The organism is Mycobacterium kyorinense (assembly GCF_002101735.1).
GTDB lineage: Bacteria > Actinomycetota > Actinomycetes > Mycobacteriales > Mycobacteriaceae > Mycobacterium > Mycobacterium kyorinense.
This window is the reverse complement of record NZ_LQPE01000008.1, coordinates 1-56,653: the sequence shown is the minus strand read 5'-3', so window position 1 is coordinate 56,653 and position 56,653 is coordinate 1. Positions and strand designations below refer to the sequence as shown.

At 68.4% G+C, this 56,653-nt stretch carries 54 protein-coding genes and 3 pseudogenes (1 of these 57 cut by a window edge); 16 read left to right on the top strand and 41 right to left on the bottom strand.

Features of this window, described 5'->3' with window-relative positions; translation table 11 throughout:
* The 4 genes from AWC14_RS01740 to AWC14_RS01725 form a co-directional block, all read right to left on the bottom strand.
* Nucleotides 1–17, bottom strand: partial view of a M56 family metallopeptidase gene (locus AWC14_RS01740; protein WP_045383027.1) — the start only. It extends 910 nt beyond the left edge of the window; the window shows 17 of its 927 coding nt (coding positions 1–17); it begins with the start codon at nucleotides 15–17; its stop codon lies off the left edge, out of view.
* Entirely contained in the window at nucleotides 14–391 is a 378-nt protein-coding gene (locus AWC14_RS01735; RefSeq protein WP_045383035.1) for a BlaI/MecI/CopY family transcriptional regulator, read from the bottom strand. Before AWC14_RS01735 ends, AWC14_RS01740 begins: the two co-directional genes overlap by 4 nt.
* A 211-nt stretch (nucleotides 392–602) precedes the next feature.
* Nucleotides 603–3,476, bottom strand: coding sequence for an MMPL/RND family transporter (locus tag AWC14_RS01730; protein WP_272947989.1), 2,874 nt, complete (start codon nucleotides 3,474–3,476; stop codon nucleotides 603–605).
* A gap of 29 nt (nucleotides 3,477–3,505) precedes the next feature.
* Nucleotides 3,506–3,937, bottom strand: a complete 432-nt coding sequence (locus AWC14_RS01725; protein WP_045383023.1) for an MmpS family transport accessory protein — start codon at nucleotides 3,935–3,937, stop codon at nucleotides 3,506–3,508.
* A gap of 433 nt (nucleotides 3,938–4,370) precedes the next feature.
* Here AWC14_RS01725 and AWC14_RS01720 point away from each other — a divergent pair, with 433 nt between their 5' ends.
* The 3 genes and pseudogenes from AWC14_RS01720 to AWC14_RS01710 all read left to right on the top strand — a co-directional run bounded on the left by AWC14_RS01720 (nucleotide 4,371) and on the right by AWC14_RS01710 (nucleotide 6,434).
* Nucleotides 4,371–4,982 (top strand): mycothiol-dependent nitroreductase Rv2466c family protein, encoded by a 612-nt coding sequence (locus AWC14_RS01720; RefSeq protein WP_045383021.1) that lies wholly within the window; start codon nucleotides 4,371–4,373, stop codon nucleotides 4,980–4,982.
* A gap of 644 nt (nucleotides 4,983–5,626) precedes the next feature.
* Nucleotides 5,627–5,996: pseudogene (locus AWC14_RS01715) on the top strand (type II toxin-antitoxin system Phd/YefM family antitoxin); the annotation flags it as partial.
* 3 nt (nucleotides 5,997–5,999) lie between these two features.
* Nucleotides 6,000–6,434, top strand: a complete 435-nt coding sequence (locus AWC14_RS01710) for a type II toxin-antitoxin system VapC family toxin (protein ID WP_045383018.1) — start codon at nucleotides 6,000–6,002, stop codon at nucleotides 6,432–6,434.
* Between the two features lie 257 nt (nucleotides 6,435–6,691).
* Here the strand turns inward: AWC14_RS01710 and AWC14_RS27880 are convergent, their stop codons facing one another.
* The gene (locus tag AWC14_RS27880; RefSeq protein ID WP_142281509.1) at nucleotides 6,692–6,883 is read right to left on the bottom strand and encodes a hypothetical protein; all 192 of its coding nucleotides are present in this window, start codon (nucleotides 6,881–6,883) and stop codon (nucleotides 6,692–6,694) included.
* Complete coding sequence (locus AWC14_RS01705; RefSeq protein WP_142281508.1) at nucleotides 6,871–7,182, bottom strand: hypothetical protein; 312 nt, start codon at nucleotides 7,180–7,182, stop codon at nucleotides 6,871–6,873. The genes AWC14_RS27880 and AWC14_RS01705 overlap by 13 nt, the downstream gene beginning before the upstream one ends.
* A gap of 123 nt (nucleotides 7,183–7,305) precedes the next feature.
* On the opposite strand from AWC14_RS01705, the pseudogene AWC14_RS01700 reads away from it, so the two are divergent.
* Nucleotides 7,306–7,998, top strand: a pseudogene (locus AWC14_RS01700) (phosphoribosyltransferase); the annotation flags it as partial.
* Here AWC14_RS01700 and AWC14_RS01695 read toward each other — a convergent pair.
* The 20 genes from AWC14_RS01695 to AWC14_RS01600 all read right to left on the bottom strand — a co-directional run bounded on the left by AWC14_RS01695 (nucleotide 7,995) and on the right by AWC14_RS01600 (nucleotide 29,546).
* A complete protein-coding gene (locus tag AWC14_RS01695; RefSeq protein ID WP_045385573.1) occupies nucleotides 7,995–8,339 on the bottom strand; it encodes a hypothetical protein in 345 nt (114 codons plus the stop codon). The pseudogene AWC14_RS01700 and the gene AWC14_RS01695 sit on opposite strands and share 4 nt — an antisense overlap.
* Before the next feature lie 83 nt (nucleotides 8,340–8,422).
* A complete protein-coding gene (wag31, locus tag AWC14_RS01690; protein ID WP_045385575.1) occupies nucleotides 8,423–9,241 on the bottom strand; it encodes a DivIVA-like cell division protein Wag31 in 819 nt (272 codons plus the stop codon).
* 228 nt (nucleotides 9,242–9,469) lie between these two features.
* A complete protein-coding gene (locus AWC14_RS01685; protein ID WP_045385578.1) occupies nucleotides 9,470–9,760 on the bottom strand; it encodes a YggT family protein in 291 nt (96 codons plus the stop codon).
* A 102-nt stretch (nucleotides 9,761–9,862) separates the two neighbouring features.
* Nucleotides 9,863–10,501, bottom strand: a complete 639-nt coding sequence (locus AWC14_RS01680) for a cell division protein SepF (protein WP_045385581.1) — start codon at nucleotides 10,499–10,501, stop codon at nucleotides 9,863–9,865.
* Nucleotides 10,502–10,566: 65 nt separating this feature from the next.
* Nucleotides 10,567–11,322 (bottom strand): YggS family pyridoxal phosphate-dependent enzyme, encoded by a 756-nt coding sequence (locus AWC14_RS01675; RefSeq protein WP_045385584.1) that lies wholly within the window; start codon nucleotides 11,320–11,322, stop codon nucleotides 10,567–10,569.
* Entirely contained in the window at nucleotides 11,319–12,017 is a 699-nt protein-coding gene (pgeF, locus tag AWC14_RS01670; RefSeq protein ID WP_045385587.1) for a peptidoglycan editing factor PgeF, read from the bottom strand. The genes AWC14_RS01675 and pgeF overlap by 4 nt, the downstream gene beginning before the upstream one ends.
* A gap of 29 nt (nucleotides 12,018–12,046) precedes the next feature.
* On the bottom strand, nucleotides 12,047–13,186 hold the full coding sequence (gene ftsZ / locus AWC14_RS01665) for a cell division protein FtsZ (protein WP_045385605.1): 1,140 nt from the start codon (nucleotides 13,184–13,186) through the stop codon (nucleotides 12,047–12,049).
* 182 nt (nucleotides 13,187–13,368) lie between these two features.
* On the bottom strand, nucleotides 13,369–14,271 hold the full coding sequence (locus AWC14_RS01660; protein WP_045385589.1) for a cell division protein FtsQ/DivIB: 903 nt from the start codon (nucleotides 14,269–14,271) through the stop codon (nucleotides 13,369–13,371).
* A complete protein-coding gene (gene murC / locus AWC14_RS01655) occupies nucleotides 14,268–15,725 on the bottom strand; it encodes a UDP-N-acetylmuramate--L-alanine ligase (protein ID WP_045385608.1) in 1,458 nt (485 codons plus the stop codon). The genes AWC14_RS01660 and murC overlap by 4 nt, the downstream gene beginning before the upstream one ends.
* On the bottom strand, nucleotides 15,722–16,888 hold the full coding sequence (gene murG / locus AWC14_RS01650; RefSeq protein ID WP_045385592.1) for an undecaprenyldiphospho-muramoylpentapeptide beta-N-acetylglucosaminyltransferase: 1,167 nt from the start codon (nucleotides 16,886–16,888) through the stop codon (nucleotides 15,722–15,724). The genes murC and murG overlap by 4 nt, the downstream gene beginning before the upstream one ends.
* Nucleotides 16,885–18,459 (bottom strand): putative lipid II flippase FtsW, encoded by a 1,575-nt coding sequence (gene ftsW / locus AWC14_RS01645; protein ID WP_235216072.1) that lies wholly within the window; start codon nucleotides 18,457–18,459, stop codon nucleotides 16,885–16,887. The genes murG and ftsW overlap by 4 nt, the downstream gene beginning before the upstream one ends.
* Nucleotides 18,460–18,486: 27 nt before the next feature.
* Complete coding sequence (murD, locus tag AWC14_RS01640) at nucleotides 18,487–19,914, bottom strand: UDP-N-acetylmuramoyl-L-alanine--D-glutamate ligase (RefSeq protein WP_045385595.1); 1,428 nt, start codon at nucleotides 19,912–19,914, stop codon at nucleotides 18,487–18,489.
* Nucleotide 19,915: 1 nt separating this feature from the next.
* Complete coding sequence (mraY, locus tag AWC14_RS01635) at nucleotides 19,916–20,995, bottom strand: phospho-N-acetylmuramoyl-pentapeptide-transferase (protein ID WP_045385598.1); 1,080 nt, start codon at nucleotides 20,993–20,995, stop codon at nucleotides 19,916–19,918.
* Entirely contained in the window at nucleotides 20,992–22,488 is a 1,497-nt protein-coding gene (locus AWC14_RS01630) for a UDP-N-acetylmuramoyl-tripeptide--D-alanyl-D-alanine ligase (protein WP_045385601.1), read from the bottom strand. The genes mraY and AWC14_RS01630 overlap by 4 nt, the downstream gene beginning before the upstream one ends.
* A complete protein-coding gene (locus tag AWC14_RS01625; RefSeq protein ID WP_057003353.1) occupies nucleotides 22,485–24,011 on the bottom strand; it encodes a UDP-N-acetylmuramoyl-L-alanyl-D-glutamate--2,6-diaminopimelate ligase in 1,527 nt (508 codons plus the stop codon). The genes AWC14_RS01630 and AWC14_RS01625 overlap by 4 nt, the downstream gene beginning before the upstream one ends.
* A gap of 108 nt (nucleotides 24,012–24,119) precedes the next feature.
* Entirely contained in the window at nucleotides 24,120–25,994 is a 1,875-nt protein-coding gene (locus tag AWC14_RS01620) for a peptidoglycan D,D-transpeptidase FtsI family protein (RefSeq protein WP_428838930.1), read from the bottom strand.
* 68 nt (nucleotides 25,995–26,062) lie between these two features.
* Nucleotides 26,063–27,187: a cell division protein FtsL gene (ftsL, locus tag AWC14_RS01615; RefSeq protein ID WP_057003354.1), complete on the bottom strand. Its 1,125-nt coding sequence runs from the start codon at nucleotides 27,185–27,187 to the stop codon at nucleotides 26,063–26,065.
* Nucleotides 27,184–28,395: a 16S rRNA (cytosine(1402)-N(4))-methyltransferase RsmH gene (gene rsmH, locus AWC14_RS01610; RefSeq protein WP_142281507.1), complete on the bottom strand. Its 1,212-nt coding sequence runs from the start codon at nucleotides 28,393–28,395 to the stop codon at nucleotides 27,184–27,186. Before rsmH ends, ftsL begins: the two co-directional genes overlap by 4 nt.
* Nucleotides 28,370–28,801 carry a division/cell wall cluster transcriptional repressor MraZ gene (gene mraZ, locus AWC14_RS01605; RefSeq protein ID WP_045382941.1) on the bottom strand — a complete coding sequence of 144 codons (432 nt, stop codon included), beginning with the start codon at nucleotides 28,799–28,801 and terminating at the stop codon, nucleotides 28,370–28,372. Before mraZ ends, rsmH begins: the two co-directional genes overlap by 26 nt.
* A 355-nt stretch (nucleotides 28,802–29,156) precedes the next feature.
* Nucleotides 29,157–29,546 carry a DUF3040 domain-containing protein gene (locus tag AWC14_RS01600; RefSeq protein WP_045382939.1) on the bottom strand — a complete coding sequence of 130 codons (390 nt, stop codon included), beginning with the start codon at nucleotides 29,544–29,546 and terminating at the stop codon, nucleotides 29,157–29,159.
* 208 nt (nucleotides 29,547–29,754) lie between these two features.
* Here AWC14_RS01600 and AWC14_RS01595 point away from each other — a divergent pair, with 208 nt between their 5' ends.
* A complete protein-coding gene (locus AWC14_RS01595; protein WP_045382950.1) occupies nucleotides 29,755–30,354 on the top strand; it encodes a GNAT family N-acetyltransferase in 600 nt (199 codons plus the stop codon).
* Nucleotides 30,355–30,444: 90 nt separating this feature from the next.
* A complete protein-coding gene (locus AWC14_RS01590) occupies nucleotides 30,445–31,089 on the top strand; it encodes an LppM family (lipo)protein (RefSeq protein WP_045382937.1) in 645 nt (214 codons plus the stop codon).
* Here AWC14_RS01590 and AWC14_RS01585 read toward each other — a convergent pair.
* A complete protein-coding gene (locus AWC14_RS01585; RefSeq protein WP_045382936.1) occupies nucleotides 31,086–31,982 on the bottom strand; it encodes a mycobacterial-type methylenetetrahydrofolate reductase in 897 nt (298 codons plus the stop codon). The genes AWC14_RS01590 and AWC14_RS01585 overlap by 4 nt on opposite strands.
* A 176-nt stretch (nucleotides 31,983–32,158) precedes the next feature.
* Between AWC14_RS01585 and idsA2 the strand changes: the two genes are divergently transcribed.
* Nucleotides 32,159–33,238, top strand: a complete 1,080-nt coding sequence (idsA2, locus tag AWC14_RS01580) for a bifunctional (2E,6E)-farnesyl/geranyl diphosphate synthase (RefSeq protein WP_045382935.1) — start codon at nucleotides 32,159–32,161, stop codon at nucleotides 33,236–33,238.
* A gap of 5 nt (nucleotides 33,239–33,243) precedes the next feature.
* A complete protein-coding gene (locus AWC14_RS01575; protein WP_045382934.1) occupies nucleotides 33,244–34,761 on the top strand; it encodes an alpha-(1->6)-mannopyranosyltransferase A in 1,518 nt (505 codons plus the stop codon).
* Here AWC14_RS01575 and AWC14_RS01570 read toward each other — a convergent pair.
* The gene (locus AWC14_RS01570) at nucleotides 34,748–35,152 is read right to left on the bottom strand and encodes an Rv2175c family DNA-binding protein (RefSeq protein ID WP_045382933.1); all 405 of its coding nucleotides are present in this window, start codon (nucleotides 35,150–35,152) and stop codon (nucleotides 34,748–34,750) included. The two genes, AWC14_RS01575 and AWC14_RS01570, sit on opposite strands and share 14 nt — an antisense overlap.
* 79 nt (nucleotides 35,153–35,231) lie before the next feature.
* Here AWC14_RS01570 and AWC14_RS01565 point away from each other — a divergent pair, with 79 nt between their 5' ends.
* Nucleotides 35,232–36,380 carry a protein kinase domain-containing protein gene (locus AWC14_RS01565; protein WP_193393843.1) on the top strand — a complete coding sequence of 383 codons (1,149 nt, stop codon included), beginning with the start codon at nucleotides 35,232–35,234 and terminating at the stop codon, nucleotides 36,378–36,380.
* A 6-nt stretch (nucleotides 36,381–36,386) separates the two neighbouring features.
* Here AWC14_RS01565 and AWC14_RS01560 read toward each other — a convergent pair whose 3' ends face one another.
* The 3 genes from AWC14_RS01560 to AWC14_RS01550 are packed head-to-tail and all read right to left on the bottom strand — an operon-like array spanning nucleotide 36,387 to nucleotide 39,212.
* Nucleotides 36,387–37,775 (bottom strand): class II 3-deoxy-7-phosphoheptulonate synthase, encoded by a 1,389-nt coding sequence (locus tag AWC14_RS01560; RefSeq protein WP_045382930.1) that lies wholly within the window; start codon nucleotides 37,773–37,775, stop codon nucleotides 36,387–36,389.
* A 46-nt stretch (nucleotides 37,776–37,821) separates the two neighbouring features.
* Entirely contained in the window at nucleotides 37,822–38,304 is a 483-nt protein-coding gene (locus AWC14_RS01555) for a polyadenylate-specific 3'-exoribonuclease AS (protein WP_045382928.1), read from the bottom strand.
* An 11-nt stretch (nucleotides 38,305–38,315) separates the two neighbouring features.
* Nucleotides 38,316–39,212, bottom strand: coding sequence for a hypothetical protein (locus AWC14_RS01550; RefSeq protein ID WP_045382926.1), 897 nt, complete (start codon nucleotides 39,210–39,212; stop codon nucleotides 38,316–38,318).
* Nucleotides 39,213–39,273: 61 nt separating this feature from the next.
* Between AWC14_RS01550 and AWC14_RS01545 the strand changes: the two genes are divergently transcribed.
* Nucleotides 39,274–40,563 carry a glycosyltransferase 87 family protein gene (locus AWC14_RS01545; protein WP_045382925.1) on the top strand — a complete coding sequence of 430 codons (1,290 nt, stop codon included), beginning with the start codon at nucleotides 39,274–39,276 and terminating at the stop codon, nucleotides 40,561–40,563.
* A 10-nt stretch (nucleotides 40,564–40,573) separates the two neighbouring features.
* On the opposite strand, the gene AWC14_RS01540 is transcribed toward AWC14_RS01545, so the two are convergent.
* The 5 genes from AWC14_RS01540 to AWC14_RS01520 form a co-directional block, all read right to left on the bottom strand.
* On the bottom strand, nucleotides 40,574–41,305 hold the full coding sequence (locus tag AWC14_RS01540; protein ID WP_045382924.1) for a lysophospholipid acyltransferase family protein: 732 nt from the start codon (nucleotides 41,303–41,305) through the stop codon (nucleotides 40,574–40,576).
* A gap of 85 nt (nucleotides 41,306–41,390) precedes the next feature.
* Entirely contained in the window at nucleotides 41,391–41,774 is a 384-nt protein-coding gene (locus tag AWC14_RS01535; protein WP_045382949.1) for a hypothetical protein, read from the bottom strand.
* On the bottom strand, nucleotides 41,771–43,030 hold the full coding sequence (locus AWC14_RS01530) for an ArsA family ATPase (RefSeq protein WP_082632534.1): 1,260 nt from the start codon (nucleotides 43,028–43,030) through the stop codon (nucleotides 41,771–41,773). Before AWC14_RS01530 ends, AWC14_RS01535 begins: the two co-directional genes overlap by 4 nt.
* A complete protein-coding gene (locus AWC14_RS01525) occupies nucleotides 43,023–43,460 on the bottom strand; it encodes an SRPBCC family protein (protein ID WP_045382923.1) in 438 nt (145 codons plus the stop codon). The genes AWC14_RS01530 and AWC14_RS01525 overlap by 8 nt, the downstream gene beginning before the upstream one ends.
* 86 nt (nucleotides 43,461–43,546) lie before the next feature.
* A complete protein-coding gene (locus tag AWC14_RS01520; RefSeq protein ID WP_045382922.1) occupies nucleotides 43,547–43,936 on the bottom strand; it encodes a hypothetical protein in 390 nt (129 codons plus the stop codon).
* 117 nt (nucleotides 43,937–44,053) lie between these two features.
* Between AWC14_RS01520 and AWC14_RS01515 the strand changes: the two genes are divergently transcribed.
* The gene (locus AWC14_RS01515) at nucleotides 44,054–45,850 is read left to right on the top strand and encodes an AMP-dependent synthetase/ligase (RefSeq protein ID WP_045382921.1); all 1,797 of its coding nucleotides are present in this window, start codon (nucleotides 44,054–44,056) and stop codon (nucleotides 45,848–45,850) included.
* Here the strand turns inward: AWC14_RS01515 and pimB are convergent.
* From pimB to AWC14_RS01495, 4 genes are all read right to left on the bottom strand, one after another.
* On the bottom strand, nucleotides 45,841–46,980 hold the full coding sequence (gene pimB, locus AWC14_RS01510) for a GDP-mannose-dependent alpha-(1-6)-phosphatidylinositol monomannoside mannosyltransferase (protein ID WP_045382920.1): 1,140 nt from the start codon (nucleotides 46,978–46,980) through the stop codon (nucleotides 45,841–45,843). The genes AWC14_RS01515 and pimB overlap by 10 nt on opposite strands.
* A 9-nt stretch (nucleotides 46,981–46,989) precedes the next feature.
* Nucleotides 46,990–47,772, bottom strand: coding sequence for a hypothetical protein (locus AWC14_RS01505; protein WP_045382919.1), 783 nt, complete (start codon nucleotides 47,770–47,772; stop codon nucleotides 46,990–46,992).
* Nucleotides 47,773–47,785: 13 nt separating this feature from the next.
* On the bottom strand, nucleotides 47,786–48,928 hold the full coding sequence (ripC, locus tag AWC14_RS01500) for a peptidoglycan hydrolase RipC (RefSeq protein ID WP_081968262.1): 1,143 nt from the start codon (nucleotides 48,926–48,928) through the stop codon (nucleotides 47,786–47,788).
* Nucleotides 48,929–49,050: 122 nt separating this feature from the next.
* The gene (locus tag AWC14_RS01495) at nucleotides 49,051–49,290 is read right to left on the bottom strand and encodes a hypothetical protein (protein ID WP_045382918.1); all 240 of its coding nucleotides are present in this window, start codon (nucleotides 49,288–49,290) and stop codon (nucleotides 49,051–49,053) included.
* Nucleotides 49,291–49,363: 73 nt separating this feature from the next.
* On the opposite strand from AWC14_RS01495, the pseudogene AWC14_RS01490 reads away from it, so the two are divergent.
* Nucleotides 49,364–51,175 (top strand): annotated as a pseudogene (locus tag AWC14_RS01490) (DEDD exonuclease domain-containing protein); the annotation flags it as partial.
* Here AWC14_RS01490 and trpD read toward each other — a convergent pair.
* Nucleotides 51,113–52,174 (bottom strand): anthranilate phosphoribosyltransferase, encoded by a 1,062-nt coding sequence (gene trpD, locus AWC14_RS01485; protein WP_158089859.1) that lies wholly within the window; start codon nucleotides 52,172–52,174, stop codon nucleotides 51,113–51,115. The pseudogene AWC14_RS01490 and the gene trpD overlap by 63 nt on opposite strands.
* A gap of 76 nt (nucleotides 52,175–52,250) precedes the next feature.
* On the opposite strand from trpD, the gene ctaE reads away from it, so the two are divergent.
* From ctaE to qcrB, 4 genes are read left to right on the top strand one after another with little or no spacing between them, the layout of a single operon-like run.
* Entirely contained in the window at nucleotides 52,251–52,862 is a 612-nt protein-coding gene (gene ctaE, locus AWC14_RS01480; protein WP_045382917.1) for an aa3-type cytochrome oxidase subunit III, read from the top strand.
* 23 nt (nucleotides 52,863–52,885) lie between these two features.
* Nucleotides 52,886–53,704 (top strand): cytochrome bc1 complex diheme cytochrome c subunit, encoded by an 819-nt coding sequence (gene qcrC / locus AWC14_RS01475; RefSeq protein ID WP_142281505.1) that lies wholly within the window; start codon nucleotides 52,886–52,888, stop codon nucleotides 53,702–53,704.
* Entirely contained in the window at nucleotides 53,698–54,897 is a 1,200-nt protein-coding gene (gene qcrA, locus AWC14_RS01470) for a cytochrome bc1 complex Rieske iron-sulfur subunit (RefSeq protein ID WP_346223288.1), read from the top strand. Before qcrC ends, qcrA begins: the two co-directional genes overlap by 7 nt.
* Nucleotides 54,894–56,534, top strand: coding sequence for a cytochrome bc1 complex cytochrome b subunit (gene qcrB, locus AWC14_RS01465; RefSeq protein ID WP_045382914.1), 1,641 nt, complete (start codon nucleotides 54,894–54,896; stop codon nucleotides 56,532–56,534). Before qcrA ends, qcrB begins: the two co-directional genes overlap by 4 nt.
* Nucleotides 56,535–56,653: the final 119 nt, after the last annotated feature.

Here is a 56,653-nt window from a genome sequence, read left to right as displayed (position 1 = left end):
AAGGCCGCGGCGTTCATGGTTTGTCCGGAGCGTCGATGATGCGGCGCAGCGCAGCTCGAACCCGCATCGCGTCCTTCTCGTCCATCTGGTTGATGAAGAATGTCAGCACCACTTCGGAATCGCCGCCGGCGTCGAAGGCGTCGCGCATCAGTACCGCCGAGTGTTCCTCGCGCGACATGGCCGGCCAGTAGCGGAAAGCCTTGCCGACGCGTTCCCGCTGCAGCCAACCCTTGCGGTGCAGGTTGTCCATGGTGGACATCACCGTGGTGTAGGCGATCTCGCGATCGTGAGTCAAATCGTCAAAGATGTCACGTACTGTGGCGGCCGCCCCGCGATTCCACACGCGGTCCATGACGATCGCCTCAAGCTCACCGAAGCGTCGGATGCGCAATAGCCCCACCCTCCCGGCTACTCGCCTGTACCACAATGAGACATCCTATCGAGACGGCCATCCGCCCCGCCCACAACGCCGAACCGGCGCGACGCACCACAGCCAACGAGGGTCGTGGGCTCCCTTACGTCACGGAAGAGATCCGTCGCAGCGCACTGACCCCGAGAACAACGGATCTCATCCGCACGCCGACAGTGATCGGCCTTGAGGTTTAGCCAGACGGTTTGCGGATCCGGTCGGTTGTCGCATCCGCTTGTTCGCCCAGCAGAAGAGAACGCACCAGCCGACGCGCGCCGAAGGGCCGAAGCATCTGACTGGCCGGACGGGCCCGTACTCGTTGCGGCCACCAGAACCAGCGGCCGAGCAGCGCCGCGATCGACGGCGTCATCAGCGAGCGCACGATGAGGGTGTCGAACAGCAGGCCCAAACCGATCGTGCTGCCGGCCTGGCCGATGGAGCGCACGTCACTGGCGACCATCGACATCATGGTGAAGGCGAATACCAGGCCCGCGGCGGTGACAACTCCACCGGTGCTGCCCATGGAGCGGATAATGCCGGTCTTTAATCCCGCCCCTATTTCCTCCTGGAACCGCGAGACCAGCAGCAGGTTGTAGTCGGATCCGACGGCCAACAGGATAATCAACCCGAACACCGGCGCGATCCAGTTCAAGTCCAAGCCGAAAAGGTGTTGCCAGACCAGCACGGACAACCCGAAGGCAGCGCCCAGCGACACCAGCACCGTGCCGACAATCGCCAGCGAGGCGACCAACGCTCGGGTGATGATCACCATGACCACGAAGATCAGGGTCAGCGCGGCCAGTCCCACGATCAGCAGGTCATATTGTGAGCCGGTTTGGATATCGTTGTACACAGCGGCGGTGCCGGCGAGGGAGAACTTGGCGTCGGTCAGCGCGGTTCCTTTCACCGCTTGATGGGCGGCTTTGAGTTCGGGTTTGACCGCGGAGATACCTTGCGGGGTGGCGGGGTCCGTGTCGTGGGTGATGATGAAGCGCGCGGCCTTGCCGTCGGGTGACAAAAACAGTTTCAGGCCGCGCTGGAAGTCGGGATTGTCGAACGCTTCTGGCGGCAAGTAAAAGTAGTCGCCGTCCTTGGACGCGTCGAAGGCCCGGCCCATCGCGCTGGCGGTGTCGGTCATGCGCGACATCTGGGTGATCAGCCCGGAGAAGCTGCTATGCATGGTCAGCAGGGTTGCGCGCATCGACTTCGACACCGCGATGATGGTGGGAAACTGGGCCAGCATTTGCGGCAGCACCGCATCAATGTTGGTGACGTCTGCAAGCAGCGCGTTCATGTTGTCGCTGAACTTGTCGGACTGGTCGAGGGCGTCGAACATCGATCGCACCGCCCAGCAGACGGGGATGGTGAAACAATGCGGTTCCCAGTAAACGTAACTATGGACGGGCCGTGCGAAGTCGTCGAAATCGGCCAGATGGTCTCTTAGCGCGTCGACGGTGGCCTTCAGCTCGTTCATGTCGCCGAGCATGTGATGGGTGCTGGCGGCCATCCGGCCCATCAGGTCATACATTCGCTCCATCGATCCGATCATGGCGGCAAGGTCGTCGCTCATGGTGAGCATGTCGGCGGCCCGGTCTTTCATGAATTGCAGGTTTTCTCGGATCGGAATCGATTGTGCACTGACTTGGAAAGGTATCGACGTGTGTTCGATCGGACCGCCCAACGGCCGAGTAATGCTTTGCACCATCGCGATACCAGGGGTACGGAAGACGTCCTTCGCGATCTTGTCCAAGATGATCATGTCGCCGGGATTCCGCATGTCGTGATCACCTTCAACCATGAGGATGTCGGGATTCATTGTGGCAGGGCTGAAATGGCGTTCCGCGGCCGCGTAGCCGATGCTCGACGGCATATTGTGAGGTATGTAGAAGCGATCGTCATAGCTGATTTTCATACTCGGCATGACGAGAATACCGACCACCGCGATGGCCAACGAAGCCGCAAGCACCGGAGCAGGCCAGCGCACGGCGGCGGTGCCGATGCGCCGCCAGCCGTGAACTTTGACGGCCCGTTTCGGATCGAGCAGGCCGAATCGGCCGGCCACGGCGACAATGGCCGGCGCCACCGTCAGCGCCCCCGCGACCACGACCAGCAGCCCCAGCGCCGACGGAATGCCCAACGCCTTGAAATAGGCCAGTCGCGCGAAATGCAAACAAAACGACGCACCGGCGATCGTTAGCCCCGAGCCCAAGATGATGTGAAAGGTGCCGCGAAACATCGTGTACCAGGCCGCTTCTCGGTCTTGGCCGGCCTGACGTGCCTCTTGGTAGCGTCCGATGAGGAATATCGCGTAGTCGGTTCCCGCCGCAATGGCCAGCGACGACAACATGGCGACGACGAACGTCGAAAACCCTAATAGGTCGTGGTTGCCGAGAACCGCGACAAGCCCTCGGGCCGTACCCATCTCGAAACCCACCATGGCCAGAACGAGAAGCACGGTGCTAATCGAGCGATAGGTGATGAAAAGCATGATCGTGATGACTAGGCCCGTCACCCCCATCATCTTGAGCATGCTTTTGTCGGCGGCATCGTTCATGTCTGTTGTCAGTGCTGCCGGGCCGGTGACGTAGGCCTTGAGTCCGTGAGGCGGGGCCGAATCATCAACGATCTCCTCGACTGCTTTGACCGATTCGTTTCCCAAGGTGCTGCCCTGGTTGCCAGCCAGATTGAGTTGGACATAGGCGGCTTTGCCATCGCGGCTCTGCACACCGGCGGCGGTGAGCGGATCGCCCCACACGTTTTGGACATGCTGGACATGCTTGGGGTCGGCCTGCAGCTTTGTCACCAAGCCGTCGTAATAGCGGTGCGCCGCCTCGCCAAGTTCTTTGTCGCTTTCCAGCACGACCATCGCGATGCTGTCGGAATCGGACTCTCGAAACTTCTTACCGATGCGTTTGGCGGCGATCATGGCCGGCGCATCCTGCGGCGACATCGTGACCGCGTGATTCCGCGCCACCGATTCAATCGGTGGCACCAGAACATTGACAGCGATGGTCAGCAGAAGCCAGGCCAGGAGTATCAGCACCGCGAATCTGCGAACCATGCGCATGAACCACGGGCGAGCGTCTTTATCGCCAGTCATGCTGCCTTCACCAAGCAGAAGGCCTGGGCGTGATGCCCGGCCGAGGAATGCTCATCTTCGACCTCACCGTTTACCGTGATACGACATCCAATGTCATCGCCATTACCCTGTGCCACCATGTTGGCAATCACCGCCGGGACCGTCGTCGTAATCGCGTAAGTCCAAGGCAAACTGGTGAAGTTGGCTTGCTGCGGCTGGGTATTCTCATCCAAATAGCTCACGCTGCCCGCAGTGTCGGGGGGTCCGAAAACCTCGTACGTCACCCGCTTGAGATGGGAAGGCACCAGCGGTTCAGCACTGCTGCCAGTCGCGGAGAAAATCTTGTCGGAGCCAAAGACGCCGCGAAGCCGTTCGACGCCAAGACCACCCAGAACAACGGCGGCCACGACGATCAGTGGCACCCACCCGCGTTTAAGGATGCTAAGAATTGGAGTTTCCCTTCGCTCGTACCCTCGTCCTGCTCAGCAAGTCGTTGTGCATGCCCTACCGCGCCGCATCGAGTGGCTCGTTGAGCCTGTGGTAAATGGCTTTCTCTGGACAAGCCGCTATTGCCGGCGTAGCTCAGCGGTTCCACGTTGGTAGCCCCGGTAAACGTTTGCCAAAACCCGGGGAAAGCGTGCAACCGCACCCGTTTAGGGCTGAAGTCCGCATCCCACATCAAGACCCCTTAATACCCGGCGGGGTATAGCTTCCCTGAAGGATACAACACCCGTGAGGCATAGTTCCCAGACGCAGCCCTGCTACGGGCTCCTGTGGGGACGGCCAAGCCTGGCCGTCCGCCAGGCGTGGTACCCGGCCTCCGAATACCCCCCCTGGTATCATTGCCAATGTTTACAGGCAGGGTTGTTGAAGGAGGAGTCAGTGGCTGACGTCGACCTTTACCTCGATCCGGTATGCCCCTTTTCCTGGGTAACCTCGCGGTGGCTTCTCGATGCCGCGCACCCAACCGACACGCCGGTCACCTTGCGACAAATGAGCCTGGCGGTTCTGAATGATGGCAACGATGTCGGTGCTCAGCAGCAACGGATGATCGACCGATCACGGCGGCTAGGACGTCTGTTCGCCGCCGTCGCTGATCGCCACGGGCACGACGCATTCTCGCGGCTTTACGACGCGATAGGCACCCGTGTCCATGTGCGGCGAGAAGAAATCACCCCCAGCATGATCAGCGAAACCCTCGCCGACAACGGTTTTGACAGATTGCTGTCCAAAGCCCTGGACGACAACACATTCGACGAGGCGGTCCGGCACTTACACCAAGCCAGCCAGGATGCCCTGGGCGGCCGCGCCGGCAGCCCGATCGTCGTGGTCGACGGCCACGGGTTCTTCGGGCCCGTACTGACCCGGATCCCGAGCGAGCAAGACGGCCTGCGCCTGCTCGACGCGGTTCTCACGGCCGCAACTGTTCCCGGGTTCGCCGTCCTGCAACGTCCCTACCAGGGACCGCCGATCATCACAGAGACCGGCAGCTGACGTGCCACCCCACGCGACGTGTCCGAACCGTTCCGTCGCCGGTCTTTCACATTGCGCTCGATAATGGCGCAATGGCCACCAAGGCCACGCCATCGCGGTCGGCTTCATGCCGAGCAATGACAACCGGGGAACCACCGCGAAGACCACCAACTGCCAGCAAAGCGCCCGTAGTGATGCACAGTAGCCGCTTCGGTGGCGTTAAGACGGGCACGTCGAGCTGCCCCTTTCCGGGTCGCTTACTAAATGTGACTCGACACATCTGGCCGTCGACCATGCCGACGCTTTCTCTGAAGCGAGCGCTTTGACCCGCGATACCGCAGCCGATACCGCAGCACTTGTAGACCCGTCCCGCTCCAGCCAACGCGACAAGCCCTGTCTACGCAGCTAGAAGGAGGTTTGAACGCATCAACGCCAGCCAACGCCCACGTACACCGATTATGAATCCGTCAACACGCTGGGCCGCGGCCTCGAAGCCACTTGGTCGGTAATGGTTTTCCGACCCACGCGATCAAGCTGGGGTGGCGGCGGAAGAGTGTCAGGTTAGTCAATCTTGTTCTGCCACAAGCTGTTCCCTGGCGCACCAAGGGCGAAATTGTGGTGTCGGGCTTGGTGAGCTATCAAGGCTCTAACCTACAGTTCGACAGCGTGCGCCACCTCGCCTCCGGCCTGCGCAGGTCAATCTCTCAGGTCGTCGTTGCCGCACTCAGGAGTGACACGTACAAATCAGTGTTCTGTGAGTGTACGGTTCACGGTGTGGAGGTATCCGTGACCGAGTTGCGCGCGCACCTCAGCGATTGGCTCGATCGAGTTCGGGCTGGTGACGAGGTCGTCATCACCGACCGCGGGATACCCGTCGCGCGACTCGCTGCGGTGGACAGCGCAGGCACCTTGGCGCGTCTCACGGCTGAAGGCGTGATTGGCAAGGCCGCCGCGCAGCGGCCCGTCGCTGCGGGTCGGCGCCGGCCCCGACCGCGGCGGCCGGTATCTGACCATGTCAGCGACCAGCGGCGCTGACCGGTGTCGCTTGTGTACTTCGACGCCAGCGCCTTCGTCAAACTTCTCACCACCGAGACAGGGAGCTCGCTGGCGTCCGCGCTATGGGACGGTTGCGATGCCGCATTGTCCAGCCGCCTGGCCTATCCGGAAGTCCGCGCCGCGCTCGCTGCAGCGGCTCGCAATCGCGACCTGACCGAATCCGAGCTCACCGATGCCGAGCGTGATTGGGAGGACTTCTGGGCGGCCACCCGCCCAGTCGAACTCGCGGCGACGGTTGAACAGCACGCCGGCCACCTCGCCCGAGCCCATGCCTTGCGCGGAGCCGACGCTGTCCATCTGGCCAGCGCGTTGGCAGTCGGCGACCCCGGCCTGATCGTCGCCGTTTGGGACCGACGCCTGCACACCGGAGCCCAAGCCGCCGGGTGCCGAGTCGCCCCCGCGCAACTCGACCCCTAGCCCGACCGATCGACATCAGAGGTGGGTCAACCCCAGCACGAACGACGATCAGGCACCGATTCGCCACGTCAGGACCCGTGTCGCAAATGGCCAAGTCCCCCCTCGGACACACGACCGAGGCGAGCGATGCGAATGCTCGCATTCACACCCGAGCCGATGGAGTGTGTTGAGCGGCGAAGCCGCGATCACATCCGGCGGCACGACTTAGGTTGGCCGTCGCCTTGACTTGTCGGAGGGGCGGGTCGTAGTCGGCTGGATCATGACAGCCCCGCCGAAGCTGGTGCCAGCGCATTGTCAATAGCGACCGCGAACAACTCGGCAAGCTGCTCGATGTACTCGTCGCGTTCCATATCGACGCTTCCCGCCAGCCATTGCGCCGTGGTGTCAGATTGGCCGACAATAATTATCAACGCTGCCAGTACCCTCGGACAGCGGCTCACACCAGCCATGTGATCAGCGCGAGTACCGCCAGGCACCAGGCGACTAGAGCCAGCAGCGCGCAGAGCGACCCCCACGCCGACAGTTTGTCCCCGCGGCCCGCGTTCTCCGCGGTGATGACCCCGATGCTCTTGGGCATGCCCTGGAAGAGATCTCGCCACGGCAGCCGCGACGCGGCGCGCTTGACTCCGGTGGGGTCCTCGGCGGTCCGGTTGTGCGGCGCCACCCCGATACCGTTGGTGAAGAGCACGATGCCGATCGCCGCCAGCACCGCTCCCACGATCACCAGCAGCACGGCAAGCCACAGCATCGCTTCGTCCTCCAATTGCACTGGCCGTCTTGCCGCTTCGCATTGCCCCGATGTGCTGTCTTCAAACGCCGCGGTTTCGTGCAGATGCCGGGTGGGAGCCGTAGGCTGGTATGGTCGGCGTGACAACGGCGGATACGACGAATGAATCGACCCAGCGGCTTTTTGCGGCGACCATCCCGGCGCACGTTCAGTGATCGCCGGGAAGCCGGCCGGGTGCTGGCCGAGGAGTTGACGTCCTATCGCGGCACCGACGAGCTGCTCGTGTTCGGGCTGGCCCGCGGCGGGGTTCCCGTCGCTTGGGAAGTCGCGTCGGCGCTGCACGCCCCCCTGGACGTGTTCCTGGTCCGCAAGCTCGGTGTGCCGCAGTGGTCCGAGCTGGCGATGGGCGCGCTGGCCAGCGGCGGCGTCGTCGTGATGAACGACAATGTGGTGTCGAGCCTGCGCATCAGCGACGAGCAGGTACGCGCGGTGATCGATCGCGAGAGCACCGAACTGAGCCGACGCGAGCAGGCGTACCGCGACGGACGGCCGCTCGCCGACCCCCGCGGCAAGACGGTGATCCTGGTCGACGACGGCATCGCGACCGGCGCAAGCATGCTGGCCGCCGTGCGGGCGCTGCGCGAGTTGGAGCCCGAGGCGATCGTCGTCGCGGTTCCGGTCGGACCGCCGTCAGCGTGTCAGCAGCTGGCGCAGGAGGCCGACGACGTCGTCTGCGCGACGATGCCGCCGGATTTCGAAGCCGTGGGACAGGTTTTCGTCGACTTTCATCAGGTCACCGACGACGAGGTTCGCGAACTGCTCGCCACCCCGACCTAGTGGTCGTCGGCGCCGCTGCCCCGGTCGTGCTCGGCCCGCACCCCGGTCTCTTCGTCGGCTGACGCGGCGCCCGCCTCACCGGACTCGTCCTCGGGATAGTCCGCGTAGTCGTAGTCGGCGCTCGCTTCGTCGGGTACGGGCGTGGGAGCGTCTGCCGATTTCTTAGCGGGGGCGCTGGTTTCGCGACGCTGCCGTTCCTGCAGCGCATCGATGATCAGCAGCACCACGCCGAGCACGCTGGCGGCGATGCACACCCACGCCACCAACTCGTTGCTGGTGACAACGGCGAATACCAAAGCGGCAAGGCCTATCACCGCTAGCACCAGCGCGATAATCAGCATCGCTCAACCTCCAGCCGACGGGGCAAAGACACTAAAGACTGCCAAGCACGCTACCGCCCGTCGGGCCCGGCACCTTCGATCTGTTAGTTATTACCCCGATTGAACTGGTTGAACCCACCGGCGTCGTTGGTGGCGCTAGAGTCGACGGGCGCTGCCGAGCCGCGCTGGCCGAGTTCCTCGAGCTGCGACTCCAGATAGGTCTTGAGCCGGGTGCGGTATTCGCGTTCGAAAGTGCGCAACTGCTCGAGCCGGCCCTCCAGCACGGTGCGCTGCTGGTTGATGGTGCCCATGATCTCGGAGTGCTTGCGCTCGGCGTCGGCCTGCAGCGCGTCGGCCTTCTCCTGGGCCTGCCGCAGCTGGGCTTCCGAGCGGGTCTGGGCGTCGGCCAGCATCGCGTCGGCCCGCTGGCGCGCCTCGGCCACGGTGGTTTCTGCCTCGCGGCGGGCTTCGGACAGGATCTGGTCGGCGTTGGTGCGGGCGTCCGCCAGCAGTTTGTCGGCCTCGGCCTTGGCGGTGCTGGTCAGCCGGTCGGCGGTGTCTTGCGCAAGGCTGAGCACTCGGGCGGCCTTCATGGCCTGGTCCTCGCTGACGGCGGCGGCCGCGGCGGGCTGCGCCGGCGCGGGGGTGGGAGTGGGTCGCGGCTCGGGCTCCGGCTCGGGTTCGTACAACGGCAGCGCCTGGGTGGGCTGGGCAGCGCCACCGCCGCCGGCGCGGGCGGCGGCCAGTTCCTGGTCCAGCTCGGCGACCCGCTGGCGCAGATCGGAGTTCTCCTCGATGAGGCGGGTCAGCTCGTTTTCCACCAGGTCGAGGAAGGCGTCGACCTCGTCTTCGTTGTAGCCGCGCTTGCCGATCGGCGGCTTGCTGAAGGCCACATTGTGGACATCGGCTGGTGTAAGCGGCATTGTTTGCCCCCTCGAGTCTGGACGGTCAAACCGATCTGGAAAGTGTAGATCGGCATGAACAGTGTCGTAGCCGTACTGCAACTGCCGCCCATCCTGTCACACCAGACCCGCCGGTTGCCGATGCGCCCGATAATTAAGACCGAATTTCAAACTTTAAGAGCCGTGAAATCAATGCCTTAAGAATCCAAAAAGCCGCTGCCGCAAACGGTCTTACCCGCCGGGGCCGGGTCAGACGGCGGCGCTGAAGGCCAATTGCATGCCGATGAACGCCACCAGCAGCAGCACCATGATCGACAGGTCGAAGCGGACGGCGCCGATGGTTAGCTGCGGGATGAGCCGGCGCAGCAGCTTCACCGGCGGATCGGTGAGCGACATGATGAGCTCCAGGACCACCACGGTGGCGCCCCGCGGCCGCCAATCGCGGCTGAACGACCGGATGAACTCGATAACTACCCGGGCGATCAGCAGCAGCCAGAAGATGAACAGCGCAAAGCCCAGGATTTTGAAGAACACCGCCAACGAGAGCCCGACCTTACTGATGAGGATGTGACATTCACGACAGCGCCGACGGCGGCCGGCGCGGTGAGTGTCAGCCTACCCGGCCACGGGTAGCGGGCCCGGTTACTGGTAGGCGTAGAAACCGGTTTCGGCGATCCGGCGGCGTTCCTCCGGGGTCACGTCGACGTCAGCGGGCGAGAGCAGAAACACCTTGGTCGCGACCTTGTCGAACGACCCCCGCAGCGCGAACGCCAGCCCGGCGGCGAAATCGACCAGCCGCTTGGCGTCGGCGTTGTCCATGGACACCAGGTCCATGATCACCGGGGTGCCGTCGCGGAAGCGCTCGCCGATGGTGCGGGCTTCGCTGTAGTCCTTGGGCCGCAGCGTGGTGATTTTCGACAGCGGGCTGCCCTCGTCGAACAGCATCGCCATCCGGCGCGGGTCCATCGCCAGCGCGCCGCGCGTCGAGCCCCGCAACGCGCCGAACCGCGGCCGGGCCAGCTCGGTGCGCTCGTAGTCGCGGGACCGGAATCGGTGGTCGTCGGCATAACCGCCGCGGTAGCTGCCCGGCGGGTAGTCGGCGGGCTCGCCGCGCGGGTCGTCGTAGTCGCGCCCCTCGTAGCGGTCGTACCCGTCGTCGCTGAACCGGCGGCGCGAGTAGCCGTGCTGGGTGGGAGCGCGGTCGTCGTCGTAGTACTCGTCGTCGTAGTCCTCCATCGGCGCCATACCGAAGTAGGCCTTGACCTTGTGGAGTGTGCTCATCTCGGGACCCCTTCTTGGCGGCTGAAGATTCGGTGTCTGTGATGAATGTGACTGGAGTGACTAGTTCACGGTGACCGTAACGGTCGGCGGCCCATTAACGCGGTACCGACACGCACACAGGTCGAACCATGTTTGACAGCCGCTTCCAGGTCGTTTGACATGCCGGCCGACAATCCGACCGCGTTCGGGTGCGATTGCAAGACCCGGCGGTGCTCGGATTGCAGCCGCGCGAACGCGGCGTCGGCATCCCAGTCCAGCGGCGGGATGGCCATCAACCCGACCAATTCCAGGGCCTCGGCGGTCTCGACCCGGGCGCAGATTTCGTCGACGGCGTCGGGTTGGTCGACGTCGACGCCGCCGCGAGACACGTCGCCGTCGAGGCTGAGCTGGACATACACCCGCAGCGAGTGCTCGCGTCGGCCTTCCTGCAGCGCCGCGCCCACCGCGCGTTCGAGCGCCGTCACCACCCGGATGCTGCTGACCGAGTGGGCGGTGTGCGCCCAGGTGGCCAGCGACCGGGCCTTGTTGCGTTGGATCTGGCCCACCATGTGCCACTGCACCGCGGCCGAGGCGGGGCCCAGCAACTCTTGGAGTTGTCGCACCTTCGCCGACGCTTCCTGTTCCCGGGATTCGCCGAACGCCGGGCATCCCAATCGCGACAAAATAGCCACATCGGTTGCCGGAAAGAATTTGGTAATCGGCAGAAGTTCAATTTCGTCGACATTGCGGCCGGCCGCCTCGGCGGCCGCGGCGAGGCGTCTCCGCAGTGCGCTCAAGGCGTCGGCCAATTCGGATTCCCGGTTGCGCAGCACGGCGGTCATTCGATCCACACCACCGACGCCATCCGGCCGGTCGGCGCGCCGCGGCGATGGCTGAACAGGCTGGTGTCGTCGACCGTGCAGCGCGGGTCGACGTCGATCGCGCTCACCCCCAAATCCTTGAGCTGGCAGACGATTCCGGCGCGAAGGTCCAACCCCGGGGTGCCGGCCGCCGTGGTGGTGCGACTTCCCGGCAGCGCCGCCTCCACCTCGTCGGCCATCGCGGCGGGCACCTCGTAGTTGCGGCCGCTGACCGCCGGGCCGAGCAGCGCGGAGATGTCGTCGGTGTGCGCGCCGACCGCCAGCATTGTCTCCACGGCGCGGGCCACCACGCCGGCCGCCGCGCCGACCCGACCCGCATGCACTGCGGCCACCACCCCGGCGCGCGCATCGGCCATCAGCACCGGCACGCAGTCGGCGCTCAACACCGCCAGCGCCAAGCCGGCCTCGGCGGTGACCAGGGCATCGGTCGCGTCGACGGCGGTGTCGCGCGGGCCCTCGACGACCTCGACCCGGTCGCCGTGGACCTGGTTCATCCAAATCAGCGGGTGCCCGATGGCCGCGCCCAGCCGGGCCCTGTTGGAGGCCACCGCGGCAGGGTCGTCGCCGACGTGGTCGCCGAGGTTGAAACTGTCGTACGGCGGCGCCGAGACGCCGCCCGCCCGGGTGGTCGTCACCCGCCGGATGCGAACGCTCACGTGCCCAGTATCCGTGCGGCGGCGAGGGGTTAGCGCCGCATGAACGGCGGCACGTCGACGTCCTCGTCGTCCTCCCCGCCGATGTCCAAGGTGGAGCCGTTGGTCTGCAGCGGCACACTGACCGCGTCGGCGGGCTCGAAGAGCGGCGAGGACACCTTGCCGGCCTTGCCGGGGGCGATGGTTTGGGCCTGGCCGCCGCCGACGATCGGCTTGCGGCCCGGCCCGGCGGCGTCGAAGCCGGCCGCGATCACCGTCACGCGGACTTCGTCGCCCAGCGAGTCGTCGATGACCGTGCCGAAGATGATGTTGGCGTCCTGGTGGGCCGCGTCCTGCACGAGCGAGGCGGCCTCGTTGATTTCGAACAGGCCCAGGTCGCTGCCGCCGGCGATCGACATCAGCACACCGCGGGCGCCCTCCATCGACTGCTCGAGCAGCGGTGAGTTGATCGCGATCTCGGCGGCCTTGAGCGCCCTGCCGTCGCCGCGGGCGGAGCCGATGCCCATCAGCGCCGTGCCGGCTCCGGACATGATGCCTTTGACGTCGGCGAAGTCGACGTTGATCAGACCCGGCGTGGTGATCAGGTCGGTGATGCCCTGCACGCCGTTGAGCAGCACCTCGTCGGCGCTGCGGAAGGCGTCCATCAACGACACCGCGGCGTCGCCCATCTGCAGCAGCCGGTCGTTGGGGATCACGATCAGGGTGTCGCAGCTTTCCCGCAGCGTGGTGATGCCGGTCTCGGCCTGAAGGCCACGCCGCTTGCCCTCGAAGGAGAACGGCCGGGTCACGACGCCGACGGTCAGCGCGCCCAGCTTGCGGGCGATGCTGGCGACGACGGGTGCCCCACCGGTTCCGGTGCCGCCGCCTTCCCCGGCGGTGACGAACACCATGTCGGCCCCGCGCAGCAACTCTTCGATCTCGTCCTTGGCGTCCTCGGCGGCCTTGCGCCCCACCTCGGGGTCGGCGCCGGCGCCCAAGCCGCGGGTGGAGTCGCGCCCGACGTCGAGCTTGACGTCGGCATCGCTCATCAACAGCGCCTGGGCGTCGGTGTTGATGGCGATGAACTCCACGCCCTTGAGCCCCTGCTCGATCATCCGGTTGACGGCGTTGACGCCGCCTCCGCCGATACCCACGACTTTGATGACGGCCAGGTAGTTATGCGGGGGGGTCATCATTCCGTCTTCCTCCCTGTGGGACTTTGGCCTGCTCGCGTAGCCGCCTGGCAAACCTCAACCTCAAGTAAAGGGTTAGAGTTATGTCAAGTAGTTCCGCGCAAACAGAACGGTATGGGCACGACGCGCGCTATCGGTGCAGGCGCGCCGACGCGCGGCACGCAAATTTTTCCGGTCGGCGCCTACTTGACCGTCGGCAGATCGGGGCTGGACACGTCGTAGGTGTGCCCGGGCTGGGTCAGCAGCGCCGCCAGCTTCTCGGCCTTCTCCTCGGTGCGGTCGGTGGTCCCCCAGACCACCGCGCGGCCGTCGGTCAAAGTCAGCGTGATCGACGAAACCGACGGCGCCGCGACCCGGCCGACCTGTCCGGCCACCTCCGGGCGCAGCGCGGTCAGCACCTCCAGGGCGGCCTTGGTCGCCGGGTCGCCCGGTCCGGGATTGTCGACGTCGAGGTAGGGCAACGCCGGCGGTGGCGGCGCTGTCGCGAAGTCGACGCCGTCGCGGTCGTAAAGATGCGGGCCGTCGGGAAAGTCCTTGACCACCACCGGGATTCGCTCGACGATGGTGATCCGCAGCGCCGACGGGTACCGGCGCTGGACCCGCGCACTGGCCACCCGGCGGATGGCCGCCACCCGGTCGGCGACCGCGCCGGTGTCAATCTGCAGCAACGGCGTTCCCGGCCGGACTTTCGCCGCGTCGAGCACCTCCTCGCGGGTGACCACCCCGGTCCCGGTGACCACGATGCTGCGCGCCGACATCACCGGCGTGAAATACAGAATCAGTCCCAGCCCGACGGTGACCAGCGACACCAGGATGATCGCCACCGCCAGCTTCAGTCCCCGAACCGCCCCTCGCGGAACGGGTTTCGACTCGCCACCGTGTCCGCGGGCCCGGCGTTTGGCTTCGCGGCGAGCCTGCTCGATCGCCCGCGCGCGGGCCTGCGCCGCGCGGCGCTCGGCGCGTTCCCGGCGGGCCCGCCGGCGAGGCCCCTCGAATTCCCCGGGCGGATCGCCCTCCAGCGGCGGGCCGGCGGCGAAGATCGGCTCGGTCGCGACCTCGGCGGGGGCATCGTTCGGATCGGTCACAGCAACATCCCCGGCCGTCCCGGCGTGCTGCGGTTGGCCCGCACCCGCAGCGCGGTGAGAATCTCGGGCCCCAGCATGGTCACGTCGCCGGCTCCCATGGTGACGACGACGTCGCCCGGCCCGGCGGCCGCGGCCACCGCCTCGGCGACCGCGGAGAAGTCGGGCACGTAGTGCACCGGCACACTGACGTGCTCGACGACGCTGGCGCCGCTGACACCGGCCAGCGGCTGTTCGCGTGCCGCATAGACGTCGAGCACGAAGACCTCGTCGGCCGCGTCGAGCGCCCGGCCGAACTGTGCCGCGAAATCCCTTGTGCGCGAATATAAATGGGGCTGGAACACTGCCACCGACCGGCCGCTGCCGCTCTGCTCGACCAGGGTGCGGACCGCGGCCAGCGTCGCGCTGATCTCCGTGGGGTGATGCGCGTAGTCGTCGAACACCCGCACCGACGCGGCGGTGCCGATCAATTCGAATCGGCGGCGCACCCCTTCGAACCCGGCCAACCCGTCGAGCACGCAGTCGGGCGCAGCCCCGATCTCGACGGCGGCCAGCAGCGCGCCCAGCGCGTTGAGCGCCATGTGCCGGCCGGGCACCGACAGCCGCATCACCCGCGGGCGGGTGTCGCCGGCCAGCTCGATCTGCGCGACCGCGCCGGTGCCCTGCTGCTCCCACGACAGCAGCCTGCCGGCCAACTGGTCGCCCGACGATCCGTAGCGCAACACCCGAATGCCCAGTGCCGCAGTGCGTTCGGCCAGCGCCGCCGCGCCGGGGTCGTCGGTGCAGACCACCAGTGCCCCGCCGGGGGCCAGCCGTTCGACGAACGAGTCGAACACCGCCGCGTAGGCGTCGGTGCTGCCGAAGAAGTCCAGGTGGTCCGATTCGATGTTGGTGACCACGGCGACGTTCGGGGTGTATTCCAGCAGCGAGCCGTCGCTTTCGTCGGCCTCGGCGACGAAATAGTCGCCGCTGCCGTGGTGGGCGTTGGTGCCGGCCTCCCCCAGCTCGCCGCCGACTGCGAACGAGGGGTCTTTGCCGCAGTGCTGCAACGCGACGATGAGCATCGACGTGGTCGTCGTCTTGCCGTGCGTGCCGGTCACCATCAGCGTGGTGCGCCCGGCCATCAGCTTGGCCAGCACCGCCGGGCGCAACACCACCGGGATGCCACGCCGACGGGCCTCGACGAGCTCCGGGTTGGTTTTCGGGATCGCGGCGTGCGTGGTGATCACCGCGGTGGCGCCGCCCGGCAGCAGATCCAGCGAGGATGCGTCGTGGCCGATCCGGATCACCGCGCCGCGCGCCCGCAGCGCGCGCACCCCGCGCGACTCCTTGGCGTCCGACCCCGAGACCATCCCGCCGCGGTCCAGCAGGATGCGGGCGATGCCCGACATGCCCGCTCCCCCGATGCCGACCATGTGGACCCGCTGCAGCTCGCGGGGCAGCGGCTCGGCGGTCATCGCGGCCCCCGGCGCACGGCGCACGCCACGTCCAGCGCGACGCGCGCGACCTGCTCGGCCGCGTCGCGGTGCCCGACCCGCGCCGCCGCCGTCGTCATCGCCGCCAGCCGCGGCGCGTCGGTGAGCAGCCCGGCGACCTGCTCCGCCACGAAACCCGGCGTCAGCTCGGCGTCGGCGACCAGCATGCCGCCGCCCGCGTTGACCACGGGCAGCGCGTTGAGCCGCTGCTCGCCGTTGCCGATCGGCAGCGGCACGTAGACGGCCGGCAGGCCGACGGCCGACACCTCGGCCACGGTCATCGCCCCCGACCGGCAGATCGCCAGATCGGCGGCGGCGTAGGCCAGTTCCATCCGGTCGAGATAAGGCACGGCCACATACGGCGGGTCGCCGGGCGCCGGGGCGCGCAAGTCGAGGGTGTTCTTGGCGCCGTAGGCATGCAGCACGGCCACGCCGGCGGCGGCCAAGTCGGCGGCGGCCGCGGCTACGGCCCGGTTGATCGAGGCCGCGCCCTGCGAGCCGCCGAACACCAGCAGCACCCGGGCGTCGTCGGCGAAACCGAAGTGCGCGCGCGCCTCCGCGCGCAGCGCTGCGCGGTCCAGCGAGGTGATCGCCGAGCGGACCGGCACGCCGACCACCTCAGCGCGCGGCAGCCCGCAGTCGGGCACCGCGGACAGCACGCGGTGCGCGGAGCGGGCCCCGACCCGGTTGGCCAGCCCCGCGCTGGCGTTGGCCTCGTGGATCACCACCGGGACGCGACGCCGGCGCGCGGCCAGGTAAGCCGGCAGCGCCACATACCCGCCGAACCCGACCACCACGTCGGCGGCGACGCCGTCGAGCACGGCGCCGGCTTGCCGGACCGCCCGCAACACCCTCGGCGGCAGCCGGAGCAGGTCCCCAGTCGGCTTGCGGGGCAACGGAACCGGGGTGATCAGCTCGAGGTGATAGCCCCGCTTGGGAACCAGCCGGGTCTCCAGGCCGCGCGGGGTGCCCAGCGCGGTGATGCGGACCTGCGGGTCCAGCGCCGCCAGCGCGTCAGCGACGGCCATCGCGGGCTCGACGTGTCCGGCCGTGCCGCCGCCGGCGAGCACCACCGACAACGACGTGCCGCCCGGCCGGGAGTTGCTGTTCACCCCGCTGGTCGGCTCTGTGACCGAGTCCCTCACCCGTAACGTTGACCTTCCAGTGCGCGAGCACGTCTGCCGCGTGCGTGCCGCTGTTCATGCCATGGTGGCGACCCGCCGCGTCCGGCTGCGCCGCGCCGGCGTTCGCCACGGTTGTGATGCGGCGACCCGCCGCGCCCGGCTGCGCCGCGCTTGCGGTCGCCACCTCCATCATGCCGCCCCCGCGCCCGCGCGGTATCCCCAGACCGCCGGGCGGGCCGGTCGGCCGTGCGGGCCCGGGCCGGCCGAGCAGCCGGCGGCGGGTTCTGCGGGCGGGCACGCAGGCGGTCGCGCAGCGCCTCCACCCGGGTCGGCGAGTACGGCTCGGGCAACGGCAGCCGGAGCAGCCGGTTCATCCGGTCGTCGCGCCCGGCCCGCAGCGCGGCCACCGCCTCGGGTTCGTGGCGCGCCGCGTTGGCCATCATGCCGATCATGAGAAGTGTTGTGGCCGTTGATGTTCCACCCGCAGAGATCAGCGGTAGCTGGATCCCGGTGACGGGCAGCAGGCCTATCACGTAGCCGACGTTGATGAACGACTGGCCGAGCACCCACATCGTGGTGGTGGCGGTCAGCAGCCGCAGGAAGGGGTCGGCGGAGCGGCGCGCGATGCGCATCCCGGTGTAGGCGAACAATCCGAACAAGACCAGCAGCCCGCAGGCACCCACGAACCCGAGTTCCTCGCCGATGATCGCGAAGATGAAGTCGTTGTGGGCGTTGGGCAGGTAATTCCACTTGGCGGTGCCCTGGCCAAGACCATGGCCGAAGATGCCGCCGTTGGCCAGCGCAAACTTCGCCTGCCGAGCCTGATAGCCGGAGTCCTGCGGATCCTGCCCGGGATCCAGCCAGGACCGCACCCGCTCGGACCGGTAGCCCTCCGACATCGCCAGGATCGCCGCGGAGACGACGACCGCGAGCAGCGAGCTGCAGAACACCCGCAGCGGCAGACCGGCGTACCAGAGCAGGGCCAGCAGGATGATGCCCAGCGATACGGTCTGGCCGAGGTCGGGCTGGGCCACGATCAGTGCCAGCGCGATCACCGCCGCCGGCACCAGCGGGATCAGCATCTCCCGCAGCGTGGCCCGCTCCATCCGCCGGGCCGCCAGCAGGTGGGCCCCCCAGATGGCGAATGCGATCTTGGTCAGCTCGGACGGCTGCATCGAGAAGCCGGCCACCACGAACCACTTGCTGGAGCCGTTGGCGACCGTGCCGATCCCAGGAACGAGCACAAGCACCAACAGCACGATGGTGATCGCGAACCCGGTAAACGCCATGCGCCGCATCAACCGCACCGGCACCCGCAGCGCCAGATAGCAGGCCACCAGCCCGATCACGGTCCACAGCACCTGACGCCCGAAAATCAGCCAGGCCGATCCGTCGACGTCATAGGAGCGGACGCCCGAGGCGGAGAGCACCATTATCAGCCCGAGCGTGGTCAGCAGCGCGGCCACCGCGATGATCAGATGAAACGACGTCATCGGCCGGCCCAGCCAGGTGCCGAAGCGGGTCCTTGGCGCGGCTGCGGCGGTGGCCAGCGCCTCGGCCGCTGCCCCACCCTTGCGATCCCGGTGCAGCAACCGGGCCAGCGCGTTGGTCACCACCGCCTACCGGGGCGTGGCGCGCACCGCGGCGGCGAACGCGTCGCCGCGGTCGGCATAGCCGCTGAACTGGTCGAAGGATGCTCCAGCGGGGGCCAGCAGCACGGTGTCGCCGGGCGCGGCCAGGTCACGGGCGGCGGCGACGGCGGCGGCCATCACGCGACTGCCGGACGGCTCGCCGGGCAGAGCAACAACTCTTGTCACAGGAGTCACACGAGACTCAGCAGTCGCATGCATATCAGCATCCTCGCCTGTCACAAGCTCCACGACGGGGACATCCGGCGCGTGTCGCGATAACGCCTCGGCAACCTTGCCCCGGTCGCGGCCGATCAGCACCGCCCCGACCAGCCGCGACGCGATCCTGACCACCGCTTCGTCGACCGAGGCGCCCTTGAGCAGGCCACCGGCGATCCACACCACCCGCGGGTAGGCCAGTACGGACGCCTCGGCGGCGTGCGGGTTGGTGGCCTTCGAGTCGTCGACGTAGCTGATCCCGTCGACGACGGCGACCAGCTCGGCGCGGTGCCGTCCCACCCGGAAGTTCGCCAGTGCCCGCCCGATCGCGTCGGGGCCGACACCGACGCTGCGGGCCAGCGCCGCCGCGCCCAGCGCATCGAGCACCCCCACCGGCCCGGGCACCGGTATCGACGAGACCGCGGCCAGAGCCACGTCGTTGGCGAAGGCCCTGTCGACCAGCTGACCGTCGCGCACGCCCAGCTCGCCGGCGGCGGGTTCGCCGAGCCGGAAGCCGACCCGCACCGGGGCCGGCGCGGTGTCCAGCAGCGCCGCGGCGCGAGCGTCGTCCAGCCCGACCACCGCCACTCGGCCGTGCAGAACCCGCGCCTTGGCGGCGGCGTAGTCGGCCATGCTGCCGTGCCAGTCGAGGTGGTCCTCGGCGATGTTGAGCACGACACCGGCCTCGGGGCGCAGCGACGGTGCCCAGTGCAGCTGGAAGCTCGACAGTTCGACGGCCAGCAGGGCCGAGGACTTTGAGGGCTCGCGCAGCACGTCCAGCACCGGGTTGCCGATGTTCCCGCAGAGCCGGGCGTCCAGGCCCGCCGCGGTCAGCATGGCGTGCAGCATCGACGTGGTCGTGGTCTTGCCGTTGGTGCCGGTGACGGCCAGCCAGCGACGCGGCGGGCCGTAGTGGCCCGACGCGTCGAGCCGCCAGGCCAGTTCCACGTCGCCCCAGATCGGCACCCCGGCCGCCGCCGCCGCGGCCAGCACCGGCGCCGTCGGCCGGAAACCTGGGCTGGTGATCACCAGGGCGTAGTCGGTGATGTGCTCGGCGGCGGTCGACGTGTCCAGGGTTGCCACCGCCGGGTCGTCGTCGCACAGCGTCGCCGTCGCGCCCAGCTGGGCGAGTGCGGCGAGCACCGACTGCCCGGTGATTCCGCCGCCGGTGACCAACACCTGCGTGCCGGACAACTCCACGTCAGCCGCCGGTCGCCGCGAGCCATTCGCTGTAGAACAGCGCCACACCCAGCCCGCAGCTGATCGCGGTCAGCAGCCAGAACCGGATGATCACGGTGGTTTCGGCCCAGCCGACCAGCTCGAAGTGGTGGTGGAACGGCGCCATCCGGAAAACCCGGCGACCGGTGGTGCGAAACGTCAGGATCTGCAGCACCACCGAGACGATCTCGGCGACGAACAGCGAGCCGAGCACCACCGCGAGCAGCTCGGTGCGGCTGGTCACCGACAGCCCGGCGATGATGCCGCCCAGCGCCAGGGAGCCGGTGTCGCCCATGAAGATCTTGGCCGGCGCAGCGTTCCACCACAAAAAGCCGATGCAGGCGCCCGCCGTCGCCGCCGCGATCAGCGCCAAGTCCAGCGGGTCGCGCACGTTGTAGCAGCCCAGCCCCGGCGCGGTGGCGCAGGCGTTGCGGTACTGCCAGAACGTGATCAGCACATAGGCGGCGCAGACCATGGCCATGGCTCCCCCGGCCAGCCCGTCTAGGCCGTCGGTGAAGTTCACCGCGTTGGACCAGGCGCTGACCATCACCACGCAGAACAGCACGAACAGCGCGGGAGCCAGTGTGACAGTGGCGATTTCGCGTACATACGACAGGTCGGCACTGCCCGGGGTGAGGCCGTCGTTGTTGCGGAAACCCAGCACCAGCACGCCGAACAGCACGGCGGCGGTGATCTGCCCGACGGTCTTGGCGGTCTTGTTCAGCCCGAGGTTGCGCGACCGGCGGATCTTGATCAGGTCGTCGACGAACCCGACGCCGCCGAGCGCGGTGGCCAAGAACAGCACCAGCAGCCCCGACGCCGACGGGCCCTCGCCGTCGAATGCCATGCCCGCGACGTGGGTGCCCAGATAACCCGCCCAGATGCCGGCCAGGATCGCGACCCCGCCCATCGACGGCGTGCCGCGCTTGGTCTTGTGGCTCGGCGGACCGTCCTCGCGGATCTCGTGGCCGAAGCCCTGCCGGGTGAACAGCCGAATCAGCAACGGGGTCAGCACAATCGACACCGTCAGCGCAATGGCGACGGCGATGAGGATTTCGATCATCGGGCGGCGTCCCGGCCCGTCATCCCCGGCTCGCCGAGCAGTGCCTCGGCCAGCGCGCCCAGCCCGGCCGCGTTGGACGCCTTCACCAGCACCACGTCCCCCGGCTGCAGCTCAGCCCGCAACAGCGCCAGGGCCGCGTCGGCGTCGGCGACGATGGTGGCCTCGCCTCCCCACGAGCCCTCCATGACCGCGCCGTGGTGCATGGCGTTCATCGACCTCCCGGTTCCCACGACAATGAGTCGAGACACATCTAAGCGCACCGCCAACCGGCCGACGCGATCATGCTCGGTAATCGTGTCGTCGCCGAGTTCGGCCATCTCGCCCAGCACCGCCCAGCTGCGCCGTCCGCCCCGGGCCATCCACGCCAGCGCCTGCAGGCCCGCCCGCATCGAATCGGGGTTGGCGTTGTAGGCGTCGTCGATGACGGTGACGTCGTCGGCGCGGGTGGTCACCCGCATCCGGTGTTGCGAGACCGGTCCTGCGCCGGCCAGGGCGGCCGCCACCTGATCCAGGCTCGCGCCGCATTCCAGCGCGACCGCCGCCGCACACAACGCGTTGCCGACCTGATGGTCGCCGTGCACGGCCAGCGCGACGTCGACGGCCTGTCCTCCGGCGTGCAGGGTGAACTGCGGGCGGGCCAGCTCGTCGAGGTTCACCGGACCGGCCCACAAGTCTGCGGGTTCGTTGCGGCTCACCCGCACCACCCGGGCGGCGGTTTTGTCGGCCATCGCCGCCACCGCCGGGTCGTCGACGTTGAGGACGACCACCCCGGATTCCGGAACAGCTTGCGGCAGTTCGGCTTTTGTGCTCGCGATAGCCTCGCGGGAGCCGAACTCGCCGAGATGTGCGGTGCCGACGTTGAGCACCACCCCGATCGCGGGTGGGGCGATCGCGGCCAGCGCCGCGATGTTGCCGGGGTGGCGCGCCGACAGCTCGAGGATCAAGTAGTCGGTGTTTTCGGTGGCACGCAGCACGGTCCAGGGGTGGCCGAGCTCGTTGTTGAACGACCCGGGCGGCGCCACCACCTCGCCGAGCGGGGCGAGCACCGCGGCCAGCAGGTCCTTGGTCGACGTCTTGCCCGACGAGCCGGTGATACCGACGATGGTCAGCCCGTTGGCGACGAGCTGCGCGGCCACCGCCGAGGCCAGCTTGGCCAGTGCGGCCAGCACCGCCGCGCCCGAGCCGTCGGTGTCGTGCTCGAGAACGCCGGCGCGACTTGATGCCTGCCGGTCGGGGGTCACCACGATCGCCGGCACCCCCACCGGCCGCGCCGCCAGCACGGCCACCGCGCCTGCCGCCACCGCCGCCGCGGCGTGGTCGTGGCCGTCGGCGCGTGCGCCCGGCAGCGCCAGGAACAACCCACGCGGCGTGATTTTGCGGGAGTCGAATTCGACGGTGCCGGTGACGTGCAAGTCGGCGGCGTCGCCGGGCGAGATGTCGGCCAGCTCGCCGCCGACGATCTCGGCGATCTGGGCGACGGTCAGGTCGATCACCGGCGCCGCTCCTCCAGGGCGGCGGCGAGCTCGACGCGGTCGTCGAACGGGCGGGTCTGCCCTCCGCCGCTCTGCCCGGTTTCGTGGCCTTTTCCGGTGACCAGGACGATGTCATCGGGGCCCGCCCATCCGACCGCGTGCCGGATGGCCGCGCGGCGGTCGCCGATTTCGATAACCTCCGCGGTGCCTTCCGTTGTGCCGGAAAGGATTTCGCGACGGATGGCGGCCGGGTCTTCGCCGCGGGGGTTGTCGTCGGTGACGACGACGAGGTCGGCCAGCTGCGCGGCGATCCTGCCCATCGGCGCCCGCTTGCCCGGGTCGCGCTCGCCGCCGGCCCCGAACACCACGGCCAGCCGGCTGCCGGGGCGACGTAGCGACATCAGCACGGCGCTCAGCGCGCCCGGCTTGTGGGCGTAGTCGACCACCGCCAGGAAGTCCTGGCCGCGGTCGATCTGTTCGAGCCGGCCGGGAACCCGGATGTCGCGCAGCCCGGTCGCCGCTTGCTCCGGCGACACCCCCAGCACATCCAGGATGGCCAGTGCGACAAGCGTATTGGCGATGTTGTAGCGGCCCGATAACCCGATGCGCACCCGGTGATGCACTCCGGCGGGGTCGACGGCGGTGAAGTCGTGGCCGCCGGCGCCGGCCGTGATGTCTTCGGCGCGCCAGTCCGCGGCGGCGCCCTCGGCGCTGACGGTGATCGCGGCGGCGGCGCGGTCGGCCATCGCGCGGCCGGCGTCGTCGTCCACACACACCACCGCGGTGCGGGCGTGCAGCGGCGAGGCCGGGTCGAACAACCGCGCCTTGGCCTCGAAATAGTCGGCCATGGTCGGGTGGAAGTCGAGGTGGTCGCGGGACAGGTTGGTGAAGCCGCCCACCGCGAAGCGCACGCCGTCGACGCGGCCAAGGCTCAGCGCGTGACTGGACACCTCCATCACTACGGTGTCCACCCCGCGTTCGGCCATCGCCGCGAGCTGGGCCTGCAGTGCGGGCGCCTCCGGCGTGGTCAGGGCGCTGGGAACGTCGGCGCCGTCGATGCGGATGCCGATGGTCCCGATCAGTCCCACGGTCCGTCCGGCCGCCCGCAGACCGGCCTCGATCAGGTAGGTCGTGGTGGTCTTGCCGGACGTGCCGGTGATGCCGACCACGGCAAGCCGCTCGGACGGATGCTCGTAGATGGTGGCGGCGAGTTCGCCGAGCACCGTGCGCGGCGACGGGTGAATCAGCACCGGCAGCGGCCCCAGGGTGTCGGCCAGTTGCGCGACCCCGTCGGCATCGGTGAGCACCGCCACGGCGCCTCGCGCGACCGCGTCACCGGCGTAGCGCGCCCCATGGGTCGACGCGCCGGGCAGCGCGGCGAACAAATCTCCCGGCTGCGCGTCTTGTGCCCGCAGCGTGACGCCGGTGACCGACAGCTCGGGGACCACGCTGCCCGCCGCGGAGACGGCGCCGATCTGGTCTGCCAGCGCCGACAGCGGCACGCCGGACCCGGCGCTGGGCCGCAGCGCAGTGGGCACCGTCATCACCTCCGTCCGCTGCCTGTTTCAGGCGTCGTATCAACGCCGTTAACGGCCATGACACCTTATCGAGCCGCGCTCGGCAGCGGGTCGCGGAGACGGTCCTTACGGCCGTTAGGCCTGCAGGGTCAGCGGTGGCCCAGGATCGGGCGACAGCGGCACGTTTTCGCGCTGCAGCAGCCAGCCCGCGATGTTGTGAAACAGCGGGGCCGCCGTGTGTCCAGGGGCGCCGTCCGAGGAGCGCTGCGGGTTGTCCATCATGATCCCGACGACGTAACGGGGATTGTCGGTGGTGGCCATCCCGGCGAAGGTGATCCAGTACACGTCGTCGAAGTAGCAGCCACATGCCGGGTTGATCTGCTGCGCCGTCCCGGTCTTTCCGGAGATCTGGTAGCCCTCGATTGCAGCCGCCGGCCCGGTGCCCTGCTGATAGCCCATCGGGTCGCGCTGCACCACGGCACGCAACATGTTGCGCACCGTCTGCGCGGTCTCCGACGACACCACCCGAACACCTTGCGGCCGCGGCTCTTCCGTGCGAGTGCCGTCCGGCGCGATCGTCGCCTTGATGATCCGCGGTGGCATCCGCAGCCCGTCGTTGGCGATCGTCTGATACATGCCCGTCATCTGCAGCAGCGTCATCGAAAGCCCTTGCCCGATAGGCAAGTTGGAGAATGTGCTGCCCGACCACTGGTCGATCGGGGGCACCAGCCCCGCGCTCTCACCGGGCAGCCCGACGCCGGTGCGCTGCCCCAGCCCGAACTTGCGCAGCATGTCGAACCAGCGGTCCGGGCCGACACGCTGGGCCAGCATCAGCGTGCCCACGTTGGAAGACTTCCCGAAAATGCCGGTGGTGGTGTAGGGCATCACGCCGTGGTTCCAGGCGTCGTGCACGGTGACACCGCCCATGTGGATCGAGCCCGGCACCTGCAGCACCTCGTCGGGGTTGGACAGGCCATATTCGATCACCGACGACGCGGTGATCACCTTGTTCACCGAGCCCGGCTCGAACGGTGACGACACCGGCAGGTTGCCCATCTGCTTGTCGCCCTGGCGGCCGATGTCCTGCGACGGGTCGAAGGTGTTGTCGTTCGACATCGCCAGCACCTCACCGGTTTTGGCGTCGAGCACGACAGCGGAGACGTTGCGGGCCCCGGAGGCGTTCTTGGCCTGCTGCACCTGTTGTTGGACGTAGAACTGGATGTCGTCGTCGATGGTGAGTTGCACCGTCGAACCGTTGACGGCCTTGTGCTGGTTGCGGTAGCTGCCCGGGATAACGACGCCGTCGGACCCGCGGTCGTAGGTCACCGACCCGTCGGTTCCGGCCAGCACCGCGTCCAGCGAGTCCTCTAGACCCAGCAGCCCGTGCCCGTCCCAGTCGATGCCGCCGACGATGTTGGCGGCCAGCGATCCGCCGGGGTATTGGCGCAAATCCTGGCGCTCGGCACCGACTTCCGGGAATTTCGTGGTGATCGCGGTGGCAATGGCCGGGTCGACCGCGCGGGCCAGGTAGACGAACGTCTCGTCGCTTTGCAGCTTCTTCAGCACCGTCGCGTTGTCGGGCTTGTTGCTCAGCCGCGCCGAAACCTCTTTGGCGATATCGCGCAACCGCTGCGCAGGGTCGGGGCTGTGGGCATCTTTTTGTTTGGCCTCGGCCAGTTGTTTGCGGATCTTGCGCGGTTGGAAGGTCAGCGCCCGTGCCTCGATCGTGAACGCGAGCTGGTCGTTGTTGCGGTCGACGATGCTGCCGCGCACCGCCTTTTCGACGTCGGTGACCTTGAGTTGCCCCGCGGCCTCGGCCCGTAGCCCGGCGGCGCGCGGCACTTGAAGGTAGAACAGCTGCGCTGCGGCGACGAGCAGCGCCACGAAGATGACCGCGTTGCCGGCTCGGTGCCGAAACACGAACGACGCGCCGCGCGCGCCCAGTTCGGCGGCTTGGCGGGTACGGCGTTGACGTGCCGAGTGGCCCGACGCAGCGTTCTTGACTTCGATTGTCCGCCTTGGCTTCCGGACGTCGTGGCCGCGCTGCGACGAGCGGGCCCCGTTGCGCTTTTTGCCTCTCACCTGGCCACGCCCGGGGTCGTGACGGTTAGCGGGCCGAACTGCTCGCCGTTGGTCGGCGGCGGCGCGACGGGCGGTGCGATCGGAGCAGCGGGCACTGCGAGCGGAGCAGGTGCCGGCGGCGCGGCAACCGGCGGACCGGCCGCGCCGGCCGGGGGCACCACTTCAGGAGCCGCGGGTGCGACGGGCGGCGGGCCGGCCACGGGCGGTGTGCCCGGCACGGGCAGTGGACCCGGGACCGGAGCCACGCCCGGCGCCGCGGGCGCGCCGGGCACCGGCGGCATGTCCTGGGCTGGCAAGTGCGGGCTGCCCAGCGTCGTCGCACTGTTGGGGTCGCGGACCATGACTTCCGGTCCGGCTGGACCCGGGACGACCGGAGCCCCCGGCGTGAGGCGCATCGGCACCTCCACCGAATTGGGCCGAGCCGGTGGCGGGGCGGGTTTTTCGTCCGGCAGCTTGGTGTTCAGCGGTGGCGGCGGGGCGCCCTCGGCCGGCTTGGGCGTGCCGACGACAACCCAGTTTCCGCCTGGATCCTGGATCAGGTGGGCGGTGTCCTTCGTCGGGATCATGCCCAGGCCGCGAGCGGCCTCCGCCAGCGCCGGGGCGGCCTGTGCCTGCAGCACATCACGTTCGAGCGCCTCCTTCTGCTGCTGCAACAGTTGCGTCGTCTTGCGGGCACTGCCCAACTCATAGGACCGCTCGGCGGAGTCGGTGGACAACCACAGCGTGACGCCCAGCCCGGCGCCCAGCGCGCCGATGATCAGCACCACGAACGGCACCTTGGCCGCCAGCGTGCGCGGCCGCAGGTCGATCGACGCCAGCCGGGCCAGTAACCGCTCCCGAAGCGGAGGCCGAATGACCTTGGGCGCCTTGGCTTTCCGCGCCTTGGCGCGCGCCTTGGCCTGGCTGGCGCTCTTGGGTCGTGACGGCCGCTCGACGGGCCGGGGTGTGGGCGTGGTCTGCGGTGCGGACCGGGTTGCTCGCGGTTCGCGGGCCGGGGCCGAGGCCTTTTTCGGACGGCGACCCGTCGTGGGCTCAACCGGGCGACGCGGGCTCTTCGGAGGGGCAGCCTTGCGACGACGCTCGCCGTCGCGGCGCTGCGGCGCTTGGCGTTTGGCCTTCATCGGTCGCCCCTCCTTGACTCCAGTCGTTGCACGGCCCGCAACCGCACCGCGGCGCTGCGCGGGTTGCGCAGAATTTCGGCGTCGTCGGCGCGTTCGGCGCCGCGGGTCAACGACGTGAATTGCGCTGCATGGCCGGGTAGTTCGACCGGTAACCCGGTTGGGGTGCGCGACGCGGTGGCGTCGGCGAAGGCCCGCTTGACGATGCGGTCTTCCAATGACTGATATGCCAGAACCAAGATGCGTCCACCGGCCGTCAGGGCATCCAGCGCAGCTGGTAGCGCGGCAGTCAACGAATCCAGTTCGCTGTTGACCGCGATGCGCAGCGCCTGGAACGTGCGCTTGGCCGGGTGTCCGCCGGTGCGCCGGGCAGGCGCCGGAATCGCCTGGTAGACAAGCTCGACCAGTTCACCCGTCGTGGTAAACGGTGTGGCCGCGCGGCGGCGGACGATCTGCGCGGCGATGCGGCGCGCGAACCGCTCCTCACCGTAGCGGCGCAGAATGTCGGCCAGCGCGGCCTCGTCGTAGTTGTTGACGATGTCGGCTGCGCTCAATGGCGACCCGGGGTCCATCCGCATGTCCAACGGCGCGTCCTGCGCGTACGAGAATCCTCGCTCGGGCCGGTCGAGCTGCATCGACGAAACACCGAGATCGAATAGGATTGCGTCCACCGAACCTCTTGCAGCATAACCGGATTCGGTGAGAGCGTCGGCGATGCCGTCATAGCGGGTGTGCACCAGTGTGACCCGGTCGGCGAAGCGCTCCAGCCGCTTGCCGGCGGTGTCCAGCGCGGTCGGGTCGCGGTCGAGTCCGATCAGCCGAAGGCCCGGCAGCGCGGCCAGGAATCGTTCCGCATGCCCCCCGGCGCCGAGGGTGGCGTCGACGAGTAGAGCGCCTGAGCCGTCGGAGTAGCGGCGGGTCAGCGCCGGGGTCAGCAGCTCGACGCAGCGTTCGGCCAGCACGGGGACATGACCGAAATCGCCTGTGGCGTCAGGCACCGCAACACCTCCCCCACGAGTACAGCGAGCGATCGCCCGGTTGGTCGGCGGGCGACCCGCCGCGCCCGGCTCCGCCGCGCTTGCGATCGCCCGCACATCGAGGTCCCTGTCCGAGAGCACGAACCTGGCGTTGGGGAAGTACGTCAGGGTCGGTTCGGGCAGAGGCCACGGTGCACGGGCATGCGCCTCAGATGATGTCGCCGAGTGCTTCATCGCTGGCCGCGGAGAAGTTCTCTTCGTGGGTCTGTTGGTAGTCGTGCCAGGCCTGGGCGTCCCAGATCTCGAGGTAGTCGACCGATCCGATCACCACGCAATCCTTCGACAGGTTGGCGTAGCGGCGGTGATCGGCCGATAACGTGATCCGGCCTTGAGCGTCGGGATGCTGTTCGTCGGTCCCGGCGGCGAGGTTGCGCAGGAACGCCCGCGCCTCCGGGTTGCTTCGCGACACCTTGCTGGCCCGGCGGGCCAGTTGCTCGAACTCCGCGCGCGGATAGACAGCCAGGCTGTGGTCTTGGCTTTTGGTGACCATCAACCCTCCTGCCAGCGCGTCGCGGAACTTCGCGGGCAGCGTCAGCCGCCCCTTGTCGTCGAGCTTGGGCGTGTAGGTGCCCAAGAACATCTGGCCACCTCCCGCCACGGGGCGGAGCCTGCACTCCGCCTCTCCCCACGACTTCTGCCACCATACCCCACAATCCCCCACTTTGCCCCATTTGTTGAGTAAGAGATATATGTTTCGGCTGGTTCACCCGCTGCCATGGCGGGCGAGAGACCGGCGGCGCAAGCCCGGCACGTCGAAAAAACCCACGTCAGCGGGCAATCAGACGGCTAGTGGGGCGTGGTGGGGCGTCCGAGCCTGCGTTGACGTCACCGAGCCCTGCATGCAGCGCGCGATTTTCCACAAACTCACGCCGTCACGCAGGCTCGGCGGAACAAAAAAGGGCAGCCCTGCGGCTGCCCCATGGTCGGTGTGACGCTTACTCGTCGAAGCGGCGCCGGAACCGATCTTCCATCCGGCTGGTGAACGAACTACCGGTGCCCTTGATGCGGCGCTGTCGCGGTCCGGGGAGATCCGGCTTGGCCGACAGGCGCGGCCCGGTGATGGCGTAAACGACACCGCCGAACATCACCAGGAAGCCGAGCACCGAAAGGATCGGGAAGTTACCGATCATGGTGGCCTTGAACGCCACCCCGGAAACCAGCATGCCCAAGCCGATTACGAACAGCGCGGCACCCTGCAACCGCCGCCGCGCCGTGGGCGCGCGCAATCCACCGCCGCGAACGCTGGAGGCGAACTTGGGATCTTCGGCGTAGAGAGCGCTCTCGATCTGGTCGAGCATGCGCTGCTCATGATCGGAGAGTGGCATTCGTCCCTCCTTGCCGACAAGCTGTGACGTGACGATACCCGTTACATGGGCAACTAACTCAGATGATACGAGGTCGATCTGCGCCGTACCACTGGTTCGTCAGCAGATTGTAACTGCGTCAGATTGCCGGTCCCCACCGAGACCGCCGGTGAAGATAATGGGCGATGGAAGCATGGCACCAATGACCGTCCGAGGAGGACACCGCGAGTTGGCGACATTCCTCATCGATCTGTCGCCGCACGACATGCAGCGCCGTCTCGATGACGCCTTGGGCGTGTACGTCGACGCCATGCGTTATCCCCCGGGCACCGAAAACCAGCGCGCCGCTATGTGGCTGGAGCACATTCGGCGCCACGGCTGGCAGGCCGTCGCCGCGGTGGAGGTCGACGTCGAGCCCGGTGGGATGCCGTCGGCCGAACAGCTGAGCAACGCGCCGCTGCTGGGCGTGGCCTACGGCTACTGCGGCGCGCCCGATCAGTGGTGGCAGCAGCAGGTGGTGGTGGGACTGCAGCGCGTCGGTCTGCCGGCCCCGGAAATCTCCCGGCTGATGACCAGCTACTTCGAATTGACCGAATTGCACATCCATCCGCGGGCGCAAGGCCGCGGCCTTGGCGAGGCGGTAGCACGTCGCCTGCTGGCCGGGCGAGGCGAGGCGAACGTGCTGTTGTCGACACCGGAAATCAACGGCGAAGCCAACCGGGCGTGGCGCTTGTACCGACGGCTGGGCTTCATCGACATCATCCGCGGCTACCACTTCGCCGGGGACCCACGGGCATTCGCGATATTGGGCCGCGCGCTGCCGCTATAGCAACAGGTCTGGCACGATGACCTGGTGCATGCCCGCGGCATCCAGGCCCTCGCCAGACCACTGACATCTCGACGCCTGCTCGCGGCGGCCATGTTGCTGTTGGTGGTGCCGATCGCCACCGGATGCCTGCGGGTCAAGGCGTCGCTGACCATCTCCCCCGACGACACGGTGTCCGGCGAGATCGTCGCCGCCGCCAAACCGCGCAACGACAAGGACGCCGGACCGCAGCTGGACCCCAATATCCCGTTCAGCCAGAAGGTGGCGATCTCGAAATACGACCGCGATGGCTACGTGGGATCGCAGGCCGTGTTCTCCGACTTGACCTTCGCCGAGGTACCGCAGCTGGCGAACATGAATCCCGACGCCCAGGGCGTGAACCTGACGCTGCGCCGAGCCGGCGACCTGGTGATCCTGGAGGGCCGCGCGGACCTGACGTCGCTGACCGATCCCGACGCCGACGTCGAGCTCAGCGTCGCCTTCCCCGGCGCGGTGACGTCGACCAACGGTGAGCGGGTGGACGCCGACATGGTGGCCTGGAAGCTCAAGCCGGGCGTGGTCAGCACGATGACGGCCCAGGCCCGCTACACCGATCCCAGCACCCGCTCATTCCGTGGCGCGGCCTTGTGGCTGGGCCTGGCGTCCCTGGCGGTCGCCGGGATAGTCGCCGGGTTGGCCTGGTATGCCCGCGACCGCTCCCCCCGCTTCGCCGAATCCGGCGACGAACCGCCCGACTAGGCCCGACTTCCCGGCGCCCAGTAATCCAGCAGCTCCGCGAAGGTCTCGAAGGCCGCCGCGCTAACGCCATAGGTGGCCTCGAGGTGGACGCTGAGCGGGTAGCCGAGGTCGGCGACACCGTCGATCACCCGCTTGTACAGGTCGAGCATCAGCTTGCGCCGCTCCGCCGGCTCGCTGCCGGCCAGCGTCTTGACGAACGCCTGCTCCTCGGCGACGGCGGCGTTGCCCGGGTCCTGGATGAGCCAATTGATGAACCCCACCCGATTCTCTACCTTCGGCACGAAGCCGAACGACAGCAGGATCTCGGGCCGGTGGTCGGTCTTCTTGGCGAAGTCGGCCAGAAATCGCACGATCGCGTCGGAGTACAGCAGCTGGGTCTGGGCGAACGTCGCGCCCTGCTCGCATTTGAAGTTGAAGCGACCGGCTTCGCCCTCCCGGGTCGGAATCAAGATCACGCCCCGGTTGGCCACCAGATCGCGATAGATCGACAGCGCGTCGGTCGGCGCCACCCCGGAGCCCTCACCGTCTTGCATGGTGCGCGGAACACCCACGAAGACAACGCCCTCGATCCCGGCGCCGACCAGATCGCGAAGCCGCGTCCGCAGCGTGGCCTCGTCCGAGAAAGCGGTGACCTGGCTGCACAATCCGTGCACCCCCGGCAATTCCGGTTTGATGATCGACCAGAAGTCCAGCACGTCCAGCTTCGGCTTCATCTCGACGGGCCGGTCGTCCTCCTCGGCGATCAGCCCCGGAATCATCACGTGCCCGATCCGCCCGCCCAGGCCGACATCCGCGGAGAACTGCAGCACCTTGCGGGCGTCGTCGAGAGCCTGCTGCGAACCGCGATCCACATTCGGCGGCACCAGCTCGAGCGCAATGGTGTTCAGAGTCACAAGGCTGCTCCTCATCGGATGGCTAGTTTTCCCGCCGCGGCAGGCCGACCGCCGGCGACTCGCCCTGCCGCGTCGTCGCAGACGCCGGGCGACCTGGCGCAGGTCATCACGACAGCATAGGCGCCGGGCGACATAGACTGTCGGCCCAGGGCGGCTCGAGAGAAAGGGGCGTCGCGCTGAGCGTCGAAGCAGCGGCAACCGTCGAGTTCGCCGACGCCATCACCGAACAGTTGCGGGCGTACCTGCGCGGTCGCCGCAATGGCGCCGCCCACATTGGACCCGAATACGACGTGCTGGTCGCTGCGCTGGAAGAGTTCGTGCTCGGCGGCGGCAAGCGGCTGCGCCCCGTTTTTGCGTACTGGGGTTGGCGCGCGGTGTCGTCCGACGACCCGGATGCCCAAGTGCTGCTGCTGTTTTCCGCGCTCGAGTTGTTGCACGCCTCGGCGCTGGTGCACGACGACGTGATCGACGAGTCGGCCACCCGCCGCGGCCGGCCCACCACGCACGTGAAATTCACCGCGCTGCACCGGGACCGGCAGTGGCAGGGCTCGTCGGAGCGATTCGGGATGTCAGCGGCCATCCTGCTCGGCGATTTGGCGCTGGCCTGGGCCGACGACATTGTCGCCGCAATCGAGTTGCCCGACGATGCGCGCCGCCGCGTTCGGCAGGTCTGGGCCGACATCCGCACCGAGTTGCTGGGCGGTCAATACCTGGACATCGTCGGCGAGGCCAGCGCCGCCGAGTCGATTGCCTCGGCGATGACCGTCAACACCTACAAGACAGCCTCGTACACGGTGTCGCGGCCGCTGCAGCTTGGCGCCGCGGCTGCCGCGGACCGCCCCGACGTGCACGCCCTTTTCCATGAGGTCGGCACCGACCTCGGGCTGGCGTTTCAGCTGCGCGACGATGTGCTGGGCGTGTTCGGCGATCCGGCGGTGACCGGCAAGCCCTCCGGCGACGACTTGCGGTCCGGCAAGCGCACCGTACTGCTGGGCACCGCAATCGAAATGGCCGACAAGTCAGATCCGTTGGCGGCCAACCTATTACGATCATCGATCGGTACCGATCTGACCGAACCGCAGGTGCGCGACGTGCGCGCGGTGATCGAAGGGGTGGGTGCACTGGCCGCGGTGGAAGAGCAGATCGACACGCTGACCGGACGCGCGTTGGCCGCGTTGGCCGCCGCACCCATCAACGCGCCGGCCAAAGCAGGGCTGTCCGAGCTGGCCAGGCTGACCGCGAATCGATCCGCCTGATCGCGATGTCCACTCCCACAGCTACTCCCGTTGCCACGCAACATTTTTCGCGACTTCGCGAGTTCGCTACCTCTGCCGAGGCCCGGCCGGCACTTCTGGGTGGCGGCGGCGCCGTGCTCATCACCGCGGGCGGGCTCGGCGCGGGCAGCACCAAGCCGCACGATCCGCTGCTGGAGTCGCTGCACCTGTCCTGGTTGCGCTTCGGCCACGGCCTGGTGCTGTCCTCGGTCCTGCTGTGGCTGGGTGTCGCGCTGATGTTGATCGCCTGGCTTCGGCTGGGGCGGCGGGTAATCGCGGGCGAGGCAACCGAATACACGATGGTGGCCACCACCGGCTTCTGGCTGGCGCCGCTGCTGCTGTCAGTGCCGGTTTTCAGCCGGGACACCTATTCCTATCTGGCCCAGGGCGCGCTGCTGCGCGACGGCTTCGACCCGTATGCGGTCGGCCCGGTGGACAACCCGAATCCGTTGTTGGACAACGTCAGTCCCATCTGGACGATCACCACCGCCCCCTACGGACCGGCGTTCATCCTGATCGCCAAGCTGGTCACGATGGCGGTCGGCAATCATGTGATTGCAGGGACCATGGTGCTGCGCCTGTGCATGCTGCCCGGGCTGGCGCTGTTGATCTGGGCCACCCCGCGAATAGCCCGCCATCTGGGCGCCGACGCGCCGACCGCGCTGTGGATCTGCGTGCTCAACCCGCTGGTGATCATCCACCTGATGGGTGGTGTGCACAACGAGATGCTGATGGTGGGTCTGATGACAGCGGGCATCGCGCTGACCCTGGAGCGCCACCACGTCGCGGGAATCACGCTGGTCGCCGTCGCTGTGGCGGTCAAAGCCACCGCCGGGATCGCATTGCCGTTCCTGGTCTGGGTGTGGATGCGTGATCTCGGCGACCGCCGGGGATACCGGCCGCTGCGCGCCTTCTCGGCGGCCACCGCGACGTCGGTGCTGATCTTCGTGGCGGTCTTCGCGGTGTTGTCGGCCGTGGCGCGAGTCGGCCTGGGCTGGCTGACCGCGCTGGCCGGCTCGGTGAAGATCATCAACTGGCTGACCGTGCCGACGGCCGTGGCGAACCTGGTCCACGCGATCGGCGGGTTGTTCTTCGGTGTCAACTTCTACGCGGTGCTGCAGGTCACCCGGGCCGCCGGGATCGTGATCATCGCGGTCGCGTTGCCGCTGCTGTGGTGGCGATTCCGGCACAACGACCGCGAGGCGCTCACCGGGATCGCGTGGGCGATGCTGATCGTGGTGTTGTTCGTGCCCGCCGCGCTGCCGTGGTATTACACCTGGCCGCTGGCGGTGGTGGCCCCGCTCGCACAGTCGCGGCGGGCGCTCGCGGCGATCGCCGGGTTTTCCACGTGGGTCATGGTCATCTTCAAACCCGATGGGGCCCATGGCATGTACTCGTGGATCCACGTCATCATCGCCACCGGCTGCGCAGTGATCGCGTGGTACACGCTGTACCGGGCACCGGAACCCCGCGTCGACGAGGCCGAAAGTCTCAGTAAGCCATAGCTTGTGCCCGGCGCAGCACTTCGCGCGCCTGATGGGCATGCAACGCGTCCACCGGACGCGCATTGCGGATGGCGTCACGGGTGCCGTCGCGGGTGATGGTCAGCGACGGGTCGGGGGTGAACAACCAGCGCACGATCTCGGTGTCGCGATAACCGCCGTCGTGCAACACCATTAGCAGCCCGGGCAGGCTCTTGACCACCTGACCGGATTCGGTGAAGAAGACCCGCGGCACCACCACGTCGCCGGCGCGGCGCACCGCCACCAGATGGCCCTCCCGCAGCTGCTGATGCACCTTGGTCACCGGCACACCCAAAAGCTTGGCGACGTCGGACAGGTCGTAGGTGGGTTCGTTGGGGTCCAGAACGTCGTCGCCGGCCGGAATGCTGCTCATCGCGCCCAGTGTAGAGCCGATTCCGGCGCGCTGAGTACAGGTTTCGGACTGAATTCGCAGCGGCGCCTACGATGAGCCCGTGACGGATCCCTTGGTCGGCGCGCTGCTCGACGGGCGCTACCGCGTTGCGGCCAAGATCGCCACTGGCGGCACTTCGACGGTGTACCGCGGCGTCGACGAACGGCTGGACCGACCGGTCGCGCTGAAGGTGATGGACGCGCGCTACGCCGGCGACGAGCAATTCCTGACCCGGTTTCGGCTGGAGGCCCGCAGCGTGGCCCGGCTCAAGGATCCCGGGCTGGTCGCGGTCTACGACCAGGGCCTCGACGCGCGCCACCCGTTCCTGGTGATGGAGCTGATCGAGGGCGGCACCCTGCGCGAGCTGCTCGCCGAACGCGGCCCGATGCCGCCGCATGCCGTAGCCGCGGTGCTCCGCCCGGTGCTGGGCGCGCTGGCCGTCGCGCATCGAGCCGGGCTGGTACACCGTGACGTCAAACCCGAGAACGTGTTGATCTCCGACGACGGCGAGGTCAAAATCGCCGACTTCGGATTGGTCCGCGCCGTCGCGACGGCCGGAATCACTTCGGCCAGCGTCATTCTCGGCACCGCCGCCTACCTCTCGCCGGAGCAGGTCCGCGACGGCAAAGCCACCCCCCGCAGTGACGTGTACGCGCTGGGAATCGTGACCTACGAGCTGCTGACCGGGCACACCCCGTTCAACGGTGACTCCGCGTTGTCGGTCGCCTATCAACGGCTTGACACCGACGTGCCGCCGCCTAGCGCGCGAATCGCTGGTGTGCCAACACAATTCGATGACTTCGTGGGGCGGGCCACGGCGCGCGATCCCGCGCGACGATACGCCGATGCACTCGAGATGAGCACCGCGCTGGACGGGCTTGCCGACGAGCTGGACCTGCCCGAGTTCCGGGTGCCCGCACCCCGCAACTCGGCCCAGCACCGCTCACAGGCGGTGTACCGCAGCCGGACCGACCAGCCGACCGAGCAGGTGCGCCAACCGACCCGCCAACTCCCCCGCGACTGGTCGGATGAACCCGAATATTCCGAAACGCCAAGGCTATTCGCGGGCATCGAGATCAGCGAGTTCATCTGGGCCCGACAACACGCCCAGCGCATGGTGCTGATCTGGATAGCGGTGGTGCTGGCGATCACCGGGATGGTCGCCGTCGCCGCGTGGACGATCGGCAGCAACCTCGCGGGACTTCTCTAAGCGCCGCTAGTCGCGCAGCATCTCGGCGACCAGGAACGCCAACTCCAGCGACTGCTGGGTGTTGAGCCGCGGGTCGCACGCCGTCTCGTAGCGGCCCGCCAAGTCGGTGTCCGAAATGTCTTGCGCGCCACCGAGACACTCGGTGACGTTCTCGCCGGTGATCTCCACGTGGATGCCGCCCGGGTAGGTGCCCAGCGCGCGGTGCACCTCGAAGAAGCCCTGCACCTCGTCGACGATGCGGTCGAAGTGGCGCGTCTTGTATCCGGTGGACGACTCGTGGGTGTTGCCGTGCATGGGGTCGCACTGCCAGATCACCTGGTGGCCGGTGGCCTGCACCTTCTCGATGATCGGCGGCAACAGGTCGCGCACCTTGTTGTTGCCCAGCCTGCTCACCAGGGTCAGCCGGCCCGGCTTGTTGTGCGGGTCGAGCCGCTCCACGTATTCGACCGCGAGCTCGGGAGTGGTGGTCGGGCCGATCTTGACGCCGATCGGGTTGGAGATCACCTCCGCGAACGCGATGTGCGCACCGTCGAGTTGCCGGGTGCGGTCGCCGATCCACAGGTAATGCGCCGACAGGTCGTAGAGCTGCGGCTCGCCGTCGTCGGCGTTGGACAACCGCAGCATGGCCCGCTCGTAGTCGAGCACCAGCGCCTCGTGGCTGGCGTAGATCTCGGCGGTCTGCAGGTTGCGGTCCTCCACCCCGCAGGCGCTCATGAACCGCAAGCCGCGATCGATCTCCGCGGCCAGTGCTTCGTAGCGCGCCCCCGCCGGCGACGTCCGGACGAACTCCCGGTTCCAGTCCTGCACCAGGTGCAGCGACGCCAGCCCCGACGACGTCAGCGCGCGCACCAAATTCATCGCCGCGCTGGCGTTGGCGTAGGCACGCACCAGCCGCGACGGATCGTGCTCGCGGGCCGCAGCGTCGGGAGCGAACCCGTTGACCATGTCGCCGCGGTAGGACCGCAGCCCCAGCGCGTCGATGTCCGACGAACGGGGCTTGGCGTACTGGCCCGCGATGCGGGCCACCTTCACCACCGGCAGGCTGGCGCCGTAGGTCAGCACCACCGCCATTTGCAGCAGCGCGCGAATGTTGGCGCGGATGTGCGGCTCGGTGTTGTCGACGAACGTCTCCGCGCAGTCGCCGCCTTGCAACAGGAACGCCTCACCTCGTGCGACCTGGGCCAGCAGCTCCTGCAGCTGCACGATCTCCGATGCCACCGTCACCGGCGGGACGCTCTCCAAGACCGTGCGCATCGCCTTGGCCTGATCGGCCGGCCAGCTGGGCTGTTGCGCCGCGGGCTTGGCCAGCGCCACGTCGAGCTGGGCCCGCAGATCGGCCGGCAGCGGCGGCAGCGCGGGCAGCTGGTCGATCGGTACGTCGACGGTCCAGTTCACCCGTATATCGTAACCGGCCGCAGCGGCCTCTTGAGCAGGACGAACGCTATCCTGCGTTAGTGATCAGCCGGAACCGCCGCAGTTGATCGCGTGCGTCGACCAGGGCGTCGTGCACATCCGGCGGGCGGCGCGGCATCCGCGGGCGTCCGCGGTCCTCCCACAGCTGGCGCAGCTCCCGGGTGAAGCGGGGAATCGCGGCGGGCAGCTCGGTCATCGGGCCCCACAGCTGACATAACGCGACATGGTCGTAGGCGCCGACCCAGGCCCACAGCTCGATCGGCTCGTCGCCGCCGACACCCAGAAAGCTCTCCAGGTCCGAGCGGATCCGGGCGCGAGGCCGCCACAGCGGCGACGCGGGAGGCGGCAGCTTGGGCAGCACATGGGTACGCACCCAGCTTCCGGCGCGCTGCGGGTCGAATTCGGTGGACACGGCGTAGTACTCGCGGCCGTCCTCGGCCGCCACCCCGATGGAGATCAGGTCGATGGTGCGGCCGTCCTCGATGAATTCCGTGTCGTAGAAGTACCGCACGACGCGGAAGCCTAGCCGCGGCCGCCGGGCACCAGGACGCGCAGCGGGCCCGTCGGCGGCGGCGCGGCATGGACCTCGAGGTCCAGCGCCGCATCCACGGTGCGCTCGTCGGGAACGCGCGGCGTACCGGCAATGGTGCTCTGCACCCACAGCTTGGCGCGTATCACCGGCCGGCGCAGCTGGCGTTCTCGCTGCACCGCCCGTCGCATCTTGTCCTGCTGATTGGTATAGCGCCACCGGGCCCACGGCGCGTGCGGACGCGACAGCCGGATCGCGCCGATGACCAGCAGCACCACGAAGAACATGCCGATCAGACCGGTCCACACCTTGCCCTTGAGCAGCACGACGATCGCCAGCGGCGGCGTCAGCACCAGCCCCAGGATCACCGCGGCGTGCAGCAGCGGCGAGTGGGTGTCCTGCCAGAAGGACAGGAAGAACATCAGCGGGTGCAGACCCAGCACCAGCAGCCCGCCGACCGCGACCGCGGCGAACACCGCGTCCACCGAAGTCCGCCCGTCCTCCTCCCAGTACACGTCGGACAGGTGCAGGATCAGCGCGTACTCGTCGAGCACCAGCGCTGCGCCGATACCGAAAAAGATTGCCGCCGTGGTCAATTCAGCTTGATTGCCCTCCAGAGCCAACGTCACCAGGGACACCCCGGAGAGCATCACCAGGACCACCCCGATGACCACGTGGTGGATGTGCATCGACCCGATGTGGATGTTGCGCGGCTCCCACCATCGCGGCGGGGTGGCGCGGTCGGCGCGATGACGGATGTAGCGCACGAACGTGCGCGTCACAAAAAACGTCAGGATGAACGCGACCAGGCAGCACAGCAACGGCAATCGTCCGCGGTCGATGATGTCATGCCGCAACCAGTCAAGCACCTTAAAAAAGTACGCCCACATCGCACGTATCGCCCGTTGCAATACCGCGTGGCGCCAAGGTCACCGATAGGCTGTCTGCGACATGAGTAGACGGCAGTCGCCCGACGTGGGCAGTGTGCGCGGGCGAGTCGCCGTCAGGCAGGCCGCCGTGTGGGTGTTGCTGCTGGTGGTCGCCGCGGCGGTGTTCGGCTACGCGGCCTGGCAGCTGATCTGGCACGCGCAGTACCGCATCGACATCGACGTGTACCGGATGGGCGGTCAAGCCTGGCTGGACGGCCGACCGCTGTACGCCGGCGACACCAAGTTCCACACGCCCATCGGCCTGGACCTGCCGTTCACCTATCCCCCGCTGGCGGCCATCGCGTTCTGCCCGTTCGCCTGGTTGGGGCTGCCAGCGGCCAGCGTGGCGATCACGCTGACGACGCTGGCGCTGCTGATCACCTCGATGATGATCGTGCTGACCCGCCTCGATGTGTGGGACAGCTCGCGTGTGGTGCCCGGCCCGGCCTGGCTGCGACGGTGTTGGCTGGCCGTGGTCATCGTGGCGGCGGCCGCGATCTGGCTGGAGCCGATCAGGTCGAACTTCGCGTTCGGGCAGATCAACGTCGTGCTGATGACGCTGGTGCTCGCCGATTGCCTGCCGCGTCGCACCCCGTGGCCGCGCGGGCTGATGCTGGGTCTGGGCATCGCGCTGAAACTCACGCCGGCGGTCTTCCTGCTGTACTTCCTGCTGCGCCGCGACGGCCGTGCCGCGCTGACCGCGCTGGCGTCGTTCCTGGTGGCGACCCTGGTCGCGTTTGCCCTGGCCTGGCGCGACTCGTGGGAGTACTGGACGGACACCGTGCGCAAGACCGACCGTATCGGCGCCGCTTCGCTGAACACCAATCAGAATGTCGCGGGCGCGCTGGCCCGGCTGGGGCTCGGCGAGCACGAACGCTTCCCGCTGTGGGTGGCCGCGTGCCTGCTCGTGTTGGCGTTGACGGTCTGGGCTGCGCGGCGCGTGCTCGCAGCCAACGAACCGACTCTGGCCGTGATCTGTATTGCCCTGTTCGGGTTGGTGGTGTCGCCGGTGTCGTGGTCGCACCACTGGGTGTGGATGCTGCCTGCGGTGTCGGTGACCGGTGTGCTGGCGTGGCGGCGCCGCAGCCCCGCGCTGGGCGTGGTCGGCGCTGCGGGGGTGGCGGTGATGGTGTGGACGCCGATCGACCTGATGCCCAAACACCACGAGACGACGGCGGCCGGCTGGCGCCAACTCGTCGGGGCGTCCTACGTGTGGTGGGCGCTGGCGACCATCGTCGCCGCCGGAGTCGCCGTCACGGCGCGCACCGCGCCGCGGGAATTCGCCGCGCCCGAACCTGCACCGGTCGGCTGATGCCGCGGGTCTAGCCGGCGGCCGTCTCCGGGATGCGGGCCGGCGCTTCGTTCGCCGGTGCCGATCCGTTGCAGCGGTCCTTGACGGTGGCGGCGTAAATGTCGACGTACTCCTGGCCCGAAAGGCGCATCAGCTCGTAGATCACCTCGTCGGTGACGGCCCGCTCGATGAAGCGGTTGCCGGCCAGTCCCTCGAACCGGGAGAACTCCATCGGCTTGCCGAACCGGACGGTGACCCGGCCGAACCGCCACATCTTGCTGCCGGGCGGGTTGACCTTGTCGGTGCCGATCATCGCTACCGGGATGACCGGGACGCCGGTGTGCAGCGCCAGCCGGGCCAGCCCGGTCTTGCCCTTGTACAGCCGCCCGTCGGGTGAGCGGGTGCCCTCGGGGTACATGCCGAGCAGCTTGCCCTCTTTGAGCAGTCGCTCGGCGGTGCGCAGTGCCGCGTCCGCGGTGTCGGCGTCGGTGCGGTCGATCGGAACCTGGCCGGTAGTGCTGTAGAACCAGCGCAGGAACCATCCCTTCAGGCCGGTCCCGGTGAAGTATTCCGCCTTGGCCAAAAAGGTGATGCGGCGTCGCACCACCAGCGGCAGGTAGAAGCTGTCGGCGACCGCCAGGTGGTTACTGGCCAGGATTGCCGGCCCGGATTGCGGGATGTTTTCCAGTCCTTCGACTTTCGGGCGTCCCAACAGCGCGAGCAGCGGGCCCATGAAGATGTACTTGAAAAGCCAGTACCACATGGCCCCTCCCTCTCACCCGCGCCGGATAGTACTGCGCCAACTGTACCGATCGAGTGTCGATGCGACCACAGCACGCGACGCTCGGCTACTCCTCGACGGTGATCGTGATTGGCTCGTAGCGACTCTTCGCGGCCGTCTCGGGCGCGGGCTCCGCAGTGTCACCGCCGCCGGGCGGGCCCTCCGGCGGCGACGGTGGCACCGATCCGTCGACCTCGGCGATGATCGCGCGGATGATCGCCAGCAGTGCGACGCTGTGGTCGGCGATAACGGTCAGCAGCGGATGGTGTTCGCCGGTGACCAGCGCCGCCAGCGCACAGACCGGACACCACACCTGTTGGCATTTGCCGGTTTCCGGACCGCCGCCCGACGCGCGCACCGCCGCCGCGCGCACCGCGGGGTCGATTCCGTCCAGGATGGTCTGCGCCAGTTTCCGCAATTCCGGACCGATGTCGGGGTGCACGCCACTCACGCCGGCCACACCTCCGGATTGGGTCGAAAACGCACCGTCAGCTCACTACCTCGAAGATGAGCGTCCAGCACCGTGCACCGCCGCAGTACGGACGCCAACCGAACTCGGCGCCGCATGCCGCCGGCGCTGATGATCAGGTCGTCGTCGACTCGGCCCAGGCTGAGCGCGCCGGAATCGACTTGCGGCAACTCTAGCCGTAATCGGTACACCGACTGCAGTCCTGAGCCCGATTCGAGATCCACGAGTGGACGCAACGGCCCCGGCGGCGCCGATCCGTCGCGCCGACGGGCGCTGTCGAGCAGTTCGGCCAGCGCCTTGGGGCCGATCGGCTCGCCCGCCAGATGCGGGGTCAGCACCAGCGCGACGTCGCCGATCGTGGCCTCTAGTTCGTCCAGCACGGCACGCTGCTCACCGATGCGCTCGGCATACCAGTCGAAGGCCGGATGCTCCGGCAGGTTGCGGTATTCATATGAATCGTCTTGCAGCAAAATCTGATTGACGATCAACTCCTCGACGCGAACACCCATCAGCGCCAGCGAGCCCAGCGTGCGGACCGCCTCCGCGGCCACCACCCGCTCCGCGGTCAGTACCAGGTGCGCGCCGACCAGCGCCGGGTCGGTGAGCAGTGCCGAGAGCCGTTCGACGCTGGCGCTGATGCGCTCAAGCAGTTCCACCACCGCCGCCGAGCGGTCGTCGGCGGCACCGGACAGTCTGCGATGGCGCGGCCAGGCGCGCTCCACGTAGAGCGCGAACGTGGCCGGCAGCGTGAGCATCCGCAGCGCGTCGGCGGTGGATGCGCAGTCGACGACGACGTGATCCCACCTGCCGGACGCGGCCAGCTCGCCGACCTCGTGCAGCCCGAGAACTTCCTGGATGCCGGGCAATGCCGAGAGCTCTTCGGGCGCAACGCTATCCAGCTCCGACTCGGGAAACCGCCCGCCCAGCGCGTCGACGACGTCACGCCAGCGCGCCTCCAGCAGCGCCAGGGTGTCCAGCGCCAGCGCGTCCAGGAAACCACCGCCGGTCTCCACGTCATCGGCAAGTACCCGGACCGGGTCGCGCCGACCGGTCGGCGGAACTGCCACGCCCAGCACGTCACCCAGCGAATGCGCCTGGTCGGTGGACACCACGAGCACCCGCCGGCCGGCGCGCGCGTCGGCGACGGCCGTGGCGGCCGCCAGGGTGGACTTTCCTACCCCGCCCTTGCCGACGAAGAGACTGATCCGGGCCAGGACGGGTGTTGCCGACTCACTCAGCCTCGACTCGTTTCTTCAGATCCTTCAACGCGGTGTCGGTCAGCCTGCGCTCGGCCTTGCGCTTGAGCAACCCGATCATCGGAATAGCCAGGTCGACCGTGAGCTCGTACGTCACGTCGGTGCCAGACCCCTTGGGCGACAACAAGTATGCCCCCTCAAGGGAACGCAGTATAGAGCTGGAGACCAGTGACCAGCGTACCGAGCCGCGGTCTTTCGGCCAGTCGTAGGAGAACACCAGGGTGTCTTTGAGCACCGTGGTGTCGAGCACCATGCGCGCGACTTTCGGGTAGCCGTCGGCGTCGGCCTCGAGGACCTCGGCCTCCTTGTACTCCGAGACCCACTCCGGATAGGAGCCGATGTCGGCGATCACGCTCATCACGGTGCTGGGGTCGGCGTCGATGTAGATCGTCTGTGCCGTCTTCTCCGCCACCTGGCTGCTTCCCTCTCCCCCGCAAGCGGGTGCTCCCCCAGTGTCTGTCGCAGAAACGGTACTCCCCGCGTCGGCCCGAGCGGGGGTCAAGCCACGGGCGCGACCCCGACGGGACGCGACCGCTCCAGCGTCGCCTTCACTGCGAACGCCATATTCTTGCCCGCAACCCGGCGGCGGTGGGTCATTCGGGCGAGGTTCATCCGGGCCAGCTGCCAGGCCGCCGCACCGGAGGGCTCGGCGTGCAGGAAGTAGTGCAGCAGGACCCCGTCCAGCACCGGTTCGAGCCAGATCTCCATCGTGCCGGTGAGCGGGCCGGTCACCGTCCAGCGGATGCCCTTCTCGGCGCGGTCCTCGACAACGTTGAGCCGCAGATCGGGCCACCAGCGCCGCCAGCTGGCCCGGTCGGCAACCGCCGCCCCGACCTGTGCTGCGTCGGCGGCGACGAACGTCTCGTCCGCGACTTGAATGCTGTGCACGGCGTTAGCTTCACATATCGTCGCGCCGACGCATTACCGCGGTCGGCAAGTGAACGGCGTCACGTCCGGACTAGGCTGGAGCGCACTCAGCCGCCTACATCAAGCGAGGTCACAAGAGTGCGAGAAATCAGTGTTCCCGCCCCGTTCACCGTGGGCGAGCGCGACAACGTCGTCGCCGCGGTATTCGAGCATGAGCGCGACGACCCCGACTTCGTGATCTTCCAACGCCTGGTCGACGGCGCCTGGACCGACGTCACCTGCGCCGAGGCGGCTGCTCAAATCCGTTCGGCCGCAGCGGGATTGATCGCGGAGGGTGTGCAGGCCGGCGATCGGGTGGCGATCTTCTCGGCCACCCGCTACGAGTGGGCGATCCTCGACTTCGCGATCCTGGCGGTCGGGGCGGTCACCGTGCCGATCTACGAGACGTCGTCGGCCGAGCAGGTGCGCTGGGTGTTGCAGGACTCGGGGGCGGTGCTGGTGTTGGCCGAAACCGACGCCCACGCGAAGATCGTCACCGAGCTCACGGGCGAGTTGCCGGCGCTGCGGCGGGTGATGCACATCGACGGCTCGGGTCCCAAGGCAGTCGACCAGCTCGCCGAGGCCGGCGCTTCTGTGGACCCGGCCGAGCTGACCGGGAGGCTCGAGGCGTTGCGGGCCGAGGGCCCGGCCACGCTGATCTACACCTCCGGCACCACCGGCCGGCCCAAGGGCTGTCAGCTCACCCATTCCAACCTGGTCTACGAGATCCGCGGCGCCAAGGAGTCGCTGCCGACGCTGCTGGGCGAAAACGAGCGGATGCTGGTGTTTTTGCCGCTGGCGCACGTGCTGGCCCGGGCGATCACCCTGGCCGCGTTCACCAACAAGGTCACCGTCGGTTTCACCAGCGACATCAAGAATCTGGTGCCGATGTTCTCGGTGTTCAAGCCGACGATTGTGGTGTCGGTGCCGCGGGTGTTCGAGAAGGTGTACAACACCGCCGCGCAGAACGCCGAAAACGACGGCAAGGGCCGGATTTTCCAGATGGCCGCCCAGACCGCGGTCGACTGGAGCGAAGCCCAGGATCGTGGCGGTCCCGACCTGGTGCTGCGCGCCAAGCATGCGCTGTTCGACCGGCTGGTGTACCACAAGCTGCGCGCGGCGCTGGGCGGCAACTGCCGCGCCTCCATCTCGGGCGGCGGGCCGCTGGGCGCCCGGCTGGGTCACTTCTACCGCGGCGTCGGCCTGACCATCCACGAGGGCTACGGCCTGACCGAGACCAGCGCGGCCATCACGGTCAACCGGGTGGGCGACCTGAAGATCGGCACCGTCGGGAAGTTGTTGCCCGGCAACAGCATGCGGATCGCCGACGACGGGGAACTGCTGGTGCGCGGCGGAGTGGTGTTCCGGGAGTACTGGCACAACGAGCAGGCCACCGCCGAGGCGATGGCCGATGGCTGGTTCAAGACCGGTGACCTCGGCGCCATCGACGACGACGGGTTCTTGACGATCACCGGCCGCAAGAAGGAGATCATTGTCACCGCGGGCGGCAAGAACGTGGCGCCCGCCGTGCTGGAGGACCAGTTGCGGGCGCACCCGCTGATCAGCCAGGCCATGGTGGTCGGGGACGCCAAGCCGTTCATCGGGGCGCTGATCACCATCGACCCCGAAGCGTTCGAGGGCTGGAAGCAGCGCAACAGCAAGTCGTCGGGCAGCTCGGTGGGCGACATGGCCACCGACCCCGACCTGGTCGCCGAGGTGGACGCCGCCGTCAAACAGGCCAATCAGTCTGTCTCCCACGCGGAATCGATCCGCAAGTTCCGCATCTTGCCCGTCGACTTCACCGAGGACACCGGCGAGCTGACGCCGACGATGAAGGTCAAGCGCAAGGTGGTGGCCGAAAAGTTCGCCACCGACATCGAGGCGATCTACGCCTGACGAAGCAGCTCGGCCAGCCGCGCGGCCAAGCTGTCCCAGCGCCACTGCGCCGTCGCCCAGGCCCGGCCGGCGGCGCCCATCGCCGCGGCGCGGTCGGGGTCGGCCAGCAGCTCGGTGACGGCGTCGGCGACCTGCTGCTCCGAACGCCCGTCGACCACGAGTCCAGTTTCGTTGTGCCGCACCGTTTCCGGTGCCCCACCCGAGCATCCGGCGATCACCGGCACCCCGGTGGCCGAGGCCTCCAGAAACACGATGCCCAGCCCCTCGACGTCCAGCCCGGCGCCGCGGGTGCGGCACGGCATCGCGAACACGTCGGCCATCGCGTGGTGGGCGGGCAGCTCGGCTGCGGGCACCCCGCCGGTGAACGTCACGTGGTCGCTGACGCCGTAGCGCTGCGCCAGCTGGCGTAACGACGCCAGGTAGGGGCCGCCGCCGGCGATTACCAGCGCGGCGCCGTCCACCCGCCGCCGGATCGCCGGCAGCGCGCGGATCAGCATGTCCTGACCCTTGCGCGGCACCAGCCGCGACAGGCACACCACGGTGGGCCGCTGCCCCAGCCGGTAGCGGGCGCGCAGTTCGGCGCGGCCGGCCGCATCCGGCCGGAACCGGTCGGTGTCCACGCCGGGCGGCAGATATTCCAGCGCGGCCGCGGGACCGAAAGCCGGGGCGAAGCGGGCCCGGGTGTAACGGCTGACGAAGGTGACGACGTCGGTGTCCTCGCCGATGCGGCGCAGCACCGACCGTGCCACCGGCAGCATCGACCAGCCCACTTCATGGCCGTGGGTGCTGGCCAGCACCCGGCTCGCCCCGGCCCGGCGGGCGCGGCGGGCCAGCAACGCCAGCGGCGCGGCCGCCCCGAACCAGACGGTGTCGATGCCGTGCTCGGCGATCAACCGGCGCATCCGCGCGTCTACGGCGGGCCCGGGCAGCATCAGCGTGCCGGGGTGACGCACCACCCGGTAGCCGGCTGCGCGGGCGTCGAATGCGTCGGCGCCCTTCCACTGCGGCGCATACACCGTCACGGCATGCGACCCGGTCGCGGCCACCCGGGTGACCAGCTCCTGCAGGTAGGACTGGATGCCGCCGGGCCGAGGGGGAAAGTCATTGGTAACCAGCAGGACCCGGGACACCGGGATAGGCTAGCCGGTCGGCGAAAGCCAGCGCTGCCAGCTGGCGAGCAGGCCGGCCGGGTCGGTGCCGAGCACGTCGTGCGCGGCGGCGCGCAGGTCGGCGTGCCCGGCTCCGCACGCGGCAACGTAGAAGGCGCGCAGCGTCGCCGTCCCGTAGCTGTCGGCGACGAAGCGGGCGAACGACCAGGCCCGGTCGTAGGCCAGCGAGCGCGCCGGCCCGGGTGTGTCCAGGTCGGCGTCCGACGGCAAAGCCGTCGGCAACGCGCCAGGCACGGCGGCAGGTGGGCGGGCCACGAAATCGGCCACGCCCTCGGTCAGCCAGCGGGGCGCGTCCAGCGCCGTGTCGGCCCGGGCCGCATAGTGGAAAAGCTCGTGGCGCAACACAACTCGCAGCGCCGCGTCAGTCATGGCGGCCGCGCCGGGGGCGAACACGATGCGCTGACCGACCGCGACCCGCCGGCCCGGATCCACCCGATCGGCGACTGCCACCGCCGCGATATCGGACCACTGCGGGGCCGGTCCGCCGCCGGCCTGGGCCTCGAACTGGCGCTGCGAGCCGGTGGCCACCACCACGATCTCGCGCGGCCAGTCGGCGCCCCAGAACGCCTGCACCGCATCGACAGCGGCCGGCATCTCCGCCGAGACGCGACCCAGCAGCGGCTCGGCGCCCGAACCACCGAGGTTGACCGCCCGAACCACGTGTCGGGCCGCGACGGGCGGCGGCGAGGCCGACGGATGAACCAACAGCGCCGCGGCGAGGATCAGCTCGGCGACAAGGGTGCCCGCCAGCAGCCGGCGGCGGAACTCAGTAACGGCGGGCGTTGTAGATCGGGCCGGACGAGGTCATCGGCACCACCCGTACCGGCTGACCGTAGGTAGAGGAATGCACCATCAGCCCGTCGCCGACGTAGATGCCGGCGTGTGAGGCGTCGGAATAGAAGGTCAGCACGTCACCGGGCTGCAGGTCCGACAGCGCCACCGGCTGCCCGCCGTGCGCGAGCGCCTGGCTGGAGTGCGGCAGCGGGATGCCGGCCTGCTGGAATGCCCACATCACCAGCCCGGAGCAGTCGAAGCCGCCCGGCGCGGCACCGCCCCAGGCGTAGGGCTGGCCGACCTGGGTCAAGGCGGCCTGAACGGCGATGGCGCCCTGGCCGCTACCACCGGCGCCGCCCGGCAACGCCTCCGGCGCGGCACCGTCGGGGCCACCGCCCGGGTGCAGTGCTTCGGGTGCGGGCGGGGGCGCGGCCGCGGCCAGCGCGACGGCCGGCGGAGGCGGCACCGGCCCCGGGTCGGCCAGCGCCGTGCGCTGTCCCGGTGTCAGCGACTGATACTGCGACTTGACGACGGCGATCTGCAGCTGCAACTTGCTCTGCTTGGCCTGCAGACCGGCGCGCACCGCCGCGGCTTGCTCGGCTGCGGTCTTGGCGTCGGCGGCCGATTTCGCCGACGCCTGCTCGGCTTTGGCGGCCTGCTCGCCGGCGGCCTGGTAACTGGCCATCTGCGCGGACATCTCGCTGGCTATCACTCGCTGCACGGCGAGCTTGCCGATCAGGTTCTGCGGCGACTCGGCGGTCAGGATCGCGTCCATGCCGTCGGTGCGGCCGCCCATGTACATCGCTGCAGCAAATTTGTTGACCGAGGACTGGAAGGTTGCCAACCGCGACTTCGTGGCGTCCACGGCGGCTTGGTCGTCGGTGTGCTTCTTTTCGGCGGCACGCTGCACGGCCAGCTTCTCGTTGAGATCGAGCTGGGCGCTGTGCATGGCCTCGGTGGTCTGCTCGGCTTGGCGGGACAGCTCGTTGAGCTTTGCCACGGCATCTTCAGCCGGGTCGGCCAGCACAGTGGTGGCGGTGATGCCCGAGAAACCAACGAGCCCCGCTATCGCGGCGACAGCAAACCGCTTGAGGGCACGTCCAGTCCAGCCTCCATCGCGTAGCCCCGACCCCAAGATTTCGTGTCCTTACCCGTCGACAAAACCGTCACATCTGCTTTAGGTCTCAGACAGGTTACGAAACGGTATAGGCAATGTCCAACAGCGGAACATTAAGAAATCAGCAAGACTTCCGGCCGTCAGGCCATCCCGGGGCGGTGGCGGTGGATCGGCACCAGCCTAAGCCGGGGCGCCATCCCGGCATCGGCGAGCACCTCCAGCGCGGCGCGCTCGTCGTCCAGCAAAGTTTCCGGTACCCCGAGTAGCACGCTGACGACGCAGTCGCGGCACCCCGGCCCGCGTACCGCGCAATCGTCGCAGTCGATGGTCACCGATCCGGTGGGCCCGCCGGGGTCATCTGGCCTGGTCGTTTGCGCCATCTGGCTGTCCTTTCGGTCTCATGGCTGATCTGAGCGCAGGCTAACCGCCGCCACCGACAAGTCCCGGACCTCGATGTCGGTATGCGTGCATAACGTCTCCGCCATGGGTGTGCCCGCCCCCGAGCAGCTGAGCTTCGCCGAGGTGGAGCGGGCCGCCGAGCTGCCGCTGCGGGAAACCACCTTCGTGGTCGTCGACCTGGAAACCACCGGCGGCGCCGCCACCGACGCCATCACCGAGATCGGCGCGGTCAAGGTCCGCGGCGGCGAGGTACTGGGCGAGTTCGCCACGCTGGTCGACCCGCAGCGGGACATCCCGCCGCAGATCGTGCGACTCACCGGCATCACCACCGCGATGGTCTGCGACGCGCCGACCATCGGCGCGGTGCTGCCGGCGTTTCTCGAGTTCTCCCGCGGCGCGGTGCTGGTGGCCCACAACGCCCGCTTCGACGTCGGGTTCCTGCGAGCAGCCGCCGAGCGGTGCGGGATCCCGTGGTCGCGGCCGCAGGTGCTGTGCACGGTCCGGCTGGCCCGTCGGGTGCTCAGTCGCGAAGAAGCGCCCAGCGTGCGGCTCGCTGCGTTGGCGCGGCTGTTCGCGATCGCCAACCAGCCGACCCACCGCGCCCTTGACGACGCCCGCGCCACCGTCGAGGTGTTGCACGCGCTGATCGAGCGGGTGGGCAACCAGGGCGTGCACACCTACACCGACCTGCGCTCGTATCTGCCCGGCGTCACCGATGCCCAGCGCCGCAAACGGGTGCTGGCCCAGCGGCTACCGCACCGGCCGGGTGTCTACCTGTTCCGCGGACCGACGGGTGAGGTGCTCTACGTCGGCACCGCAATCGACTTGCGCCGCAGGGTATTTCAGTACTTCAACGGCGCCGACCCGCGAGGCCGCACTAAGGAGATGGTCGCGCTGGCCGAGACCGTCGACCACATCGAATGCGCCCACGCGTTGGAAGCCGGGGTGCGCGAGCTGCGGCTGCTGGCCGCGCACGCCCCGCCCTACAACCGGCGGTCCCGGTTCCCGCACCGCTGGTGGTGGATTGTGTTGAGCGACGAGGCATTTCCGCGATACTCGGTGGTACGCACCCCGCGGCACGACCAGGCGATCGGCCCGTTTCGCTCCCGCGCCGACGCCGCCGACACCGCCGCCCTATTGGCCCGCTTCACCGGGGTGCGCACCTGCACCACCCGGCTGGCGCGATCGGCGCTCCACGGCCCGGCCTGCCCGGTCCGGGAAGTGTCGCCGTGCCCGGCCGGCCGCGACCTCACCGCCCAGCAGTACGCCCCGACCGTGCAGCACGCCGCCGCACTGATCGACGGCCGCGACAACGCCGCGCTGGCCGCCGCCGTCGCACAGATCACCGCCCTGGCCGAGCGGCGCCGCTACGAGACCGCGGCGCGGCTGCGCGACCACACCATGACCGCCGTCGAGGTGCTCTGGCGCGGCCAGCGCCTGCGGGCGCTGGCCGCGCTCCCCGAGCTGGTGGCCGCCGCACCCGGGCGCGGCGGCTGGCAGCTCGCCGTCGTCCGCTACGGGCAGCTCGCCGCGGCCAGCACCGCCGCCCGCGGCGTGCCGCCGATGCCGGTCGTGGACGCCCTGCGGGCCGGTGGGCAGGTGGTGCTGCCGCGCCCCGCCCCCCTGGGCGGGGCGCTGGTCGAGGAGACCGCGCTGATCGCACGCTGGCTGGACGCGCCCGGTGTGCGGATCGTCAGCGTCGACGGCGACACCGGCTGGTGTTCGCCGCTGCATGCGGCGGGCCGATGGGCGGCGTGGGCGGCGGCGGCCCGCTCGGCGCGGGCCGCCGCCGCCCAGGCCGAGTCAGAGCTGCTGACCGAACCGCACCCATCGCGCGAGCAGCTGTTCGGCCGCACCGGAATCGATCGCGTCGGTCGCGCGGCGCAGCCCGTCCTCCCACGCCGGCAACCACTCGGCGCGGCTGGATAGCCCGGCATGGGCCACGATCGCGCCGGCGGCGTTGAGCACGACGGCGTCGCGCACCGGGCCCTTGGCGCCGGACAGCACGGCCCGCGCCTCCGCGGCGTTGGCGTCCGCGTCGCCGCCCAACAAATCGCCGAGATCGGCGCGGGCGAACCCGAACCCGGCAGGATCGAACGTCAGCTTGTCGACCGTGCCGGCCTGCACCCGCCAGATGGTGCTGGTCGTGGTGGTGGTCAGCTCGTCGAGCCCGTCGTCGCCGTGCACCACCAGCACGCTGGAGCGCCGCGCCGCGAAGACCGTCGCCATCACCTCGGCAAGGTCTGCGAACGCGCAGCCGATCAGCCCGGCCCGCGGCTGGCCCGGATTGGTCAGCGGCCCAAGCAAATTGAAGACCGTCGGGACGCCGAGCTCGCGCCGCACCGCCGACGCGTGCCGGTACGAGGGGTGAAACGCCGGAGCGAAGCAGAACCCGATCCCGAGCTCGGCGACGCTACGGGCCACCTCGTCGGGCCCCAGGTCGATAGGCACCCCGAGCGCCTCCAGCGTGTCGGCGCCGCCGGCCAGCGACGAGGCCGCGCGGTTGCCGTGTTTGACCACCGGCACCCCCGCGGCCGCGACCACGATCGCGGCCATCGTGGACAGGTTGACCGTGGACACGCCGTCGCCGCCGGTGCCGACCACGTCGACGGTGTCGGCGCCGATCTCGTCGGTGGGCAGCCGGCGCGCGTGCTGCAGCATCACCTCGGCGAGCTCGCCGACCTCGGCAGCAGTGGGGATCTTCATCGTCAGCGCCACCGCGAACGCGGCGATCTGGGAGGGCGCCGCGGCGCCGGTCATGATCTGCTCCATCGCCCAGGCGGCCTGCCCGCGGGCCAGGTTCTGGCCCGCAGTCAGGCCTCCCAGCACCCGCGGCCAGGACAACCCGGAAGGTGAAGCCGCCACGCGCCGATGGTCGCATATGCGCCGATTGCCGCCCCCGGGTGGAGTTCGACAACTACAAAGCGTCATACTTGCGGATGTGACGAGTGCTGTAGGGACCTCGGGTACTGCCATCACGTCGCGCGTGCATTCGCTGAACCGACCGAACATGGTCAGTGTCGGCACCATTGTGTGGCTTTCCAGCGAGCTCATGTTCTTTGCTGGCTTGTTCGCGATGTACTTCACGGCGCGCGCTCAGGCCGGCGGCGACTGGCCGCCCGAGCCGACGCACCTCAACCTGTATCAGGCCGTCCCGGTCACGCTGGTGCTGATCGCTTCGTCGTTCACCTGCCAGATGGGCGTGTTCGCGGCCGAGAAAGGCGACGTATTCGGCCTGCGCCGTTGGTATGTCGTCACGTTCCTGATGGGGTTGTTCTTCGTGCTCGGGCAGGGCTACGAGTACTACCACCTGACCGGGCACGGCACCACGATCCCGGGCAGCGCCTACGGCAGCGTCTTCTACCTGGCCACCGGCTTCCACGGGCTGCACGTCATCGGCGGCTTGATCGCTTTCATCTTTTTGCTGGCCCGCACCACGATGAGCAAGTTCACCCCCGCCCAAGCGACCGCGTCGATCGTCGTCTCCTACTACTGGCACTTCGTCGACATCGTCTGGATCGCGCTGTTCGCCACGATCTATTTCATCCGTTGACACGTAAGGACAGGAGCGTTCGGTTGAAGACTTCTGCGTCATCACGCGCGAAACGTCGGCTGCGCCGCCGGCTGTCCGCCGGACTGCTGCTGTTGGTGGCGCTGGCGGTTGCCGGCGGGCTGGCCGCGGTGTTGACGCCGACCCCGCAGAAGGCCGTCGCCGACGAGTCGTCCTCGGCGTTGCTGCGCACCGGCAAGCAACTGTTCGAGACCTCCTGCGTCACCTGTCACGGCGCCAACCTGCAGGGCGTGCCTGACCGCGGCCCGAGCCTGATCGGCGTCGGCGAGGCGGCCGTGTACTTCCAGGTCTCCACCGGGCGGATGCCCGCCGTGCGCGGCGAGGCGCAGGCGGCCCGCAAGGACCCGATTTTCGACGCCGGGCAGATCGACGCGCTCGGCGCCTACGTGCAGGCCAACGGCGGCGGCCCGACCGTGGTGCGTAACCCGGACGGGAGCATCGCCCAAAAGTCGCTGCGCGGAGACGATTTGGGCCGCGGCGGCGACCTGTTCCGGCTCAACTGCGCGTCGTGCCACAACTTCACCGGCAAGGGCGGCGCGCTGTCGTCGGGCAAGTACGCACCCGACCTGGAGCCGGCCACCGAACAGCAGATCCTCACCGCGATGCTGACCGGGCCGCAGAACATGCCGAAGTTCTCTGACCGTCAGCTGTCCTTCGACGCCAAGAAGGACATCATCGCCTACGTGAAGACCGTGAGCGAAGAGCGGCAGCCGGGCGGCTACGGCCTGGGTGGTTTTGGACCGGCCCCCGAGGGCATGGCGATGTGGATCATCGGGATGGTTGCCGTCATCGGCGCAGCACTGTGGATTGGGGCGCGATCGTGACCAACGCGAAGGGCACCGACACACCCGGTCAGAAAGGCGTGCCGGGCGAACCCAGCGAGGCGGAACTGAACGCAATGTCGCGGGAGGAGCTCGTCGAGCTCGGCGGCCGGCTCGACGGCGTCGAAACCGTATATAAGGAATCGCGCTGGCCGGTCGCCGGCACCAGGGCCGAAAAGCGCGCCGACCGCCAGGTGGCCCGCTGGCTGCTGCTGGGCGGCTTTTTCGGGTTGGCGCTGCTGCTGGTGTTTTTGTTCTGGCCCTGGGAATACAAGCCCAAGGAGGCCGAAGGCAGCTTCCTCTACACGCTGGCCACTCCCCTCTACGGGCTGACCTTCGGGTTGTCGATCCTGTCGATCGCCGTCGGCGCGGTGCTGTTCCAGAAAAAGTTCATCCCCGAAGAGATTTCGATCCAGGAACGCCACGACGGCGACTCGCCGGAGATTCACCGCAAGACCGTGGTGGCCAACCTGACCGATGCGTTCGAGGGCTCGACGTTGCGGCGCCGCAAGCTGATTGGCGCGTCGCTGGGTATCGGGCTGGGCGCGTTCGGCCTCGGCACACTGGTGGCCTTTGCCGGTGGTCTGATCAAGAACCCGTGGAAACCGGTGGTGCAGACCGCCGAGGGTAAGAAAGCCGTGCTGTGGACCTCGGACTGGACGCCGCGCTATCACGGCGAAACGATCTATCTGGCCCGCGCCACTGGTGAGCACGTCGGTGCGCCGTTCGTCCGGATGCGCCCGGAGGACATCGACGCGGGCGGCATGGAAACCGTGTTTCCTTGGCGGGAATCCGACGGCGACGGCACTACCCCCGAGTCGCACGAACGGCTGAACGAGATCAAGATGGGCGTCCGCAACCCCGTGATGCTCATCCGCATCAAACCGGGCGACATGCCTCGGGTGATCAAACGCAAGGGCCAGGAAAGCTTCAACTTCGGCGAGTTCTTCGCCTACACCAAGGTCTGCTCGCACTTGGGTTGTCCCTCATCGCTGTACGAGCAGCAGTCCTACCGCATCCTGTGCCCGTGCCACCAGTCGCAGTTCGACGCGCTGCACTACGCCAAGCCGATCTTCGGTCCCGCGGCGCGCGCGCTGGCGCAGCTGCCCATCACGATTGACAGCGACGGATATCTGGTCGCCAACGGCGACTTCATCGAGCCTGTCGGACCGGCATTCTGGGAGCGCACCTCATGAGTCCGAAAATTGATGTTGGCAATTTGCTCGCCCGCCAGGCGCAGGACATCGACACCCGGTATCACCCGGCAGCGGCGGTACGCCGCCAGCTGAACAAGGTCTTCCCCACGCACTGGTCGTTTTTGCTCGGCGAGATCGCCTTGTACAGCTTCATCGTGCTGCTGATCACCGGGGTGTACCTGACGCTGTTCTTCGATCCTTCGATGACTGAGGTGACCTATCACGGCGTGTACCAGCCGCTGCGGGGGGTGCAGATGTCGCGGGCCTACGAATCGGCGCTCGACATCAGCTTCGAGGTGCGCGGCGGGCTGTTCGTGCGCCAGATCCACCACTGGGCGGCATTGATGTTTTCCGCCGCGATCATGGTGCACCTGGCGCGCATCTTCTTCACCGGCGCGTTCCGCCGGCCGCGCGAAGCCAACTGGGTCATCGGGTCACTGCTGCTGATCCTGTCCATGTTCGAGGGGTACTTCGGTTATTCGCTGCCCGACGACCTGCTGTCCGGAATCGGGCTGCGGGCCGCGCTGTCGTCGATCACGTTGGGGATTCCGGTGATCGGCACGTGGCTGCACTGGGCGCTGATGGGTGGCGACTTCCCTGGCAACATCCTGATCCCCCGGCTGTACGCGCTGCACATCCTGCTGATCCCCGGCATCATTTTGGCGCTGATCGGCATTCACCTGGCGCTGGTGTGGTTCCAGAAGCACACCCAGTTCCCCGGTCCGGGCCGCACCGAGCGCAACGTCGTCGGGGTGCGCGTGATGCCGGTGTTCGCCGTCAAGTCCGGCGCCTTCTTCGCGCTGACCACCGCCATCCTCGGTCTGATGGGCGGCCTGCTGCAGATCAACCCGATCTGGAACCTGGGACCCTACAAGCCATCTCAGGTTTCGGCGGGTTCACAGCCGGACTTCTACATGATGTGGACCGAGGGCCTGGCCCGCATCTGGCCGGCGTGGGAGTTCTACTTCTGGCACCACACCATCCCCGGCGCCGTCGGCGTCGCGCTGATCATGGGCCTGGTTTTCGTGCTGCTGACCATCTACCCCTTCGTGGAGAAGCGGCTGACCGGCGACTACGCGCACCACAACCTGCTGCAGCGGCCGCGTGACGTTCCGGTGCGCACCTCGATCGGCGCGATGGCGATCGCGTTCTACATGGTGCTGACGCTGTCCGCGATGAACGACATCATTGCCTACAAGTTCCACATTTCGCTCAACGCGACGACGTGGATCGGCCGCATCTCGGCGGTGGTGCTGCCGCCGCTCATCTACTTCGTCACCTACCGGTGGTGCATCGGGTTGCAGCGCAGCGACCGCGCGGTGCTCGAGCACGGAATCGAAACCGGGATCATCAAGCGGCTGCCGCACGGTGCCTACATCGAACTGCACCAGCCGCTGGGCCCGGTCGACGAGCACGGTCACCCGATACCGCTGGACTACCAGGGGGCCCCGGTGCCGAACAAGATGAACAAGCTCGGCTCGGCCGGCTCGCCCGGCTCGGGCAGCTTGCTGTTCGCCGACCCGCCGTCGGAGGACGCTTCGCTTCGCGAAGCGGCGCACGCCGGTGAGCAGCGTGCCCTCACCGCGCTGCGGGAACACCAGGACAGCTCCAACGGTTCGGTCAACGGCGAACACTAGGACGCCGCTGATGTAATGGGCTCTGGTGGGTCGGCGTCGATGGCGTGCGGATTCTGGCCCCTGAGGGCGTCTGAAATTTGGCCTTTTGGATGGAGTCGGCGGTGGGTCAGGCGATCGCC

What these genes read in the sequence shown, in the direction of transcription:
- AWC14_RS01730 (WP_272947989.1), bottom strand. Translation starts at nt 3,476, where the DNA reads ATGCGCATGGTTCGCAGATTCGCGGTGCTGATACTCCTGGCCTGGCTT.
- AWC14_RS27880 (WP_142281509.1), bottom strand. Translation starts at nt 6,883, where the DNA reads ATGGCTGGTGTGAGCCGCTGTCCGAGGGTACTGGCAGCGTTGATAATT.
- AWC14_RS01705 (WP_142281508.1), bottom strand. Translation starts at nt 7,182, where the DNA reads ATGCTGTGGCTTGCCGTGCTGCTGGTGATCGTGGGAGCGGTGCTGGCG.
- AWC14_RS01695 (WP_045385573.1), bottom strand. Translation starts at nt 8,339, where the DNA reads ATGCTGATTATCGCGCTGGTGCTAGCGGTGATAGGCCTTGCCGCTTTG.
- wag31 (WP_045385575.1), bottom strand. Translation starts at nt 9,241, where the DNA reads ATGCCGCTTACACCAGCCGATGTCCACAATGTGGCCTTCAGCAAGCCG.
- AWC14_RS01680 (WP_045385581.1), bottom strand. Translation starts at nt 10,501, where the DNA reads ATGAGCACACTCCACAAGGTCAAGGCCTACTTCGGTATGGCGCCGATG.
- AWC14_RS01675 (WP_045385584.1), bottom strand. Translation starts at nt 11,322, where the DNA reads ATGACCGCCGTGCTGCGCAACCGGGAATCCGAATTGGCCGACGCCTTG.
- ftsZ (WP_045385605.1), bottom strand. Translation starts at nt 13,186, where the DNA reads ATGACCCCCCCGCATAACTACCTGGCCGTCATCAAAGTCGTGGGTATC.
- murC (WP_045385608.1), bottom strand. Translation starts at nt 15,725, where the DNA reads ATGACCGCCGAGCCGCTGCCCCGCGAGCTGCAGCGGGTCCACATGGTC.
- mraY (WP_045385598.1), bottom strand. Translation starts at nt 20,995, where the DNA reads ATGATCGAAATCCTCATCGCCGTCGCCATTGCGCTGACGGTGTCGATT.
- AWC14_RS01625 (WP_057003353.1), bottom strand. Translation starts at nt 24,011, where the DNA reads ATGACGGTGCCCACTGCGCTGCGGCCCAGCGCCGGGTCCGGCGTGCCG.
- ftsL (WP_057003354.1), bottom strand. Translation starts at nt 27,187, where the DNA reads ATGAAGGCCAAACGCCAAGCGCCGCAGCGCCGCGACGGCGAGCGTCGT.
- rsmH (WP_142281507.1), bottom strand. Translation starts at nt 28,395, where the DNA reads ATGAAGCACTCGGCGACATCATCTGAGGCGCATGCCCGTGCACCGTGG.
- mraZ (WP_045382941.1), bottom strand. Translation starts at nt 28,801, where the DNA reads ATGTTCTTGGGCACCTACACGCCCAAGCTCGACGACAAGGGGCGGCTG.
- AWC14_RS01600 (WP_045382939.1), bottom strand. Translation starts at nt 29,546, where the DNA reads ATGCCACTCTCCGATCATGAGCAGCGCATGCTCGACCAGATCGAGAGC.
- AWC14_RS01590 (WP_045382937.1), top strand. Translation starts at nt 30,445, where the DNA reads ATGTTGCTGTTGGTGGTGCCGATCGCCACCGGATGCCTGCGGGTCAAG.
- AWC14_RS01575 (WP_045382934.1), top strand. Translation starts at nt 33,244, where the DNA reads ATGTCCACTCCCACAGCTACTCCCGTTGCCACGCAACATTTTTCGCGA.
- AWC14_RS01570 (WP_045382933.1), bottom strand. Translation starts at nt 35,152, where the DNA reads ATGAGCAGCATTCCGGCCGGCGACGACGTTCTGGACCCCAACGAACCC.
- AWC14_RS01550 (WP_045382926.1), bottom strand. Translation starts at nt 39,212, where the DNA reads ATGTGGGCGTACTTTTTTAAGGTGCTTGACTGGTTGCGGCATGACATC.
- AWC14_RS01545 (WP_045382925.1), top strand. Translation starts at nt 39,274, where the DNA reads ATGAGTAGACGGCAGTCGCCCGACGTGGGCAGTGTGCGCGGGCGAGTC.
- AWC14_RS01540 (WP_045382924.1), bottom strand. Translation starts at nt 41,305, where the DNA reads ATGTGGTACTGGCTTTTCAAGTACATCTTCATGGGCCCGCTGCTCGCG.
- AWC14_RS01495 (WP_045382918.1), bottom strand. Translation starts at nt 49,290, where the DNA reads ATGGCGCAAACGACCAGGCCAGATGACCCCGGCGGGCCCACCGGATCG.
- qcrB (WP_045382914.1), top strand. Translation starts at nt 54,894, where the DNA reads ATGAGTCCGAAAATTGATGTTGGCAATTTGCTCGCCCGCCAGGCGCAG.